A 49,773-nucleotide genomic window follows, 5' to 3' on the forward strand; every position below is an offset into this window, starting at 1 on the left:
CGCGCCTGCTGTTCATGAACAGAGCCTGGGTCTGGGTGGGGATCTGGTGCGGGATCTCCGCACGGATCACCTCGCCGCGCGCAATCGCCGGAAAGCGGTAGCCGTTGGCCCAGTTCTTCGCTTGTTGCTCGATATAGAAGTCGAACTCACCGGCCTTGAAGGCTTCGAAGGCCACATGGCTGTCGCGGTAGAACTCCACCTCGACCCGATCGAAGTTGTACTTGCCGCGATTGACCGGCAGTTTCTCGCCCCACCAATCTTTCACCCGTTCAAAGGTCAGGCTGCGCCCTGGGTTGACCTGGGTGATGCGGTAAGGACCGCTGCCCAGCGGCGGCTCGAAGGTGGTGGCCTTGAAGTCGCGATCCTTCCAGTAATGCTGCGGCAGTACCGGCAATTCGCCCAGGCGCAGGATCAGCAGCGGATTGCCCGAGCGTTTGAAGACGAAGCGGATGCGGTGGCGATTGAGGATGTCGACCCGTTTGACTTCCTGCAGGCTGGTGCGGTACTGCGGGTGCCCCTCCTTGAGCAGCAGCCGATAGGAAAACGCCACGTCGTAGGCCGTGATCGGTTTGCCGTCATGGAAGTGCGCTTGCGGGCGCAGATTGAACACTACCCAGCTGCGGTCTTCGCTGTATTCGACCGACTTGGCGATGAGGCCGTAACTGGAGGCTGGCTCATCGCCGGAGGGGTCGTAATGACCGGTGCCGGCCATCAGCGGTTCGTTCAGCCCGGTGACGCCGTATTGCAGGAAATTGGCGGTGGAAATCGGGCTGGTGCCCTTGAAGGTGTAGGCATTGAGGGTGTCGAAGGTGCCCATGCCCATGAAACGCAGCATGCCGCCTTTCGGCGCATCGGGATTGACCCAGTCGAAATGGCTGAAGCTGGCCGGGTATTTGAGCGCGCCAAATTGCGCATAGCCGTGGCTTTCGCTGACGGTCGCCCACGCGGGAAAGCCGATGACCAAACTGAGGACTAGCGAGAGGAGGGGACGTATCAAGTGAAATATCCGATCCAGAGCGGCTTTTGGGCTTCTTGTCCAGTACAGTAACAGCTTGTATCCGCAGGAAAAAGGCCAAGTCTATTGGCAGGACATGCTGGCATTATTACGCTCTTCATTACGCTCCTCCGATTAATCACCACGAGGCCTTGAACTTGGATACACGTAGCCATGGTCTGCAGTCATGGATCGAGCGTCTGAATCAGGCCGAATTACCGGCCCTGGCTGCGGTGGTGCAGGATCTGCAGCGCCTGGCGCAACAAGAGCACGCGTCTGTTCAGCAACTGGCGGACGTCCTGCTGCGCGATGCCTCGTTGACCTCCAAGGTGCTGCGAGTCGGCAATAGCGCCTATTACAACCCTTCGCAAGAAACCATCAAGACCATCTCGCGGGCCATCGTCCTGATCGGCTTCGACAATGTACGCCTGATCAGTCTCTCCGTGAGCCTTATCGATGGCTTGCTCACCCGGGCGCCGCGTGAGCAGTTGCAGGAACTGCTCGCGCGCTCGTTTCATGCGGCCGTACAGGCGCGCAATATTGCCGGCTACGTGCTGACAAGGTACGAGGAGGAGGTCTTCATCGCGGCCCTGCTCTATCACCTGGGCGAACTGGCTTTCTGGGGCTGTGGCGGTGAACAGGCGGACGAACTGGCCAGCGCCTTGTCCCAGCCAGGAGTCGATGTCGAGGAAGCGGTGCGAGCGGTGCTCGGCACCAGTTTCCGCCAGCTGACCCAGGGGTTGGTGAAAGGCTGGAATATCGGCGAGATCGCCAGCCTGGCGCATAACAGCGTCAACCATAACGACCCGGCGGTGCGCGCGGTCAGTCTGGGCGCCCGGATCAGTGAGGCAGCGCTCGGTGGTTGGGACTCGCCTGCGATGGAGGCCGTGGTCGGCGAGATGGCGACATTCATCGGGGGCAGCCCGCAGGAGGCCATGCAGCAGGTTCTTGCCAGTGCCGATGAAGCGGTCAAGGTGGCCGCGACCTTTGGCGCCAGTCAGCTCTGCCGCCTGATCCCCAATACCGATCCCGAGCAAATCCGTCTGCAGCAGGAGCAGCGCAAGGCGAGCCTGTTGCAGCCCAATCTGCAGCTGCTGCAGCAGGCCCTGCAGGATCTGGGATTGCTGGCGTCTCGCCGAGGCGATCTCGACTTGATTCTCGATACCCTGCTCAAGGGGCTGCATCAGGGCGCGGGGCTGGAACGGGTGATGTTGGTAGTGCTGGCCGGAGGACAAAGTTGTTTTCGGGCCAAACGGGTGGTGGGCGAAGAAACCGAAGGCTGGTTGCGCGATTTCCTGCTGCCGGTCGAGTCACGCGAGCAACCGCACATCTTCAGCTACGTGTTGCGCAATAAGGAAGCCGTGTGGATGGGGGTACCTGCCAGCTACAGCCTCAACGAACTGGTGACCCAGCCGATACGTCAGCGGCTCGGCCAGGGCATGTTCTTTATTGCCCCGCTATTGGCCGGCAACCGCGAGATCGGTGTGATCTATGCCGACAACCGGGTGTCCGGGCGCGCCTTGAAGCATGAGCAGTTCGTTGCCTTCCAGCGCTTTACCCAACTCACCCGACGTTGCCTGGAGGCGTTGAGTCAGCGCGCTTGAGTGCTGCTCGATCAGGGCAGACGCAGGGTCAGGGTTTGCCCTGGCTTGATGACGTTGCCCGTGCGTGGATTCCAGCGTTGCAGGTGCTGCATCTCGACCTTGAAGCGTTTGGCGATGGCGTACAGCGAATCGCCTTTGCGCACCTTGTAATAGGTCGTAGCGCCACGTCCGCTAGCGCTGGATGTCGCCGGCATCTGGCCGCCGTGTAGCGCCAGAGTCTGGCCGGCGCGCAGGTTGTGGCTTTTGAGGTTGTTCCAGCGCTGCAAGTCCTTGGTCGAGACCTGGTGGTTCTTGGCGATTTGCCAGAGGCTGTCGCCGTTTTTCACTCGATAACTGCGTGATTGCGCAACAGAACGGGCAGCAGGCTGGAACAGCGGCTCTTTCGGCGAGACGCCCGGTTGCGCGGGAATGCTGAGTACCTGGCCGATACGCAAATGGTTGCTGGACAGCTTGTTGATGTCTTTGAGGGTACTGACTGTCAGGTGATAGCGGTTGGCGATGCTGTTGAGGCTGTCGCCGGAACGAACGCTGTACTGCTGCCAGTCCACCAGATCCTGCGGTTTCATCAATGCCAGGTTGGCAGCCAGCAGTTCCGCATTGGCGGTCGGCACCAGCAGATGTTGCGGGCCGTCCAGGGTGATGCGTCGTTTAAAGGCCGGGTTGAGCTGGTACAACTCGTCCTCGTCCAGGTCAGCCATGGCGGCGACCCTGGACAGGTCCATGCGCTGCTTGAGTGCGACTTTCTCGAAATAGGGTTCGTTGGCAATCGGTTCGAGGTCGACGCCGTAGGCCTGCGGGGACATCACCACCTGCGACAGGGCCAGCAGCTTGGGCACGTAATTCTGCGTCTCCTTGGGCAGCGTCAGGTTCCAGTAGTCGGTCGGTAGGCCGAGTTGCTGGTTGCGTTCGATGGCCCGGCTGACACGGCCTTCGCCGGCATTGTAGGCGGCCAGGGCGAGCAGCCAGTCGCCGTTGAACATCTCATGCAGGCGTGACAGGTAGTCCATCGCCGCATTGGTCGAGGCCGTGACGTCGCGGCGCCCGTCGTACCAGCTGGTCTGGCGCAGGTTGAAATGCCGGCCGGTGGAGGGGATGAATTGCCACAGACCGACCGCATTGGCGTGGGAATAGGCGAAGGGGTTGTAGGCGCTTTCGATCATCGGCAGCAACGCCAGCTCCATCGGCATGTTGCGCTCTTCCAGGCGCTCGACGATGTAATGGATATAGGGGCCGCTGCGTTCGCCGGATTTTTCGATAAAAGAAGGGTTGCTGACGAACCACAGGCGCTGCTGCTCGATGCGCGGGTTGATGCCGATCTGATCCTGCATCTGGTAGCCATCACGGACACGCTGCCAGATATCCTCGGGCTCTGCCGTGGCGATGCTGTCGGTCAGCCAGACCGGTTCGCGTTCCAGGCCCACCGTCAGATCGGTGTCGTTACCGCTGTCCTCGGTGTTATTGCCCGTGCTCTGGCAGCCGGCCAGGGTTGCACAAAACACCACCACCAGCGCCTGTGCGCCTTGTGCCAATGCCTTTAGATTCAATGTCTTGCGTGGTGATAAAGGCATTGTTTGGCTGGGGCTTCCCGGGGTAAAGGTCGGGCGATTCTAGGAATCGAAGCCGGAGTGGTCAAGTTTTAACCACTCTTTTGCAGGGTTGTCGAGGTTTTTAGAAATTATCCTTCCATGCGCGCAGGCGCGCGAAGACTTCGCTGGGCGAGCGTTTTTGCGCGCCGTCATGCTCGTCAATTTTTGCTATGACCGCCTCTTCGGTGCTGCGCAAGAAGGGGTTGGTCGCGCACTCCAGGGCCAGGCTGGACGGTAGGCTGATGCGGCCTTCGGCGCGCCAGGCACTGACCTCTTGCAGGCGCTGGGTGATCTGCAGGTTGTCCGGTTCGACCGCCTGGGCAAAGCGCAGGTTGCTCAAGGTGTATTCATGGGTGCAGTACACCCGGGTTTGCCCTGGCAGGGCCGCCAGGCGGCTGAGCGAGTCGTGCATCTGCGCGGGGCTGCCTTCGAACAGGCGCCCGCAGCCGGCGGCGAACAGGGTGTCGCCACAAAACAGCCAGTGCTGCTCTGCCTGGTAATAGGCGATATGGCCCAGGGTGTGACCCGGTACTTCGATCACCCGAAGGCGCTGGCCGAGCACCTCGACCTCATCGCTTTCGCGCAAGGCCAGATCGCGCGCGGGGATCTTTTCCTGCGCCGGGCCGAGTACCCGTGCCCCGGTGGCCGCCTTCAACGGCCGGATGCCGCCGACATGGTCGGGGTGATGGTGGGTGATCAGAATGTCGCTCAATTGCCAGTCCGGGTGGCTGCCCAGCCAGGCCAGCACCGGCGCCGCATCACCGGGGTCGACCACCGCGCAACGGCGCTGTGCGAGGTCTTGCAGCAACCAGATATAGTTGTCCGAGAAGGCGGGCAGGGCGTCGATCTTTATCATCATGCGGGTCGCTAAGCAGGCCATAAAGGTGCATCTTAGGACTCATTGGCGGTGCTGGCTACGCAGGTAATCCTTTATGTCCGATCATCCTTTCGCTCAGGCCGATGCCGATTGGCTCAAACTTATCGGCACGGCGCGCCACTGGTTCAACGGGCCCTACGGGCAGTTGCTGCTGGAGGACGAACAGCGCTTGCTCGAGGAAGAGTTGGCGCGCTTCTTCGGCGGTTACATGGTGCACTACGGCCCTTCCGCGCAAGCCTCGCCGAATGCCGCGCAGATCCAGCGCAACGTGCGGGTCGGCGCGCCCTTCAGCGGGGTGGAGATCGTCTGCGAGGAGCAGGCCTGGCCGCTGACCGAATATGCCGCCGATGTCGTGTTGCTCCAGCATGGCCTGGACTTCAGTCTGTCGCCCCATGGTCTGTTGCGCGAAGCGGCCCACAGCGTGCGCCCGGGCGGCCATCTGCTGGTGGTCGGGATCAACCCGAGGAGCGCCTGGGGCGTGCGCCATCTGTTCGCCCGCGATGCCTTGCGTCAGGCCCGCTGCATTGCGCCCAACCGGGTCAGTGACTGGCTGCACCTGTTGGGCTTCGCGCTGGAGAAACGCCGCTTCGGGTGCTATCGTCCGCCGCTTGCTTCCACTGCCTGGCAGGCTCGTCTGGCTCCGCTGGAAACCTGGGGCGACGCCTGGCAATCGCCAGGCGGCGGCTTCTATCTATTGGTCGCGCGCAAGCTGGTGATCGGCTTGCGCCCGTTGCGGCAGACGCAGCGAGCGCCCATGGGCAAGCTGGTGCCCATGCCGGTAGCCAAGGTCAGTCGCCGCGAGCCGAAGCCCTAAGCGCTTGCAGGCCGTTGAAAAAACGTAGGCGAGGCAGGCAAGACAAGGCAAAACGGCCGAAAAAGCGCAGTTTACGTGCTGTAAATGAGCATTTTGAGGCCGTTTTTAACGCAGTATTGCCAACGCAGGTAGTTTTTCAACGGCCTGCTAGAGCCTGCCGAGCGGAATTTATTGAGAGATTGGCTCTGCATGAATGAACAAGTCGAGATTTACACCGATGGTGCCTGCAAGGGCAATCCTGGGGTCGGTGGCTGGGGCGCCTTGATGATTTTCAAGGGCGTGGAGAAGGAACTCTGGGGCGGCGAGGCCGAGACCACCAACAACCGCATGGAACTGACCGCGGCGATTCGCGCCCTGGCCGAGCTGAAGCGTGCCTGCGACGTGCGTCTGGTGACCGACTCGCAGTACGTCATGCAAGGTATCCAGGACTGGATGCCGAACTGGAAGAAACGCGGCTGGAAAACCGCCGCCAAACAGCCGGTGAAAAATGCCGATCTGTGGCGCGAACTGGACGAGCAGGTCAATCGGCACAAAGTGACCTGGCAGTGGGTGCGCGGTCATACCGGTCACCCCGGCAACGAGCGTGCCGACCAATTGGCCAATCGTGGCGTCGAAGAAGTGAGAGGGCTGCAACGTGCGTAGCGTAGTGCTGGATACTGAAACCACCGGCATGCCGGTCACCGATGGTCACCGGATCATCGAGATCGGCTGTGTCGAACTGATCGGCCGGCGTCTGACCGGGCGGCATTTCCACGTCTATCTGCAGCCGGATCGCGAGATCGACGAGGGCGCCATTGCGGTGCACGGCATCACCAACGATTTCGTCCAGGACAAGCCGCGCTTCAAGGAAGTGGCCGACGAGTTCTTCGAGTTCATCAAGGGCGCGCAGCTGATCATCCACAACGCGGCGTTCGACGTTGGCTTCATCAACAACGAATTCGCCCTGATCAAGCAGCAGGATCGCGCCGACATCAGCGAGCATTGCTCGATCCTCGATACCCTGCTGATGGCCCGCGAGCGTCATCCGGGGCAGCGCAACAACCTCGATGCCCTGTGCAAGCGTTATGGCGTCGACAACTCCGGCCGCGACCTGCACGGTGCCTTGCTCGATGCCGAGATCCTCGCCGACGTCTACCTGACCATGACCGGTGGGCAGACCAATCTGTCCCTCGCTGGCGACGGTTCGGAAGGCGACAGCAATGGCCGTCAGCAGCCCAGCGCGATTCGTCGTTTGTCCGCCGATCGCCAGCCCACCCCGGTGGTTCGCGCCACCCAGGCCGAACTGGAGGCGCATGCCGCGCGGCTGGCGGCGATCGAGAAAGCGGCCGGCGGCCCGGCGCTGTGGGCGACCCTGGAGCCCTAGCCGGCAACCGATTCGGCAGCCCAGCCGATGCCCGGCGGCGCAGCGTGCGTCTGCAGGCGCCGCCGATCATCGAGCCGCCGCATTGGCGCTTGTCGAGCGTTGTCTGGCACGTTGCCGGTCGTTTGTCGCTGGTGGCCACAGCTGTGCACGGGGCATGCGGATGTGTCCAGCGGCGGGCGGGGTGAGTCTAGAAAGTTCTAGGTCACCTTTTCCGAGCCGCAGAGAGTCGCCATGCACCCGCTACGAGAAAGCCTGCACGATGAGCTGCATGCCCGGCCGTCGATCTACTTCGACGGCCCGGCCCATGTCTACCATTTCGCCTTGCTGGACGACGGTGTTTGCATCGACCCGATCATCGCCCAGCTCGAAGGACTGGCCGATCGGCACAGCCATGGCGCCTCGCGCCATGGCCTGCTGCGGATCGACGGCTGCCCGTTCAAGTGGGAGCGTCACAGCGAATTCCTCTCCCTGACCTGGGTGGTGCCGCGCACGCACCAGACGCCGCTCTGGGCCGAACTGCCTGAGCCGCTGCGCGGCCTGCTGCAGACCCATCAGGCGTCGATCATCAATGCCCTGGTGGTACTGGTCGAAGACGCGCAGGCGGCGCTGGACGATCCCGCCGCCTACGGATTCAAGGATCCCGCCGGCTCCCATGTGGGCGGTGGCGATGCCACGGTGTGGAGCGATTTTCGCCTGTCGGAGCAGGGCTTCAACCGCATCCTGCTGACCAACCGGGGCCTGAATGCCTACCGCCTCGGCCGCATGATCCGCCGCCTGCTGGAGATCGAAACCTACCGCATGCTCGCCTCCCTGGCCCTGCCCACCGCGCAGAACATCGGTGTCACCCTGCAGGAACTGGATCGCAGCCTGATCCGCCTGGCCGAGCGCAATGCCGGGGCGGGCAATAGCGAGGCCAAGGAACTGCTCGACGCCCTCACCGAACTGTCCGCCCGCCTGATGCGCTGCGGCGCCGCCTGCCGGCCGCGCTTCAGTGCCGCCGAGGCCTATGCGCAAATCGTCTTCGAGCGCATCGGCGAACTGCGCGAGAGCCATGTCGGCGGCAGCCAGCGACTCGGCGTGTTCATCGAGCGGCGCTTCAAACCGACGGTGCGCTACTGCGCCGCCACCGAACGCCGCCTCGACCGCCTGGCCAGCGGCATCGCCAACCTCGGCGACCTGCTGCAGGCACGGGCCCAGGTGGAGGTGGAGGAGCAGAACAGCGAGATCCTCGAGAGCCTCAACGCGCGCACCAGCACCCAGCTGAAAATCCAGAAGGCGGTCGAGGGCTTCTCCCTGATCGCCATCAGCTACTACCTGGTCGGCCTGCTCAAACTCACCCTGGAAGGCCTGGCGGCGCTGGGCACACCGTTTTCCAGCAAGGTGCTGTTCGCCGTGCTGGCGCCGCTGTTTCTGCTGACCCTGTTGCTGCTGGCCCGGCGCCTGAAAATCGCGGCGCGGCATTAGGCGCTCGTCCGACAATACCGATCTGCCGGGTTTCGCGTGCTGGGCGTTGCGCCGCCAGGATTTATGCCGTGCCGGTGAGTATGGTGCACGGCCTGCGGCGAGTGACACCCTGCGGGCGGTTAGTCCCGCGCGCCAGCGGCGGCGCGCGCCTGTAACCAGGCGAACAAGCGTTCGGTGTCGGCACGGCGGCACAGTTCGCTGCCGGCGGTCATGATCGCCGCGCTGCCGGCGGCGACGCCGTAGCGTGCCGCCTCGCTCAGGCTCGCGCCCTGGGCCAACTTGAGGGTGACGGCGCCGACCAGGCTGTCGCCGGCGCCCACGGTGCTGAGTTTTTTCACCGTTGGCGCGGTGATCCGCTCGCTCAGCTCGCGGCTCGTCAGCAGCGCGCCCTGGGGGCCGAGCGAGACCAGCACGGCGGTGCATTGGCCCGCATCGACCAGGCCGCGGGCCACCCTGAGCAACTGATCCGGCTCGCCGATGTCCTCCCCGGCCAGAGTACGGAGTTCGTTGAGGTTGGGCTTGATCAGGAACAGCCCGCCGATGTCCAGCGCCTGGCGCAACACCTCGCCCGAACTGTCGAGAATGCAGCGTGCGCCGCGCTGCTCAGCGGTCTGCAGCAGGCGCGGGATGAAGTCTGCGGCGAGCCCGGCGGGCAGGCTGCCGCTGATCACCAGGTAGTCCAGCTCGGGCAGATCGGCCAGCGCCGCCAACAGCTGCGCCTGTTCGGTCTCGCTCAGGCGCGCACCGGGCAGCACGAAGCGGTACTGCTGGGCGCTGGCCTGCTCCACCACGTTGAGGCATTCGCGGGTCCAGGCGTCGATCGGCAGGGCCTGGCAGGGGACGCCTTCGGCGGCCAGCAGTTCGGCCAGGTGCAGGCCGGTGGGGCCGCCAGCCGGAAACAGCGCCAGCGCACTGCCGCCGAGCTGGTGAATCGCCCGGGCGACGTTGATGCCGCCGCCGCCGGGCGCATAGCGCGGTTCGCTGCAGCGTAGCTTGGCGTCCGGGCACAGGCGCGCAATGCTGGTGGCGCTGTCGAGCGCCGGGCTGAGGGTCAGGGTAACGATACTGGCCATGCACGACTCCCCGGGCGGCTGGATGCCCGCACTGGCCGCGCCCATTGGCTGGCCTCAAGGATAAAGATAGTGCCTGGGAGGAGGGGCACGAAACCGGGCAATCGGCGACTCGACAAGACCCGGGGTCCGGCAATGATTCAAAAATGCGACAAAGCATTATCGAGGTCGCCGGCCCGGTTTCCTAAAAGGTCGTTGCATGGTGTTAACTGAGTGCCGTTGCCCAATCGCTAAGTGGATGCCGGATTGCCCCATGTATAAAGACCTCAAGTTTCCCGTACTGATCGTGCACCGCGACATCAAGGCCGACACCGTGGCCGGCGATCGGGTGCGTGCCATCGCCGCCGAACTGGAGCAGGACGGTTTCAGCATCCTCTCCACCGCCACCTCCGCCGAGGGGCGCATCGTCGCCTCGACCCATCACGGCCTGGCCTGCATCCTGGTGACTGCCGAGGGGGCGGGGGAGAACAAACACCTGTTGCAGGACATGGTCGAGCTGATCCGCATCGCCCGGCGGCGGGCGCCGCAGCTGCCGATCTTCGCCCTCGGCGAACAGGTGACCATCGAGAACGCGCCGGCCGAAGCCATGGCCGACCTCAACCAGTTGCGCGGCATTCTCTACCTGTTCGAGGACACGGTGCCGTTCCTCGCCCGCCAGGTCGCCCGCGCCGCGCGCAACTACCTGGACTGCCTGCTGCCGCCGTTCTTCAAGGCGCTGGTGCAACACACCGCGCAATCCAACTACTCCTGGCACACCCCCGGCCATGGCGGCGGGGTGGCCTATCGCAAGAGCCCGGTCGGCCAGGCCTTCCACCAGTTCTTCGGCGAGAACACCCTGCGTTCCGACCTCTCGGTATCGGTGCCGGAACTCGGTTCGCTGCTCGATCACACCGGCCCCCTGGCCGAGGCCGAGGCCCGCGCGGCGCGCAACTTCGGCGCCGACCACACCTATTTCGTGATCAACGGCACCTCGACCGCCAACAAGATCGTCTGGCACGGCATGGTCGGCCGCGACGATCTGGTGCTGGTCGACCGCAACTGCCACAAATCGATCCTCCACGCGATCATCATGACCGGCGCGATTCCGCTGTACCTGTGCCCGGAGCGTAACGAGCTGGGCATCATCGGGCCGATTCCGCTGTCCGAGTTCAGCCGCGAGTCGATCCAGGCGAAGATCGACGCCAGCCCCCTTGCTTGTAACCGTGAGCCGCGCGGCCGCGTGCCCAGCAGCAGCGGGGCCATGGTCAAGCTGGTGGTGGTGACCAACTCGACCTACGACGGCCTGTGCTACAACGCCGAACTGATCAAGCAGACCCTGGGCGACAGCGTCGAGGTGCTGCATTTCGACGAGGCCTGGTATGCCTACGCGGCCTTCCACGAGTTCTATGCCGGGCGCTATGGCATGGGCACTACCCGCACTGCCAATGCGCCGCTGGTGTTCAGTACCCACTCCACGCACAAGCTGCTGGCGGCGTTCAGCCAGGCCTCGATGATCCATGTGCAGGATGGCGGTGCGCGCCAGCTGGACCGCGACCGCTTCAACGAAGCCTTCATGATGCATATCTCGACCTCGCCGCAGTACGGCATCATCGCCTCGCTGGATGTGGCCTCGGCGATGATGGAAGGCCCGGCCGGGCGTTCGCTGATCCAGGAAACCTTCGACGAGGCGCTGAGCTTCCGCCGGGCCCTGGCCAATCTGCGGCAGAACCTCAGCGTCGACGACTGGTGGTTCAGCATCTGGCAACCGCCCCAGGCCGAGGGCGTCGACGAGGTGGCGACCGAGAGCTGGCTGCTGCAGCCGCAAGCCGACTGGCACGGCTTCGGCGAGGTGGCCGAAGACTACGTGCTGCTCGACCCGATCAAGGTCACCCTGGTGACCCCCGGCCTGACTGCGGGCGGCAAGCTCGATCAGTGCGGGATTCCGGCGGCGGTGGTCAGCAAGTTCCTCTGGGAGCGTGGCCTGGTGGTCGAGAAGACCGGCCTGTATTCCTTTCTGGTGTTGTTCTCCATGGGCATCACCAAGGGCAAGTGGAGCACCCTGCTCACCGAACTGCTGGAGTTCAAGCGCAGCTATGACGTCAACCTGCCGCTGACGGTCGCCTTGCCCTCGATCGCCCAGGCCGGCGGCGCGCATTATCACGGCATGGGCCTGCGCGACCTGTGCGATGCGCTGCACCGTTGCTACGGGGAGAACGCCACGGCCAAGGCGATGAAGCGCATGTACACGGTGTTGCCGGAAGTCGCCCTGAGGCCGGCCGATGCCTACAACCAGCTGGTGCGCGGCGAAGTCGAGGCCGTGCCCATCGACCGGCTCGACGGGCGCATCGCCGCGGTCATGCTGGTGCCCTATCCGCCGGGTATCCCGCTGATCATGCCGGGCGAGCGCTTTACCCCGGCGACCCGCTCGATCATCGACTACCTGGAGTTCGCCCGCACCTTCGATCGCAGCTTCCCTGGCTTCGACGCCGACGTGCATGGTCTGCAGCGCAACGAAGGGCCGGACGGCAGCGCCTACACGGTGGACTGCATCAAGCTGTAAGCCATGACTGGCGCGCTCGGGCGCGCCAGTCTTCAGCTGGCAGTGGCGGACTATCTCCAGCAGATCAAGTGGTTAGCGCCCGCAGTCAAAACGCTGCTCAAGTTCAGTGACGTGTCCTGCGTCACAGAGGCCGGCATCGACATTTAGGCCGTGCTTGTTATAGTTGCGCGGCTGTAATCACAAGAATGTCTCTGTGCGCGTGCGCGCCGTTTGCTGCTGAGGATGACTGCCGTGTCCGATTACCAAGCCTTTAGTGTCGAGTTGGCAGATAAGATCGCCCACGTGCTGATCGACCGCCCGGAAAAGATCAACGCGATGAACGCCGATTTCTGGACGGAGATCATCGAGATCTTCCGCTGGATCGACGCCATGGACGAGGTGCGGGTGGTGGTGCTGTCGGGCGCCGGCAAGCATTTTTCCTCCGGTATCGACCTAATGATGCTGGCCCAGCTGGGCAGCCAGATGGGCCCGGATGTCGGCCGCAATGCGGAAAAGCTGCGGCGCAAGATCCTCGAACTGCAGGCCTCGTTCAATGCCGTCGACCAGTGTCGCAAGCCGGTGCTGGCGGCGATCCAGGGCTACTGTCTGGGCGGCGCCATCGACCTGATCGCGGCCTGCGACATGCGCTATGCGACGCTCGACGCGCAGTTCTCGATCAAGGAAATCGACATCGGCATGGCCGCTGATGTCGGCACCTTGCAGCGTCTGCCGCGGATCATCGGCGACGGCATGATGCGCGAGCTGGCCTTCACCGGGCGCACCATCGGCGGTGAAGAGGCGCGCAGTATCGGCCTGGTCAATCGCACCTTCGCCGATGCCAGCGCGCTGCTCGATGGGGTGATGGGCATTGCCCGTGAGATCGCCGCGAAATCCCCGGTTGCGGTGCGCGGTACCAAGGAAATGATTCGCTACATGCGCGACCACCGGGTCGACGATGGCCTCGAGTACATCGCCACCTGGAACGCGGCGATGCTGCAATCGGTCGACTTGCGCGTGGCCATGGCCGCGCACATGAGCAAGCAAAAGCCGGAGTTCGCCGACTGATGGGGCCACTGTCTTCTCTACCGGCGCGGGAGGCGCACTAGCGCATGGTTTCTGGAGCCACGTCACTCAGTTTGGTGCGTAACGAACTGTTCGCCACCATGGCGGAGGCCGAATCGAGCCTCGAGCATTTCATTGCCGAGCGGCATAACGGCAGCCTGCTGCAACAGGCGGTGGAAAGTCTTCATCAGGTCCGCGGCACGCTCAATCTGGTCGAGCTGACCGGTGCCGAGTTGCTCGCTCAGGAAGTGCTCGAACAAGCCACCGATATTCCCGCCGGTGCCGGCGAGGAACGCGATGTGCAGCTCTCGGCGCTGAGCAACGCGCTGCATGTACTGCGCCGCTACCTGGAAAACGTCGAGGCGCACCGCCAGGAAATGCCCGAGTTGCTGCTGCCGGCGATCAATGACCTGCGCCAGGCCGGCGGCCAGCCAGTGCTGCCGGAAAGTTTCTTCTTCAGCGTGCGCCTCGACCATGCGCGCCCGCGCAGCGCGCCGGCCGCCCTGGATGCGGCGGCCAAGGAAATCGAAGGCCGGCGCTTGCGCCAGATGTATCAGGTGGGCCTGCTCGGCTTCATCCGCGAACAGAATCCGCAGGCCAGCCTGAAACTGATGGGCCGGGCCATGAGTCGGCTGGACAGCCTGTACGCCAACGAACCGCGTGGCCGTCTGTGCTGGATAGGCGCTGCGGCTGTGGAGGCGCAGCTCGATGGTCAGCTGTTGCCACGCAAGTCGCGCAAGCAGTTGTTCGCGCGGATCGATCGCGAACTCAAGCAGGCGCTCAGTAACAGTCTGTACGAGACGCCGCGCAGCCTGCTCAAGGAACTGCTCTATCTGGTGGCCCTGGCTGGCAGTCGCGGGTCTGTGGCAATGCCGGTACGCGAACTGTTTGGCCTGACCTCACTGCCATTCACCGATCACCTGCTGGAAGAGCAATACCAGCGCCTGTCCGGGCCCGGGCAGGCGGTCATGCGTTCGCTGAGCTCGGCCATTCGTGAGGAACTGGCCAGCGCCAAGGACATGCTCGACCTGATCGAGCGGGGCACCGTGCAGGCTGAAAGTCTCGGCAATCTGCATGCGCTACTCGGCAAGCTGAGCAAGACCCTGGACATGGTCGGCCTCAGTTCGGCGGGCAATATGCTCGGTGGGCAACTGCAGACGGTCGCCGGCTGGAGTGAGGCGTGCGCCCCGCAACAGCAGGAGCTGCTGAAACTGGCCGATGCCGTGCTCTATGTAGAGGGCATGGTCGCCACTCTGGAGCACGGCGAGCGGCGTGACAACAGTGCGGGGCCGTTGGCGCCGGGCAAGGAAAGCGAATCCTTCGCCTACTACCAGCTCAACGAGGCGCGCATCGTCGTGATCGATGAGGCGCGCGGCGGCCTGGCGCTGGCCAAACGCGCAATTACGGCCTACCTGGAGGCCGGTGGCGACCGCATGCATCTGTCCAATGTACCTTTCAGTTTGCAGGCGGTGCGCGGCGGCCTGTGGTTTCTTGGCCAGGAACGGGCGGCCTCGCTGGTTGGCGCCTGTGCCGAATACATCCAGACGCAGATGTTCGAAGCGCCACAGATGCCTTGCGAACAAATGCTGGAAACCCTGGCCGACGCGCTCAGCAGTCTAGAATATTATCTGGAAGCGGGCGCGGTACTGCGCCCGGAAACCCAACCCGGGGTGCTCGACCTGGCCGCAGACAGTGTGCGTGCCCTGGGCTTGCCGGTAGCCGCATAAATGACCCAGCGTTGGCAGCCCGCCTTACTCGAGAGCCAGCAGTCCGGTGGCTGGGCCCTGGTGCATTGCCGCCAGCAATTTCTGGCGGACGGCAACGGCCTGTTGTTTCCGCGCCAATGGCTGAAAAAGCAGGAACTGCCGATTCTGGCCGAGCATGGCATCGGCCATTTCGACGGCGATGCCATCTACCTGCTGGAGGTGCAGCAACCGCTCGAGATGCCCGGTTGCAGCTGGCAAAGCCTGCGTCAGTTCATGCTGCAAGGCGATGCCGATACCTTCAAGATGCTCGGCTACGCGACACAGATCGGCACCTGGGCGCGCCAGCACCGATTTTGCGGCAGTTGTGGTGAGCCCATGCGGCATGTCGCTGGCGAGCGTGCCATGCACTGTCCGCGTTGCGAGCTGCACCACTATCCGCGCCTGTCGCCGAGCATGATCGTGTTGATCACCCGCGGCGATGAAATCCTCCTGGCCCGCTCGCCGCGTTTCGTCCCCGGGGTCTACAGCACTCTGGCCGGTTTCGTCGAGGCGGGCGAGTCGGTCGAGCAGTGCGTGGCGCGCGAGGTGCGCGAAGAGGTGGGGGTCGAGGTCAAGAACCTGCAGTACCTGGGGAGTCAGGGCTGGCCGTTCCCGCATTCGCTGATGCTCGGCTTCCATGCCGAATATGCGGCTGGTGAGATCGTCATGCAGGTCGACGAGATCGAGGATGCGCAGTGGTTCAGTGTGCACCGGTTACCACCCTTGCCGGCGCCGCGCTCGATCGCCCGCTACCTGATCGACCTCTATGTGGCGCAGCGGCTAGGGCTGCCACCGCCGTCGCTGTCGGTCTAGCCGGCCGTTGAAAAACTACCTGCGTTGGCCCTCTTGATAAAAGAGAGGGGCGTTAAAAACAGGCTCGGGTGCGAGCCCAGTCCCTTCCTCGCCTGTTTTGCGGGGGCGCCCAGTCCTTGTCTTGCCTGCCTCGCCTACGTTTTCAACGGCCTGCTAGCCGGATAAAACCTACGCCAGCCCGAACCAGTGCTGCCAGGCCAGTCGTGCGGCGAGGGCCAGGACCATCAGGATGAACACCGGGCGGATGAACTTCGAGCCGCCGCGGATTGCCGAGCGCGCGCCGAGAAACGCCCCGGCCATCAGGGCGATGCCCATGCTGATGCCGAGCACCCAGGCGACTTGCCCGGCGACGATGAACACCACCAGGGCGCAGGCGTTGCTGACGAAATTCATGCTCCGGGCAACGCCGCTGGCGCGCACCAGATCGAGCGGGTAGAGCAGCAGGCTGCTGACCGTCCAGAATGCCCCGGTGCCGGGGCCGGCGACGCCATCGTAGAAGCCCAGGCCGAGGCTTTGCGGCCACTGCCGGCCCTGGGCAATGGGCGCGTCGGCGTTGAGCGGTGCCGCCGGGGTGCGGCCGAACAGCAGGTAGAGGCCGCAGGCGAATACCACCACCGGCAACAGTTGATTGAGCCAGGCCGCCGGCAGCCAGTGCACCAGCGTGGCGCCGAGCAGGGCGCCGACCGCGGTGCCGATCAGCGCATTGCGCCAGGGCCGGGGGGCGAACAGCTTGCGCCGGTAGAAGGTGTAGCTGGCTGTGGCCGAGCCAAAGGTGGCGCACAGCTTGTTGGTGCCCAGCACCAGGTGCGGCGGCAGGCCGGCCATCAGCAGGGCCGGAATGGTCAGCAGGCCACCGCCGCCGGCAATGGCATCGATGAAGCCGGCGACAAAGGCCACCAGGGCGAGAATGGTCAGGGTTGCCGGGTCAACGGCAAGCTCGAAAGGCAAGGGCATGAAAATGACGACCTGTGTCCGATTGTGCAATGAACCTGCTGTGCGCAGGCGAAGTTGCTGCGCATAATGCCGGCATTTTCACGGGCAAGGAATCGACTCGATGCAATACGACGGCCTGGCATGGGCGACGGCACTGCTGGCATTGCTGGCGGTGTTGGTCGCCGCGCGAATTCTGCTCGATCGCCACTGGTTTCTCGGTTGGTTGCGCGGTACCTGTGGCCTGGCCTTTGTCGCCCTGGGCGGTTTCATCGGCCTGCTGGCCTACGACCTCTATAGCTATGCCCCGCTGCCGGAGGACAAGCCGCTGGTAACCCTGAGCTTCGAGGCTGACGGCCCACGTTATCGGGTCAACCTGCTGGAGGGCGGCAGCGAGCGCAGCGTGCTGCTGGAGGGGGACTTGTGGCAGCTGGATGCGCGCTTTTTACAATGGAAGGGGCTCGCTGCCCTGATCGGCCTGCAGCCTGGCTATCGCCTGGAAAAACTCTCGGGGCGCTTCCTCGCCATCGAACAGCAGGAACAGGCTCAGCAGGCCCGGGTCGAACTGGCTCGCAGCCCCTATGGCATCGACCTGTGGCGCTGGCTGCGCCTGGGCCAGCACGACCTGTTCATGTTCGATGCCCAGGCGCGTCGGGTTACCTACCTGCCGATTGCCGATCAGGCAGTTTACAGCGTCAGCCTGACGCCGACCGGCCTGCTGGCGCAGCCGATGAACCAGGCGGCCAAGCAGGCGCTGCAGGATTGGCAGTGAGTTGCATCAAGAGCGCAAATAAGGGACCGGCGGGTCCCTTCTTGCTAACGGCGCAATGATCAGGACAAGAAGCCGCCATCGACGTTCAGCGCCACCCCGGTGGTGTAGCTGGAGGCGTCGCTGGCCAGGTACAGCACCGCGCCGGCCATCTCGCTCGGATCGGCGACGCGCTTGAGCGGGATGCGCTGCAGGGCCAGGTTGAGGATGGCGTCGTTCTTCACCAGCGCCGAGGCGAACTTGGTGTCGGTCAGGCCCGGCAGCAGGGCGTTGCAGCGGATGCCGAATTGCGCGCACTCCTTGGCGAAGACCTTGGTCATGCTGATCACCGCGGCCTTGGTCACCGAGTAGATGCCCTGCATCTCGCCGGGGCTGACGCCATTGATCGAGGCCACGTTGACGATGCTGCCGCCGCCGTTTTCCTTCATCAGCTTGCCGCCTTCGATGGACATGAAGTAGTAGCCGCGGATGTTGACGTCGACGGTCTTCTGGAAGGCCGACAGGTCGGTCTCCAGCACATTGCAGAACTGCGGGTTGGTGGCGGCGTTGTTGACCAGGATGTCCAGGCGACCGAATCGCTCGCGGATCTGCGCGAACACATTGCTGATCTGCTCCATTTCGCCGATATGGCAGGCAATCGCGGTGGCCTGGCCGCCGTCGGCGATGATCGCATCGGCGACCGCCTGGCAGCCGTCGATCTTGCGGCTTGAGACGATCACATGGGCGCCCTGCTGGGCCAGCAGTTTGGCGATGGCCTCGCCGATGCCGCGGCTGGCGCCGGAAACGAAGGCGATCTTGCCGTCGAGGTCGAACAGTTGGGTCTTGGACATGGACATTTCCTTTCTGGTTGAAGGCCTGTTCGGCCGATTACAACTGCGACTTGGCGATGACCTGCAGGCTCATCTGCTCCAGCAGCTTGTTCATTTGCACGAACTGGGCGAAGCGTTTGTCCTGGGTCTGACCGTGGTAGTAGCGGTAGTAGATCTGCTGGACGATGCCGGCCAGGCGGAACAGGCCGTAGCAGTAGTAGAAGTCGATGCTCGCGATCTCGATGCCGGCGCGTTCGGCGTAGTAGTCGGCGAACTCCTGGCGGCTGAGCATGCCCGGCGCGTTGCTCGGCTGGCGGCGCATCATTTGCACCGGCGCCGGGTCGTCGGCCTCGATCCAGTAGGCGAGGGTGTTGCCCAGGTCCATCAGCGGGTCGCCGATGGTGGTCAGCTCCCAGTCGAGCACGCCGATGATCTGCATCGGGTTGTGTGGGTCGAGGATCACGTTGTCGAACCGGTAGTCGTTGTGCACGATGGCCGGCTTGGGGTGGTCGGCCGGCATCTTGTCTCTCAGCCAGGCCTTGACCGGCTCCCACAGCGGCGCGTCAGGGGTCAGGGCCTTCTCGTAGCGTGCGCTCCAGCCGCCGATCTGGCGCTCCACATAGCCTTGCGGTTTGCCCAGGTCGCCGAGGCCGCAGGCTTGGTAGTCGACGTTGTGCAACTCGACCAGCTTGTCGATGAAGCTCTTGCACAGCTGGCGGGTCTTGTCGGCATTGAGGTTCAGCTCGGCCGGCATGTCGGAGCGCAGGATGATGCCGTTGATCCGCTCCATCACATAGAACTCGGCGCCGATCAGCGCTTCGTCGGTGCAGTGCACATGGGCTTTCGGGCAGTAGGGGAAGGCCTCGTAGAGCTGGTTGAGGATGCGGAACTCGCGGCCCATGTCGTGAGCGGATTTGGCCTTCTGGCCAAATGGCGGGCGGCGCAGGACGAATTGCTGGGTCGGGTATTCGAGCAGGTAGGTGAGGTTCGAGGCACCGCCGGGGAACTGGCTGATCCGTGGCTCGCCGGTCAGGCCTGGAATATGCGCCTTGAGGTACGGATCGATGATCGCGGCGTCGAGCTCTTCACCCTCGCGGATGCGAGTGGACTGGTCAGTAAGCGCCATGCTTATCCCTTCTACTTATAATTGGTGCCATAGATTATTGGCTAATCTAATGCTGCACCCTGGTCGTAACAAGCAATACGCGCCGTTATAGGCGGTCGTGTTGCCGCCCAATCAAGCAACCTGATTTGATCTGTAGACAAGCCTGCAGACGAAAAAAAACCGGAGCACGGGACTCCGGTTTTCTCGGTGAGGCTGCTGCGCTGAAGCTTAGACCGGGAACAGTTCGCCCAGCTTCATGGCCAGCATCATGTCGCCTTCGGCGCGCAGCTTGCCGCCCATGAAGGCCTGCATGCCATCGGTCTCGCCGCTGGTAATGCCCTTGAGGGTTTCGCTGTCCATGATCAGGGTCACGTTGGCGTTGTCGGCATCGCCTTGTTGGACGTCGCAGGTACCGTCCTTGATGACCAGGTAGTGGTTCTCACCGTCTTCGATGTTGAACTGGAACACCAGGTCCAGGCCCGCAGCGGCAGAGGCGTTGAACTTGGACTGCATGGTATTGATGATGTCTGCAACGCTCATGATGTCTTCCTTTGTTTTCAGAGTTTTCTTGCGCCCTTGCGGGTGCAGTAGGCCGGAGCTCAGCGGTAGGTGATGAGCTCCGGCTCCTTCATCAGCTGTAGATGCACATGGCTGTTGAAGGAAGCCAGGGTCACTTGGCTGCCGCGAAATTTCAGGCAACTCAGTGAGGTATTGACGATTTGCCAGTTCAGCTCGAAGGCCTTGGCGGCCGGCACGCCGGTAATCAACTGCAGCAGTGCGGTGATAGTACCGCCGGAGGTGAAGAGCGCGATGTTCTGTTTGCTGTCGGCTTGTTGCAGCAGGCGCTTCAGGCCGTCCCCAACCTGTTCGACGAATGCTTGCCAGCTCTGCAGGCCGGGCTGGTCGTGTTCGCCGGAAATCCAGCGGCCGATCAACAACGCGAACAGGCGTTGGAATTCGGCGCGGTTTTGTGGTCCATTGCGCAACACGTGCAGGGCTTCGGGTTCTTCGTCGAGCAGGCCGGGGAGCAGGGCGCGGATCACTGCGTCGGCATCGAACTCGTTGAAGGCGGCATCCACTTGCAGGTCAGGGATTGTCTGACCGCTGCTGCCCAGCTGGTGCATCGCGGCATGGGCGGTGTGCTGTTGACGGCGTAAGGCGCCACTCAGAGTGCGATCGATGCGAATGCCAAGATCAGTCAGGTGCGTACCCAACACTTCGGCCTGGCGGATACCGATGGGCGAGAGCACATCGTAGTCATCGGCACCGAAGGAGGCTTGGCCATGTCTGATCAGGTAAATGCTGCCCACGTTCGCCACTGTCCCGGATCGGTGAAAGTTTGGCGAGGGTATGAGGATCGCGCAGGCCTGTCAACGAAAAAACATACGCTTGTTTGAATTGATCTGCTGTCATTCATGACGACGCGCCAGGCAACTGGTCGCCAGTCGATGGCGTCGGTATGCTGGTTGCCACGAGCGCTAAGCGACACTGGACGCTGGCATGAATAATGAGGGGGAATACGTGGAGTTTTTCGCGGAATATGCGGCCTTTCTGGCTAAAACGGTAACGCTGGTTGTGGCTGTTCTGGTGATTCTGCTGGCAGCGGTCGTGGCCCGCAGCAAGGGCCGGCGCGTTGTCGGGCATTTGCAGGTGGACAAGCTCAATGACTTCTACAAGCAGTTGCGCCAACGTCTCGAGCATGCCGTGCTGGACAAGGACCAACTCAAGGTGGTGCACAAGGAAGAAGCCAAGGCGGCCAAGCTGGCGAAGAAAGCCGGGGAGCACAAACCGCGGGTATTCGTCCTGGACTTCGATGGCGATCTCAAGGCCTCGGCCACTGACAGCCTGCGCCATGAAATCACCGCCTTGCTGAGCCTGGCCACTCCTCAGGATGAGGTGGTGCTGCGCCTGGAAAGTGGCGGTGGCATGGTGCACAGCTATGGCCTGGCGTCCTCGCAGCTGGTGCGTATTCGCCAGGCGGGCATCCCGCTGACCATCTGTATCGATAAGGTCGCGGCCAGCGGCGGCTACATGATGGCCTGCATCGGCGAGAAGATCATTTCTGCCCCCTTTGCCATACTCGGCTCCATCGGCGTGGTTGCCCAGTTGCCCAACGTGCACCGCCTGCTTAAAAAGCACGACATCGACTTCGAAGTGCTTACCGCCGGCGAGTACAAACGCACCCTGACCGTCTTTGGCGAAAATACCGAGAAGGGTCGGGAGAAGTTCCAGGAAGATCTGGAAACCATCCACGAGCTGTTCAAGAATTTCGTCGCCCGCTATCGGCCGCAACTGGACATCGACGATATCGCCACCGGCGAGGTCTGGCTGGGCCTGGCCGCGTTGGAAAAACAACTGGTCGACGAACTCAAGACCAGCGACGAATACCTGGCCGAGCGGGCCAGGGAGGCCGAACTGTTTCACCTGCACTACGCCGAGAAGAAGAGTTTGCAGGAGCGTGTCGGTTTGGCGGCCAGCGTTGCCTTGGATCGTTTCACCTTGAATTGGCTAAGCCGCCTCAACCAGCAGCGTTTCTGGTAATCGACTTTTACCCTGGGGGATGAAGATGACTACATTCACAGCACTACAGGTTCGCGAACATGCGGCGGATGAGTTCGAGCAAACGATTGTTCAGCGCAGCATCAGCGAACTGCCGGCCGGCGAACTGTTGATCCGGGTTCGCTATTCGTCGTTGAACTACAAGGATGCCCTGTCCGCCAGTGGCAACCGTGGTGTGACCAGGCATTTTCCGCATACCCCGGGCATCGACGCGGCGGGTGTGGTCGAGCAGTCGAGCGTCGCTGAATTCAGCGTGGGCGATGAGGTGATAGTGACCGGTTATGACCTGGGCATGAACACCGCGGGCGGCTTCGCCCAGTACATCCGGATTCCGGCGGCCTGGGCGCTGAAACGGCCGCAAGGCTTGTCCCTGCGTGAGGCCATGGTGCTGGGCACCGCGGGTCTGACCGCTGCGCTCTGCGTCGACAAGCTGGAGCAAGCCGGCGTGCTCCCGGATGCCGGGCCTGTTTTGGTGACGGGCGCGACCGGGGGTGTGGGCAGTGTTGCCGTGGTTTTGCTCAACAAGCTTGGCTACAGCGTGGCCGCGTCTACCGGCAAGGCCGAGCAGGGCGAGTTTCTCAAGGGGCTGGGCGCTCGGCAGATAGTCTCGCGCGCTGAACTGCAGGAAGGTGCGGAGCGTCCGTTGCTCAAGGAGCAGTGGGCGGGTGCGGTGGATACCGTCGGCGGCGATATCCTGTTCAACGTGGTCAAGGCGCTACGCTACGGCGGCAGCGCGGCGTGTTGCGGGCTGACGGCCGGGGTGGCGTTCAAGGGCAGCGTGCTGCCGTTCATCCTGCGCGGGGTCAACCTGCTGGGGGTCGATTCGGTCGAACTGCCGCTGGTGGTCAAGGCCTCCATGTGGGACAAGCTCTCCGTGCAATGGAAGCTCGACGATCTCGAGCGCCTGGTGACTGAAGTCAGCCTGCAGCAGTTGCCCGCGGCCATTGCCCGGATACTCGCCGGCAAGCTTGTCGGTCGGGTATTGGTACGGGTGGACTGAGCCACTCCCACGAATAGCTTTTGCCCCATGAAAAAAACCCTGCAGTGCAGGGTTTTTTGCTCAAGGCATCGCTCAGGCGCGGCGGCGAAACAGCGGTTGCGGCTGGTCGCTGGAGGCCTGATAAACCTCCGAGAACTCCTCGAAGGCCTTCAGTGCGTCCAGCGGGTCCTTGTCTTCGCGCAGGGCGAAGGCATCGAAGCCGACGCGCTGGTAGGAGAACAGTTGATCACGCAGCACATCGCCGATGGCGCGCACTTCACCCTTGTAGCCATAGCGGGTGCGCAGCAGGTAGGCGGTGGAGCAGTGGCGGCCGTCGGTGAAGGAGGGGAAGTTCAGGGCGATCACCTGGAAGTTGTCCAGTTGATCGGCGATTTCCTCGATCTCTTCGCCGGCTTCCAGCCAGACGCCCAGGCCGCCGTCGCGGGCCTTGAGTGCGTGCGGATGTTCGATCCACAGCGCCAGGGGCACGATCAGGTCATCGCAGTTGCTCAGGCCGTCGAGGGTGGTGTCCTTGGGCAGCAGATGCCAGGTCTCGTCGACCACCTGGCCATTCTTAATGATTCGCTGCATATACGCGCTCCTTGAACGGGGCGACACCGATACGGCGGAAGGTGTCGAGGAAACTTTCTTCATCGGTGCGCTGCTCGACGTAGACCTTGATGATCTTATCGATGACATCCGGCATGTCTTCCTGGGCAAAGGACGGACCGAGAATCTGCGCCAGGCTGGCGTCACGGCCTGAGCTGCCGCCGATGGATACCTGGTAGAACTCCTGGCCCTTCTTGTCCACGCCGAGGATGCCGATGTGGCCGACGTGGTGGTGGCCGCAGGCGTTCATGCAGCCGGAGATGTTCAGCTCGATGTCGCCGATGTCGAACAGGTAATCCAGGTCGTCGAAACGGCGCTGGATGGCTTCGGCTACCGGGATTGATTTGGCGTTGGCCAGCGAGCAGAAATCGCCACCCGGGCAGCAGATAATGTCGGTTAGAAGGCCCACGTTCGGGGTGGCAAAGCCGTGTTCACGCAGCTCGCCCCAAAGCGTGAACAGCTGGCTCTGTTCCACGTCGGCTAGGATGATGTTCTGGTTATGGCTGTTACGTGATTCGCCAAAGCTGTAGCGGTCAGCCAGATCAGCGATTGCATCAAGCTGCTTGTCGGTCACATCGCCAGGCGATACGCCTGTGGGTTTGAGCGACAACGTAACGGCGATATAGCCGGCTTTTTTGTGGGCAAAGGTATTGCGCTCACGCCAGCGGGCAAAGCCTGGATGCGCAGCATCCAGTGCAGCCAAGGCGGCATCTTGATCGACTAAGGTTTTGTAAGCAGGGTCAACAAAATGCGCTGAAACGCGGGCCACTTCGGCTTCGGTAAGCGTGGTGGGGCCATCTTTGATCTGCGCCCACTCGGCATTCACGCGCTCGGCAAACACTTCTGGGGTCAGTGCTTTAACCAGGATTTTGATGCGTGCTTTAAATTTGTTATCTCGACGGCCGTAGCGGTTGTACACGCGCAAAATGGCATCGAGGTAGCTGAGCAGGTGCTGCCAGGGCAGAAACTCATTGATAAAGCTGCCAACCACCGGGGTGCGCCCCAAACCACCGCCCACGGCGACGCGAAAGCCTAGCTCGCCAGCGTCATTGCGCACGGCTTCCAAACCGATATCGTGCACTTCGATAGCGACCCGGTCGGTCACGGCGCCGTTGATCGCAATCTTGAACTTGCGTGGCAGGTGAGTGAATTCGGGGTGGAAGGTCGACCACTGGCGGATGATTTCACACCATGGGCGCGGGTCGATGATCTCGTCCTTGGCCACGCCAGCGAACTGGTCGGTGGTGGTGTTGCGCACACAGTTGCCGCTGGTCTGGATCGAGTGCATCTGCACAGTGGCCAGCTCGGCGAGAATATCGGGCACGTCTTCCAGATCTGGCCAGTTGAACTGCACGTTCGTCCGAGTGCTGATATGGGCATAGCCCTTGTCGTAGTCACGGGCGATCTTGGCAATCATCCGCACCTGTTTGGAGGACATCAGGCCGTAGGGCACGGCAATCCGCAACATGGGCGCAAAGCGCTGAATGTATAGGCCATTTTGCAGGCGCAGCGGGCGAAATTCTTCGCCACTGAGCTCGCCAGCCAGATAACGGCGGGTCTGATCACGGAACTGCTGAACGCGGTCCTCGATGATTTGTTGATCGTACTGGTCGTATACGTACATGAAGGGTCCTGTTTTCAGGCTGCTTACAGCAATTCTGCGCGCACGGCCGCGCACCCCTAACGGAGCTGAAGGAAGATACCAGCTCAGGGTTATGCGCAAAAGTGAAGTTTAAGCATATGGTAAGAACCTTTGGTACTAAGCCTGGGCGAGAGCATAACTTCAAAGGTCGTGGAGATAGCGAAGGCTGTCGTCAGGTGTTCGCAGCGTCGCTAGCGGGTGCTGGAGGCAGTCGCGGCAGGCGAGAGTTTTTCATAACCTCTCAGCACTTGAGCTGACACGCCTCCTGAGCTTAACTGCACAAGCGAACCATTCATAAACACAAAAAAAAGGTAGCCCATGAGCGATCACAGCGAACTCGGAAGCCGGGACAGCATTGCGGACGCCAGAGCGGTCTTCATTCTGATATTGATAGCGGTGGCGACGGCGGTTTTCTGGGTTAGCCAGCAATAACCAGGACTGCTTGAAATCGACTCCGGCCCGTCGCCGCCGGTTTTATCCGTGTGCGGGTAGTCGAGGGCAAACAACCACCGTTTGGGGCGCATGCGGCTCACCTGTGTGGGCGGAAGGCCTGCCGATGCTTAGTCGCGGCTCGTGGTGAAACCTCGACAGGCCCTGGTTCAGACACCTGCGAAATGCAGCACCAGTTTGACCACGGCATAGATCACCAGCACGAACAGCAGGGTGAACAGCAGCCCGAGGATGATGAAATGGCTGGGTTTACCGCGGCGGAAGTCACGGCTGCGCTTCTTGCCGCTCTGTACGCCGATGGCCGCCGCCAGCACGCTCTGCAGCATTTCCCACAGAGTCAGCGGCTTGTCGTCTGGATCATCCTGCTTGCTCATATGCGTCCCCTGGATTGTGACTTGTCGGGCCTGTCGATCATCCTTCGATAGTTGCTCACAGTTGAATCCGGGTCCAGCCGCGTCGTTGCCACATCACGGCGAAAATCGCCGAGGCGAGGCCGCGCTGGAGAATCTGCAAGCTCCAGATGGCCAGCAAACCATAGCCCAATATGGGGCCGAGCAGATAAGCCAAGGGTAGAAAGAACAGCCACTGATTGCCCAGGCTGACCAGCATCACCGTGCGGCTGGCGCCGGCGCCCAGCAGCGCCTGGGTGAGCACCAGGGCGGTGGCATCCAGCACCATGCCCATGCCGGTCAGGCGCAACGGCCAGCTGCCCAGTTCGATCAACGCCGGATCGCTGACGAACAGCCGCAAGATCAGTTCCGGGTACAGCCAGAAAGGCGCGCCCAGCAGCATCAAGCCGACTGCCGCGACCTTGACCACGTCCCAGCCCCAGCGATGGGCGGCGACGAAGTCCTTCTCACCCAGGCTGTGGCTGACCAGAGTGGTGGCCGCCATGCCCAGGCCGATGGCCGGAAGGATCAGCAGCAGCGCCAGGTTGATCAACACATGGGCAACCGCCAGCTCGGCGGTGCCAACCTGGCCGATGATCCAGAACAGTGCGGTGATGCCGGTGGCAAAGAAGAATTGCTGGGCCGAATTGGGCAGCGACAGACGCAGCATGCTGCGCAGGTCAATGGTGCCGGGGCGGCGGGTCAGGAAACCCTGGTGGCGAGCGCTGTGCCAGGTCTGCACGGCATAGATCAGTGAACCCAGGTACAGCGCCAGGGTAGTGCCCAGCCCTGAACCGGGCGCGCCCATCTGTGGCAAGCCGAACAGGCCGTGAATCAGCGAATAGCTGATCAGTACATTGGCCAGGTGCATGATCACCAGGGTACGCATATAGACGCCGGAGCGGTGGTTGCCATTCCAGTAGCCGCGGAAGGAGAAGTTCAGGCCGACGGCGAAGATCGCCAGCACCCGCCACTCGAAGTAGGCGGTGCCGATGCCCAGTACCTCGGCATCGCCTGACAACAGTCTTATGATCGGCTGGGCGTTCAGCCAGCAGAACAGCGTCAGTGGCAGGGCGAGGCACAGCGCGATCAGCATGCCGACATTCAGCGGCGCCGCCAGCTCATCCAGGCGTCCTGCGCCGCGGCGCCGTGCGACCTGGGCTTGCACGCCGGCACCAAGGCCCATGACCAGGGCGATGGCCATGAAGTTGGCATAGCTGCCGATGCCGACTCCGGCCAGGGCCTTCTCGCCGAGGTGGCCGACCATGGCCGCATCCACCAGGTTGAGCAGGCTCTGGCTGAGCATGCCGCCGATAATCGGTAGGCCGAGGGTGAGGATATGCCGTAGGCGTTGACGCTCGATCATGCAGGGTTCGCTGTGGGCCGGTTAACCCGGCATGCAGAATGCTCAGCGCCGGAGGTGGTGCGCATCTTAACCCGCGGGCAGCTGTCGAGGCATGTCTCAGGACATCGACAATCACCTGCCTCGGCAGCGTGCCTCGGTCTCAAACACCGTCTGTGCGCTCGCCCGGGAGGCGGCGGCCGCGTATTTCGACCGCCCGTGCGCGCAACTGGCCGCAGCCACCGTCGATATCCTGGCCGGCGGAGTTGCGCACCTTGGTCAGCACGCCGCGGCTGTGCAGGTAGCGCACCATCTGCACGATGCGCTCGCCATCCGGGCGCTGGAACTCATCGTCTTGCAGGCTGTTGTAGGGGATCAGGTTCATGATCGCGTACTTGCCCTTGAGCAGACGCAGGATGCCGTCCATTTCGGCCTGGCTGTCGTTGATGCCCTTGAGCAGCGTCCACTGGTACTGGATCGGATAATCGATCTGGCGGGCGTAGGTTTCGCCCAGCTCGACCAGTTCCTCGGGGTCGATACGCGGCGCGCGCGGCAACAATTGCTGGCGCAGTTCGCCATCGCTGGTGTGCAGCGACAGGGCCAGCGCCGGCTTGATCCGTTGTTGCGGCAGACGCTCGAACACCCGCGGATCGCCTACGCTGGAGAACACCAGGTTGCGCTGGCCAATGCCGCCCTCGGTGCCGAGCAGGTCGATGGCGTCCAGCACGTTGTCGAGGTTGTGCGCCGGTTCGCCCATGCCCATGAACACCACCTTCTTCACCGGGCGAATGCGCCGGGCCAGGGTCACCTGGGCGACGATCTCGGCCGTGCTCAACTGGCGCAGCAGACCGCTCTTGCCGGTCATGCAGAATACGCAGCCCACCGCGCAGCCGACCTGGCTGGAGACGCACAGGCCATCGCGCGGCAGTAGCACGCTTTCGACCATCTGCTTGTCGGCCAGCTCCACCAGCAAGCGTGCCGAGCCGTCCGCCGCCGGGTGCTCGGCGTTGAGGCGGGCGAGGGCGTTGAGCTCCGCCGTCAACTGCGGCAGGGCATTACGCACCGCCAGCGGCAGGAAGTTCTCGGTCTTCTGGTGGCGCGTACCGCTATCGAGGGGCTTGCCTTGCAGCCAGGCACGCATGATCCGCCCGATATGCTGGGGTTTGCCGCCGAGGGCGGCGAGCTGCTGTTGAAAATCGTGGATATGCATGGGGCGCGGATGCTACCACGCTGCGCCGGGGCCGCGAAACGCAGTGACCTGGGCGGGCGCTGAGCCCGCCGAGTGAGGGGTTACAGGCTTTCCACGCGGATAGCCAGCGCCGTAGTCAGGCGAATCACTACCTGGCGGTTGAGGTGCTCGGGCTTGATTTGTACATCCGGGCGAACCTTCACGGTCTTGCGACTGCCATCCGCAAACTCCAGGGTGGCGGTGTGCTGTGTCGTGTCGATGGCCTTGACCACGGCGGTAATTTCCAGGGTTTCAGCCAGCAGCATGCCCGGCTTGGCTCCGGCTGGCGTGGTGGCGAGCACGCCGGCCGCGCCATCCTGGGTCTCATCACTCTGCTCGCGCAGGAAGACCAGCTGTTCCAGAGCCACGGTGGCATTGACCTTGTCGCCGACTTTCAGCTGCGGGAAATTGACCATTTCCGGGCTGGCCTGAAAGGTGCGCCGATGGCCCTGCTCATCCTCAAGGGTAAAGTTGCGCGCGGCATAGTCGATAGCGCTGACCACGGCGTGAATCTGCACCACCTCGGTGGTCACTCCGCCGGGTACGCCTTCCACGGTAATTTGGGTCGTACTGACATCTCGGCTCAGCTGATCGTCCTGCATTTGGCTGCTGCAGGCAGTCAGCAAGGTGGCACTGAGCACTAGCAGGCTCAGCTGTTTAACTGGATGCATAGACTTGCTCCTTGTGCTTGCTACGGTCGGGCGTTGCGGGTTTGCTAGGCGGACTTCTGATTGCGCATCGGCTAATACCTGGTCGAAGCGTGTTTCATCCGGGTTGTCCCAGCAGCCGCAGCTTCACCGCAGGTTTCGTGGCATGCTGTGCGGCAGTTGACCAGATGAGGTTAGCTGGCATTGCCTCAGCGTGCCTGCCAGCGTCTGTGCTATGGTCGCGCCCGGAAAAAACAGCGCAGGATCCCTCGATGAAATACATACACCAGCGCGAACACCTCAACGAAGACGACGTGGTCGTGATCGAGTGCTCGCAGACCTGCAACATCCGCCTGATGAGCGACGCGAATTTCCGCAGCTTCAAGAATGGCGGTCGGCACACTTACCACGGCGGCGCTTTCGATACCTTTCCGGCGAAAATCACCGTGCCCAGCAGCGGCTTCTGGAATATCACCATCGATACCGTGACCCGCAAGGCGATCAGCGTGACGCGCAAACCGACGCTCAAGCACTCGATCAAGATCATCCGCAAGTCGACTTCGCGGCTGAGTTGAGCGGCGGATATCGCTGCACTTGGATGCGGCGCTAGCAATGGTGGGTGAATAAGCGTCATTCACTCCTGCGCAATTTAAAGCCCCGGTAGGGTGGCAAGCCGCGAAGCGTTTCCCGCCGATAGTCTCGCCGCCATTTCCCACATTCGCTGCCGGCCAGCGCTGTCGTGCATCTATGGGCTTGGCCCGTGTTGTCTCAGGTCGATTCAAGCCACTGCCGCACCACCTGCAAGGCCTGGGTCTGGCGCTGCTGCCAGTCGCCCCGGATGCACTGCAGTGGCTGCCGATGCAGGCGCAGCCAGCGTTCACAACGCAGATGGAACTGTTGCCGCTGAGCCAGCTCTGGCTGGCAGCGCTGGCCATCATCCACCCACGGCACCTGGTTTGGGCTGAGCAGCAGGTGTAGATGGTATTCGCGCTCAAGCAGCGCCTGTTCCAGCCAGGCGGGGCAGTCGGCAAACAGTTCCTGGCTCCAGAGCATGTTGCTGAGCAGGTGGGTGTCGAGTATCAGCAACTCCGGTCGGGTGGCACGGGCCTGGTCTTCCCATTGCAGTTGGCCGCGGGCGATGTGCTCGATATCCGCATAGCAGGTATCACGCTGGGTCTGTTCGATGAAGTGGCGAACGTACTCACCGACCACGACACCGCCAAACTCGGTGTGGAGTTTGCCGGCCAGCCAGCTTTTGCCGCTGGACTCCGGCCCGGTCAGGACCAGCACCTTCATGCCAGGGCCAGGGCGCGGTCACGGCGCCAGGTCAGCCAGCCATTGAGCGCCAGCACGGTGAACAGTGCATACAGCCCGGCAGTCAGGTACAGGCCGTGTTGCAGGAACAGCGCCACGAACAGCACGTCGAGGATGACCCACAGCGGCCAGCACTCCACGCGCTTCTGCGCCATCCAGACTTGCGCAACCAGGCTGAAGGCGCTGAGCGTTGCGTCCTGCCAGGGCGCGGCTGCGTCGGTGAATGCCAGCATCAGGTAGCCCAGCAGCAATGCGCCTATAGCCCCGGCAGCCAGGCTGAACAGCAGGCCATGCTGGTTCAGCCGGTTGACGCGTACGCCCGCCTGGCCGTCGCCGCCACGCGTCCACTGCCACCAGCCATAGAGTTGCAGGCCGGCATAAACGCCCTGCAGCAGCATGTTCGAATACAGCGCCGCGTCGTAAAAAATCCAGCCATACATAACCACCATGACCAAGCCGACGGGCCAGCACCACAGGTTTTGCTTTACCGTCAGCCAGACAGCCACAACGCCAATAATCGATGCAATTAATTCCAGGGTCGACATAAGACTCCCGCACGAGGTGTATCGAAATACGCGAGGCGCGATTGTAGCGATTACCGCGCGCCATGGCTTGGCCTGAGCGCAGCAGGGCGTGGTCCTTGCGCGCCGTATAGCTTTCCACCTGGTCCTTGTCGATCTTGCCGGCGGCGAAGTAGTGCGCCTGCGGGCGGTCGAAGTCCCAGCCGCTGACCGAGGCGGCGGGGACTATGGCGTGGTGGTCGGTGAGCAACACGCCGCTGCAACCGGCCTGGCCTTGCTTGGCAGGTCGAGCAGGGTGCCTTTCTCGGTGTGAGCCGGGCAGGCGAAGTGGATGCCTGTGTCGGCTTCCTTGATCAGCTCGTCGTTGGAGAGCTGTTCGTCCGGCTCGTAGCCCCACCAGGTCTTGCGCACCTGCTGGTGCAGTCATTCGGCGCAGGCTTCGGCCAGGGCCTTGAGCATGATCGGTTTGTAGTCGTTGTCGGCCTCCTGATAGGCCTTGGCCGCGTCCCCAGCGCCGATACCTGGGTTCGCTGGCGCAAGCAGCAGTTGCTGACTACGCTGAGGAAACGATTTTCGGGAGCCAGCCGATCGATCGTATTTTTTCGAGTGCCTGCGAGGGTTGTTTGTTCGCACGTCCCGGCAGAAGGGACATGCAGACTTCAGGCACGGCTGAGAGTTTGTGGAAAAACTCTCGCCTACTGCGAACACCAGGAGACGCTTTCGCTACGGCGCTCGATATGTTCACAACCTCTGAGCTCGTGCCCTCCGTGGCCAGTCCGTAGCAAGAACGTTGCCTGACCGGAAGAAGTGACCCGTTACCTCTGAAAACTCCGCTTGCTGGGAGCTTTATATGGTGATGTCGGCTTTGCCCCGCGATCAATACCGGGCGCTGGGGCTCTCCACTCTGGCCTTCACCCTGTGCTTCGCGGTCTGGACGATCTTTTCCATCCTCGGCCTGCAGCTCAAGGAAGACTTCGGCCTGAGCGATACCCAGCTCGGCCTGCTGATGGCCACGCCGGTGCTGACCGGCTCGATCTCGCGGCTGTTCCTCGGCGTCTGGACCGACCGCTACGGCGGGCGCTGGGTATTCGGTCTGCTGATGCTGGTGTCCGCCCTGTGCGTCTGGCTGCTGAGCCTGGCCAGCAGCTACCCGATGCTGCTGCTCGCCGCCCTGGGCATCGGCCTGGCCGGGGGCGCCTTTATCGTCGGTGCCGCCTACACCTCGGCCTGGTTCGAGCAGGAACGCCAGGGCACGGTGCTGGGCATCTTCGGCGCCGGCAACGTCGGCGCCGCCATCACCAACCTGGCCGCGCCCTTTCTGTTGCTGGCCCTCGGCTGGCAAGGTGCGGCGCGGGTCTATGCCGTCGTGCTGGCGAGCATGGGCGTGGTCTTCCTGCTGCTGGCCCAGACCGACCCGCAGAGCCGCGCGCGCAAGGTCCCGCCGCCGTTGATGGAGCAACTGGCGCCGCTGGGCGAGCTGCGGGTCTGGCGTTTCTCGCTGTATTACTTCTTCGTCTTCGGCGCCTTCGTCGCCCTGGCGCTGTGGCTGCCGCACTACCTGATCGAGGTCTACGGCCTGAGCATCGCCGCCGCCGGCATGGTCGCGGCGGCGTACAGCATTCCCGCCTCGCTGTTCCGCATCCTCGGCGGCTGGCTGTCCGACCGCTATGGCGCGCGGCGGGTGATGTACTGGACGCTGGGCGCCTCGGTGGTCTGCACCTTCCTGCTCAGCTACCCGCCGACCCGCTACACGGTCAGCGGCGTGCGCGACGAGATCAGCTTCTCCCTGGAGCTCGGGCTGGTCGGCTTCGTGCTGCTGACCATGGTGCTGGGCTTCTTCATGTCGCTGGGCAAGGCGGCGGTGTTCAAGCACATTCCGGCCTACTACCCCGGGCATGTCGGTGCGGTGGGCGGCGTGGTCGGCATGGTCGGCGGCCTGGGCGGTTTCTTCCTGCCGCTGACCTTCGGCATGCTCAACGACGTGGTCGGTGTCTGGCAGAGTGCTTTCATGCTGCTGTTCCTGGTCTCCGCCGGCGCCCTGGCCTGGATGCACTACTCGATCCGCATGGCCGAGCGGGTGGAATGGGCGGCTCAGCAGGCAACCAGCGACCTGCCGGAACTCGCCACTCCGAGCGGCTTCGTGCTGCACGACTGGCGGCCGGAGGAGGCCGGCTTCTGGGCCACCGAGGGCAAGCGCATCGCCACGCGCAACCTGTGGATCTCGATCCCCAACCTGCTGCTCGGCTTCGCCATCTGGATGGTCTGGTCGGTGGTGGTGGCCAAGCTGCCGCTGGTGGGCTTCGACTACACGCCCAACCAGTTGTTCTGGCTGGCCGCGTTGCCCGGCCTGTCCGGGGCGACCTTGCGCATCTTCTACAGTTTCATGGTGCCGATCTTCGGTGGCCGGCGCTGGACCGCGCTGTCCACCGGCTCGCTGCTGCTGCCGGCGCTGTGGATCGGCTTCGCCGTGCAGGACCCGCAAACACCTTACCTGGTCATGCTGATCCTCGCCCTGCTGTGCGGCCTGGGCGGCGGCAACTTCTCCTCGAGCATGGCGAACATTTCCTTCTTCTTCCCCAAGAGCGCCAAGGGCAGCGCCATGGGCCTCAACGCCGGGCTGGGCAACCTGGGCGTCAGCGCCATGCAGTTCCTGGTGCCGCTGGCGATTACCGCCGGCGTCTTCGGCGCCCTGGGCGGCGAGCCCCGGCAGACCGCCACGGGACAGCAGCTGTGGCTGCAGAACGCCGGCTTCATCTGGGTGCCCCTCATCATCGTCGCCACCCTGGCGGCCTGGTTCGGCATGAACGACATCGCCAGCGCCAAGTCGTCGATCAGGGAGCAACTGATCATCTTCAGGCGCAAGCACACCTGGCTGATGAGCGTGCTCTACACCGGCACCTTCGGCAGCTTCATCGGCTTCTCGGCGGCCTTCCCGCTGCTGGCCGGCAACCTGTTCCCTGAGGTGGACGTGCTCAGGTTCGCCTTCCTCGGCCCGCTGGTGGGGGCGCTGAGCCGGGCCTTCTCCGGCAGCCTGGCCGACCGCTTCGGCGGCGCCAGGGTCAGCCTCTGGGTCTTCGTGGCGATGGTGCTGTGCGTATTCGGCGTGCTGCTGTTCCTCGATATCCGCAATTTTTGGGGCTTCTTCGCCATGTTCCTGCTGCTGTTCTTCTTCTCCGGGGTCGGCAATGCCAGCACCACGCAGATGATCCCGGCGATCTTCCGCCAGCAGACCCCGCTGCTGAACCCGGGCCTGGCGCCCGCCGAACAGCAGCTGCAGAGCGACAAGGAGTCCGCCGCCGCGGTCGGCTTCATCTCGGCGGTGGCCGCCTACGGCGCCTTCTTCATTCCCAAGGCCTATGGCAGCGCCATCGCCCTGAGCGGCAGCGTCGCGCCGGCGCTGTACGGCTTCACCCTGTTCTACGGGGTCTGCATCGCCCTGACCTGGTTCTACTACACCCGCCGCAACGCGGAGGTGCCTTGCTGACGTGACCGCCAACGCCGGGGTCGCCTGATGCCCCGTTCACAAGGAGAAAAACAATGAGTCACTTTATCGACCGCCTCAGATACCTGGTCAAGCGCCCGCCGGATTTCGCCGGCGGCCATGGCGAGACGCGCGACGAGAGCCGCGACTGGGAAGACGGCTACCGCCAGCGCTGGCAGTACGACAAGATCGCCCGCTCCACCCACGGGGTGAACTGCACCGGCTCCTGCAGCTGGAAGATCTACGTCAAGAATGGTCTGGTGACCTGGGAAACCCAGCAGACCGACTATCCGCGGACCCGGCCCGACCTGCCCAACCACGAACCGCGCGGCTGTCCGCGCGGCGCCAGTTACTCCTGGTACCTGTACAGCGCCAACCGCCTCAAGTACCCGCTGATTCGCAAGCCGCTGATGCAGATCTGGCGCGCCGCGCTGCAGCAGCACCAGGATCCGGTGGAGGCCTGGGCCAGCATCGTCGAGGACCCGGCCAAGACCAGGCAGTACAAGCACGACCGCGGCCTGGGCGGCTTCGTGCGCGCCGACTGGGACGAGATGCAGACGCTGATCGCCGCGGCCAACGTCTACACCGCCAAGCAGTACGGCCCGGACCGCATCGCCGGCTTCTCGCCGATTCCGGCCATGTCGATGGTTTCCTACGCTTCCGGCACCCGCTACCTGTCGTTGATCGGCGGCGTGTGCCTGTCCTTCTACGACTGGTACTGCGACCTGCCGCCCTCCAGCCCGCAGACCTGGGGCGAGCAGACCGACGTGCCGGAATCGGCCGACTGGTACAACTCCAACTACATCATCGCCTGGGGCTCCAACGTGCCGCAGACGCGCAGCCCGGACGCGCACTTCTTTACCGAGGTGCGCTACAAGGGCACCAAGACGGTGGCCATCACCCCGGACTACGCGGAGGTTTCCAAGCTCTGCGACGAGTGGCTCAGCCCCAAGCAGGGCACCGACTCGGCTCTGGCCATCGCCATGGGCCATGTGATCTTCAAGGAATTCCACCTGGAGCAACCCAGCGCCTACTTCACCGACTACGTGCGGCGTTACACCGATATGCCGATCCTGGTGGAACTGGAAAGCCGTGCCGACGGCAGCCTGGTGCCCGGCAAGCAGCTGCGCGCCAGCGATTTCGCCGCCAACCTGGGCCAGGACAACAACCCGGCCTGGAAGACCGTGGCCTGGGACGAAACCGGCGAGCGGTTGGTGGTGCCGCGCGGCTCCATCGGTTTCCGCTGGGGCGAGGAGGGCCGCTGGAACCTGGAACCGCTGGACGGCGAGGGCCGGGAGGTGTCCCTGGCGCTGTCGCTGCTCGGTCGCCACGACGAGGTGGCGCGGGTCGGTTTTCCCTATTTCGGCGGCATCGAGCATCTCCATTTCCCGCACCTGAAGGTACGCGACGTGCTCTACCACCACCTGCCGGCCAAGCGCCTGCAACTGGCCGACGGCCGCCAGGTGCTGGCGGTGACGGTGTTCGACCTGCTGGCCGCCAACCATGGCATCGACCGCGGCCTGCAGGCCACGGTCGGCGGCAGCGGCGAGGACGACGGCGCCAGCGGCTACGAGCAGCTCAAACCCTATACCCCGGCCTGGCAGGAGACCATCACCGGGGTGCCCGCCGCCCAGCTGATTCGCCTGGCCCGGGAGTTCGCCAGCAACGCGGACAAGACCCGCGGGCGCTCGATGATCATCGTCGGCGCCGGGGTCAACCACTGGTACCACATGGACATGACCTACCGCGGCCTGATCAACCTGCTGATCATGTGCGGCTGCGTCGGCCAGAGCGGCGGCGGCTGGTCGCACTATGTCGGCCAGGAGAAGCTGCGCCCGCAGACCGGCTGGACGCCGCTGGCCTTCGCCCTCGACTGGCACCGCCCGCCCCGCCACATGAACGGCACCTCGTTCTTCTACAACCACTCCAGCCAGTGGCGTTTCGAGAAGCTCAAGGTCAGCGAGATCCTCTCGCCGCTGGCGCCACCGGAGAAGTACCGCGGCAGCCTGATCGACTTCAACGTGCGCGCCGAACGCATGGGCTGGCTGCCTTCGGCGCCGCAGTTCGACCGCAACCCGCTGCGCCTGGCTGCCGAGGCCAAGGCCGCTGGCAAGAGCAGCGCCGATTATGTGGTCGAGCAACTGAAGAGCGGGGCCCTGCGCTTCGCCGCCGAGGACCCGGACAATCCGCGCAACTTCCCGCGCAACCTGTTCGTCTGGCGCTCCAACCTGCTGGGCAGCTCCGGCAAGGGCCACGAATACATGCTGCGCTACCTGCTCGGCACCCGCCACGACCTGCTCGGCAACGACCTGGGCAAGACCGGCGAGGCCAAGCCTGAGGAGGTGGTCTGGCGCGACGAGCCAGCCGAAGGCAAGCTCGACCTGCTGGTGACCCTGGACTTCCGCATGTCCACCACCTGCCTGTATTCCGACATCGTGCTGCCGACCGCCACCTGGTACGAGAAGGACGACCTCAACACCTCGGACATGCACCCCTTCATCCACCCGCTGACCGCCGCCACCGACCCGGCCTGGGAGGCGCGCAGCGACTGGGACATCTACGACGGCATCGCCAAGGCCTTCGCCCGGGTCTGTGTCGGCCACCTGGGCGAGGAGACCGACCTGGTCAGCCTGCCGCTGCAACACGACAGCCCCGCCGAGCTGGCCCAGCCCGAGGTGCGCGACTGGAAGCGCGGCGAGTGCGAGCCGATTCCCGGCAAGACCATGCCGGCGCTGATCGAGGTCAAGCGCAACTACCCGCAAACCTACGAGCGCTTCAGCTCGGTGGGGCCGCTGCTGGAGACCATCGGCAACGGCGGCAAGGGCATCGCCTGGAACACCGAGGCAGAGGTCGAGCTGCTCGGCAAGCTCAACTACCGCAAGCTGGAGGGCTCGGCCAAGGGTCGGCCGCGCATCGCCTCGGCGCTGGATGCGGCCGAGATGATCCTCACCCTGGCGCCGGAAACCAACGGCCAGGTGGCGGTCAAGGCCTGGGCGGCACTGTCGAAGATCACCGGCCGCGACCACACTCATCTGGCGCTGCCCAAGGAGGACGAGAAGATCCGCTTCCGCGACCTGGTCGCCCAGCCGCGCAAGATCATCTCCAGCCCGACCTGGTCGGGTCTGGAAGACGAGCACGTGTCCTACAACGCCTGCTACACCAACGTCCACGAGCTGATTCCCTGGCGTACCCTCAGCGGCCGCCAGCAGCTGTACCAGGATCACCCCTGGATGCGCGACTTCGGCGAGAGCCTGATGGTCTACCGCCCGCCGATCGACACCAAAGCGCCGGCCAGCGTTGCCGATCACAAGGCCATCGGCAACGGCAACCCGGAAATCCTCCTCAACTGGATCACCCCGCACCAGAAATGGGGCATCCACTCCACCTACAGCGACAACCTGCTGATGCAGACCCTGTCGCGCGGCGGGCCCATCGTCTGGCTGTCGGAAACCGACGCCCAGAGCATCGGCGTCGAGGACAACGACTGGATCGAGCTGTACAACGCCAACGGCGCGGTCGCCGCGCGGGCGGTGGTCAGCCAGCGGGTCAAGGTCGGCATGGTGATGATGTACCACGCCCAGGAGCGCATCCTCAACACCCCCGGCAGCGAGGTCTCCGGCACCCGCGGCGGCATCCACAACTCGGTGACGCGGGTCTGCCCCAAGCCCACCCACATGATCGGCGGCTACGCGCAGCTGTCCTACGGCTTCAACTATTACGGCACCGTCGGTTCCAACCGCGACGAGTTCGTCATCGTGCGCAAGATGAAGCACATTGACTGGCTGGATGGTGAAGGCAACGACTACTCGCAGGAGGCCGTGAAATGAAGATCCGCTCGCAAGTCGGCATGGTCATGAACCTGGACAAATGCATCGGTTGCCACACCTGTTCGGTGACCTGCAAGAACGTCTGGACCAGCCGCGAAGGTATCGAATACGCCTGGTACAACAACGTCGAAACCAAGCCCGGGATCGGCTACCCCAAGGAGTGGGCCAACCAGAAGAAATGGCGCGGCGGCTGGGTGCGCAATGCCGACGGCTCGATCAACCCGCGCATCGGCGGCAAGTGGCGGGTGCTGGCGAACATCTTCGCCAACCCCGACCTGCCGGAGATCGACGACTACTACGAACCCTTTACCTTCGACTATCAGAATCTGCACACCGCCAAGGGCGGCGAGCACCAGCCGGTGGCGCGGCCGCGTTCGGTGATCTCCGGGCAGCGGATGAAGAAGATCGAATGGGGGCCGAACTGGGAGGAAATCCTCGGCACCGAGTTCGCCAAGCGGCGCAAGGACGTCAACTTCGAGCAGATCGAAGCGGACATCTACGGTCAGTTCGAAAACACCTTCATGATGTACCTGCCGCGCCTGTGCGAGCACTGCCTGAACCCGAGCTGCGTGGCGTCCTGCCCGAGCGGGGCGATCTACAAGCGCGAAGAAGATGGCATCGTCCTGATCGACCAGGACAAGTGCCGCGGCTGGCGCATGTGCATCTCCGGCTGTCCGTACAAGAAGATCTACTTCAACTGGAAGAGCGGCAAGTCGGAGAAGTGCATCTTCTGCTACCCGCGCATCGAGTCGGGCCAGCCGACGGTCTGTTCCGAGACCTGCGTGGGGCGCATCCGCTACCTCGGTGTGCTGCTCTACGATGCCGACCGTATCGCCGAGGTGGCCGCCGCGGCGGACGAGCGCGACCTCTACCATCGCCAGTGCGAGATCTTCCTCGACCCCAACGATCCGGCGGTCATCGCCCAGGCGCGCAAGGACGGCGTGCCCGACAACGTGATAAGCGCGGCCCAGGCCTCGCCGGTGTACAAGCTGGCCATGGACTGGAAGCTGGCGCTGCCGCTGCACCCGGAGTTCCGCACCCTGCCGATGGTCTGGTACGTGCCGCCGCTGTCGCCGATCCAGTCCGCCGCCGAGGCCGGGCACATCGAGTTCGACGGCGTGCTGCCGAAGATCGAATCGCTGCGCATCCCGGTGCGCTACCTGGCCAACATGCTCACCGCCGGCGAAGAGGAGCCGGTGATCCTCGCCCTCAAGCGCCTGATGGCGATGCGCGTGTACATGCGCGGCAAGCACGTGGACGGCAGCCTCGACACCCGGGTGCTGGATCAGGTCGGCCTCAGCCAGAACCAGGTCGAGGAGATGTACCGCTACCTGGCCATCGCCAATTACGAGGACCGCTTCGTGATCCCCACCGGCCACCGTGAAATGGCCCGCGATGCCTACCCCGAGCGCAACGGCTGCGGCTTCAGCTTCGGCAACGGCTGCCAGGGCGGCAACAACCAGACCAGCCTGTTCGGCGGCCGCAAGCAGACCACCACCCTGGTCAAACCGGTGGAAAGCTTCGACCCGCTGGAGGACATGCGCCATGACTAGTCCGGCCACCGAGCAAACCATGGGCTTGCGCAGCCTGCGGGCGCTGGCACGCCTGCTCGACTATCCGAGCGCCGAGCTGCAGGCGGCCGCCGCCGAACTGGCTGCCATCCTGCAGGCCGAAACGCGCCTGGATGCCCGGCTGCGGGCGCGCTTCGGCGTCTGGTGCCGGAGCCTGGCCGCGACCGAGCTGCTCGATCTGCAGGCCGGCTATGTCGAGCTGTTCGACCGTGGGCGTTCCACCTCGCTGTTGCTGTTCGAGCATGTGCACGGCGAATCCCGCGCCCGTGGCCAGGCGATGGTCGATCTGCTCGCCGAGTACCAGGCCGCCGGCTTCCAGCTCGACGCCCGCGAGCTGCCGGACTACCTGCCGCTGTTCCTCGAGTACCTGTCGACCCGCGGCGACGACGAAGTCGGCCGTTGGCTGGGCGAGATCAGCCATATCCTCGCCCTGCTCACCGCGCGCCTGGAGGCCCGTGACGCCAACTATGCCCTGGTGCCCCAGGCGCTGCTGGCGCTGATCGGCGCCACCGGGCAGATCGACCAGCACCGCCCGACGGTTGCCGAGGAGCAACCGGATCACACCCCGCAGGCGCTGGATGCGATCTGGGAAGAGGAGGTGGTGCGTTTCTCTGCCGAATCCGACCAGGACTGCGCGCTGCAATCCGCCGAGGGCCGGCGCCTGGCCGAACGTAAATACGAGCCGGTGCCCCAGGTCATCACCCTAATGCCGTCCACCCCGTCGTCGCTGACGGACAGCCAATGAACGGAGACCCGCCATGTTCTTCGAATACCTGCAGCACCTGATCTACGGCTATTACCCCTACCTGGCCGGCACCGTGTTCCTGGTCGGCAGCCTGTTGCGCTTCGACCACGGCCAATATACCTGGAAGGCCCACTCCAGCCAGATCCTGGCGAAGAAGAACATGCGGCTGGCCAGCAACCTGTTCCATGTCGGCATCCTGGTGATCTTCTTCGGCCACCTGTTCGGCATGCTGACGCCGCACTGGGTCTACGCCCCCTTCATCTCCGCCGGCAACAAGCAGCTGCTGGCGATCATCATCGGCGGCCTCGCCGGGGCCATGTGCATCATCGGCGGCGCCATGTTGCTGTATCGGCGCCTGACCAACCCCAGGGTCAAGGCCTCCTCCGCGACCATGGACAACCTGATTCTCGCCCTGATCCTGTTCCAGGCCTGCCTGGGCATGATCACCATCATCTTTTCCCTCGGCCACCTGGAAGGCGACGTGATGCTCACCCTGGCCTCCTGGGCGCAGGCCATCGTGTTCTTCAGCGGCGGCGCGGCCAACTATCTCGAGGAGGTCTCGTGGATCTACAAGGTCCATATCTTCGTCGGCCTGACCATCATCCTGCTGTTTCCCTTCAGCCGCCTGGTGCACATCTGGAGCATCCCGCTGGGCTATCTGGGGCGCAATTACCAGATCGTGCGCAAGCGCGGCTAAGGGCGACAGATCTAGCAAACCGTTCAGGAGGTCGTGCCATGCAATTGATCGCAGTCGAGAATCTGCAGGACGCACCAGCCCCGGTGATCCGAGTGGGCACGGTGGAGTTCGGCGAAGCCGCCATCGCCCGGGAAACGCCGTTCCATCCGGCGGGCTCCCTGGCCGAAGCCCAGCTGCAGGCCGCCCGCGCCCTGGTGGTGCGCGAGCTGCTCAGCCAGCGCGCCGCCATGCTCGGCCTGCCGGCGCTGGTGGACGCCGAGGGCCAGGAGAACGACCAGGCCATGGCCGTGCTGCTGGAGCGCGAACTGCGGGTGCCGGAGCCGGACGACGCGGCCTGCCGGCGCTTCTTCGAGACGCACCGGCAGCGTTTTTCCGAGCCGACCGGGCTGCGGGTCAGGCATATCCTGTTGGCCGCGACCCCTGAAGACGCCAGGGCCCGCGATGCCCAGTACCGCCTCGGGCAGAAACTGCTGCGCCAGTTGATCGATGGCCCCGGGCGGTTCACCGAGCTGGCCCAGCGTCATTCGGCCTGCCCGTCGCGGGAGCAGGGCGGCGAGCTGGGCTGGCTGAGCCCCGGCCAGACCGTGGCCGAGCTGGACCGGGCGCTGCAGCACCTACCCGTCGGGCTGCACGAACGACCGCTGGCCTCGCGCTATGGCTGGCACCTCATCTGCATCGATCAGCGCAGGGAGGGCCGCCTGCTGCCCTATGCCCAGGTCGCCGAGCGGGTGCGGCACAGTCTGCGCGAGCAGTCCACGCGCCGCGCCCTGCGGCATTACCTGCTGGCGCTGGAGGCGGAGATCGGCGTCGAAGGGCTGCGTCTGGACGCCGACGCGGACGGCAGTTTGATGCGTTGAGTATCAGATGATGGTGCGCACAGCCTAGGCGGCCCCGCGCACCCTACGTGCCTCGCTCTCCGTAGGGTGCGCCGTGCGCACCGGATATTCGTCGCTTAGTAGTCGTACCCCAGGTTGGGCGCCAGCCAGCGTTCGCTCACGGCCAGATCCTGGCCCTTGCGCGCCGAATAGCTCTCTACCTGGTCCTTGTCGATCTTGCCTACGGCGAAATACTGCGCCTGGGGATGGGCGAAGTACCAACCGCTGACCGCTGCCGTGGGAAGCATGGCGTAGTGTTCGGTCAGGGTCACCTGGCTTGCGCCATCGGCATCGAGCAGCTGGAACAGGGTGCCTTTCTCGGTGTGGTCCGGGCAGGCGGGGTAGCCGGGGGCAGGGCGGATGCCCTTGTACTGCTCCCTGATCAGATCCTCGTTGCTCAACTGTTCGTCCGGCTCGTAGCCCCACCAGGTCTTGCGCACCTGCTGGTGCAGCCATTCGGCGCAGGCTTCGGCCAGACGGTCGGCCAGGGCCTTGACCATGATCGAGTTGTAGTCGTCGCCGGCGTCCTGGTAGGCCTTGGCCACTTCCTCGGCGCCGATGCCGGCGGTGGTGATAAAGCCGCCGACATAATCGGTGATGCCGCTGTCCTTGGGGGCGACGAAGTCGGCCAGGGAGAAATTCGGCTTGCCGTCGGGTTTGATGGTCTGCTGGCGTAGGTGGTGCAGTACGGCCAATGGTTCTCCGTTATCGCCGTAGACTTCCAGGTCGTCTTCGTTGATCTGATTGGCGGGCCAGAAACCGAATACGGCGCGGGCGCGGATCAACTTCTCGTCGATCAGCTTGGTCAGCATCGCCTGGGCATCGCTGAACAATGAGGTGGCAGCCTCGCCAACCACTTCGTCAGTGAGGATGCGCGGGTACTTGCCGGCCAGGTCCCAGGCGATGAAAAACGGTGTCCAATCGATGTATTCGGCCAGCGTGCGCAGGTCGATGTCCTCCAGCACCTTGCGCCCGGTGAAGCTGGGCTTTACCGGCGAGTATTGGTTCCAGTCGAACTTGGGCTTTACCGCGATGGCCTGTTGGTAGCTGAGGCGTTCGGTACGGGCGCTGCGGTTGGCGGTACGCTCGCGGATCATCGCGTACTCTTCACGGGTCTTCTCGACGAAGACCGGCTTGAGCTCTTTCGACAGCAGGGTGGTCGCCACGCCGACTGCGCGCGAGGCGTCGGTGACGTAAACCACCGCATCGTTCTTGTAGTGCGGGTCGATCTTCACCGCCGTATGCGCCTTGGAGGTGGTGGCGCCGCCGATCATCAGCGGCAAAGTGAAGCCCTGGCGCTGCATTTCCCGGGCGACATGGACCATCTCGTCGAGCGACGGGGTGATCAGACCGGACAGGCCGATGATGTCGCATTTCTCGGCGATCGCCGTCTGCAGGATCTTCTCCGCCGGCACCATCACGCCCAGGTCGACGATGTCGTAGCCGTTGCAACCGAGGACCACGCCGACGATGTTCTTGCCGATGTCGTGCACGTCGCCCTTGACCGTGGCCATCAGGATCTTGCCCTTGGCTTCCGGCTTGTCGCCTTTTTCCGCCTCGATGAAGGGGATCAGGTGGGCCACCGCCTGTTTCATCACCCGGGCGGACTTGACCACCTGGGGCAGGAACATCTTGCCCGAGCCGAACAGGTCGCCGACCACGTTCATGCCGGCCATCAGCGGGCCTTCGATCACTTCGATGGGGCGCGCGCACTGCTGGCGGAACTCTTCGGTGTCTTCGACAATATGCGTGGTCACGCCCTTCACCAGCGCGTGCTTGAGCCGCTCGACCACATCCCAGCCGCGCCACTCCTCGGTCTCCGCTTCCTTGACGCTGCCATCGCCCTTGTACTGGTCGGCGATCGCCAGCAGAGCCTCGGTACCGTTCGGCGTGCGGTTGAGCACCACGTCTTCGACCGCGTCGCGCAGCTGCCTGGGGATCTCGTCGTAGATTTCCAGCTGGCCGGCGTTGACGATGCCCATGGTCAGGCCGTTCTGGATCGCGTAATAGAGGAACACCGAGTGGATCGCCTCACGCACCGGGTTGTTGCCGCGGAACGAGAACGAGACGTTGGACACGCCGCCCGAGGTCAGGGCATGGGGCAGGTGGTCGCGGATGTAGGCGCAGGCTTCGATGAAGTCCACCGCGTAGTTGTTGTGTTCCTCGATGCCGGTGGCGATGGCGAAGATGTTCGGGTCGAAGATGATGTCTTCCGGCGGGAAGCCGACTTCATCGACCAGGATGTCGTAGCTGCGCTTGCAGATCTCGCGCTTGCGCGCGGCGGTGTCGGCCTGGCCGTCTTCATCGAAGGCCATCACCACCACGGCCGCGCCGTAGCGCTTGCACAGTTTGGCGTGATGCTTGAACTGCTCGACGCCTTCCTTCATCGAGATCGAGTTGACGATGCCCTTGCCCTGGATGCATTTCAGGCCGGCTTCGATCACCTCCCACTTGGAGGAGTCGATCATGATCGGCACCCGGGAGATGTCCGGCTCGCCGGCGATCAGGTTGAGGAAGGTGACCATCGCCTTCTGCGAGTCGAGCATGCCCTCGTCCATGTTGATGTCGATCACCTGGGCGCCGGCTTCGACCTGCTGCAGGGCGACTTCGAGGGCCTCGGTGTAGTTGTCCTCGCGGATCAGCCGGGCGAACCTGGCGCTACCGGTGATGTTGGTGCGCTCGCCGACGTTGATGAACAGCGAGTTGCGATCGATGGTGAAGGGCTCCAGGCCCGACAGGCGGCAGGCTTTGGGGATATCCGGAATGGCCCGCGGCGGGTACTTGGCCACGGCTTGGGCAATCGCCTGGATATGCGCCGGGGTGGTGCCGCAGCAGCCGCCGACGATATTGAGGAAGCCGCTCTGGGCGAACTCCTCGATCACCGCCGCGGTTTCCGCCGGGGTTTCGTCGTATTCGCCGAAGGCGTTCGGCAGGCCGGCGTTGGGGTGAGCGGAGACATGGGTTGCGGCCTTGTTGGCCAGCTCTTCCAGGTAGGGACGCAAGTCTTTGGCGCCCAGGGCGCAGTTCAGGCCCACGGAAATCGGTTTGGCGTGGCGCACCGAGTTCCAGAACGCCTCGGTGGTCTGCCCGGACAGGGTGCGGCCGGAGGCGTCGGTGATGGTGCCGGAGATCATGATCGGCAACTCGACGCCATCGTCCTCGAACACCTGCTGCACGGCGAAGATCGCCGCCTTGGCGTTGAGGGTGTCGAAGATGGTCTCGATCAGGATCAGGTCGGCGCCGCCTTCGATCAGGCCGCGGGTCGCTTCGCTGTAATTCTCCACCAACTCGTCGAAGGTGACGTTGCGGTAGCCGGGGTTGTTGACGTCCGGCGACAGCGAGCAGGTGCGACTGGTCGGGCCGAGCACGCCGGCGACGAAGCGCGGGCGATCCGGGGTTTCCAGGGTCTTGGCGTCGGCCACCCGGCGCGCCAGGCGTGCGCCTTCGACGTTCAGCTCATAGACCAGCGCCTGCATGCCGTAGTCGGCCTGGGATACCTGGGTGGCGTTGAAGGTGTTGGTTTCGAGGATGTCGGCGCCGGCATCCAGGTAGGCCTTCTCGATGGCACCGATCACGTCCGGGCGGCTGAGGATCAGCAGATCGTTGTTGCCCTTGACGTCCTGCGGCCAGTCGGCGAAGCGCGCGCCGCGGTAGTCTTCTTCTTCCAGCTTGTAGCTCTGGATCATGGTGCCCATGCCGCCGTCGAGGATCAGGATGCGTTCCTTCAGGGCTTGCTGAAGGGCGTGGAGGCGGGCGCTGCGATCGGACAGGGACATGGGCGGAACTACCTGAGCAAAGCTGACACAATGGGGATGCGCAATCATAACAAAGCTGCGCGCTTTTGCAGTGCTCCGGTCTTTTGCATGAATTGTATTCATGTTGCCTGGCGCCCTGCACGCCACGCGACAGTTACACTCACTGCTACGGTCACCTGTGGAATTGGCTCATGCCTTATCGCGCAATGTTCGGCGCTTGCTCGTTGTTTATCAGTGCGCTGCTGGCGGCAGAACCGATTTCCTACAGTCGCGATATTCAACCGCTCTTCAGCCAGTATTGCGTGGCCTGCCATGCCTGCTACGACGCGCCTTGCCAGCTCAATCTGGGCAGCGCCGAGGGCGTCGAGCGAGGGGCGCACAAGCTGCCGGTATACGACGGCAAGCGCCTCGAGGCGCAGGACAGCACACGCCTGTTTCTCGATGCGCATGGCAGCGCGGCCTGGCGGCGCAAGGATTTCTTTTCGGTGCTGGAACAGCAGGGCAGCCAGGCGGCGCTGCTGGCCCGCATGCTCGAACTGGGTCACGGCAAACCGCTGGAGGCCAATGCCAAGCTGCCGGCCGGGCTGGATATCGGCATCAAACGCGACAATCAGTGTCCACGGCCCGATCAGTTCACTGACTTCGCCAGGGAGAACCCACAGGCTGGCATGCCCTTCGCGGTCACCGGCCTGAGCGAGGTGGATTATCAGACCCTGCAGCGCTGGCTGGAGCAGGGCGCGCCCGTCGACCGGCAGGCGCTGCAGGCGAGCAAGGCCGAGGCGGCGCAAGTCGAGGCCTGGGAACGCTTGCTCAATGCCCCGGGGGCGCGTGAGAGCCTGGTCTCGCGCTGGCTGTACGAGCACCTGTTCCTCGCCCACCTGCACTTCGAGGGTGGCGAGCCCGGGCATTTCTTTCAGCTGCTGCGTTCGCGCACGCCCAGTGGCCAGCCGGTCGATCCTATTGCTACGCGCCGCCCCAACGAGGATCCGGGGACCGCATTCTATTACCGTCTGACGCCGATCCAGGGCGTGATCGTGCACAAGACTCACATCACCTATCCGCTCAGTGCGAACAAGCTGGCGCGCGTCAAGCAGTTGTTCTTTACCGACGACTGGCAAGTTGAGGCGCTGCCCGGCTATGGCGCCCAGCGTCGCGCCAATCCGTTCGAGACCTTCGCGGCGATTCCGCCGCAGGCGCGCTACCAGTTCATGCTGGATAATGCCGAATACTTCGTGCGCACCTTTATCCGCGGCCCGGTGTGTCGCGGCCAGATTGCCACCGACGTGATCCGGGACAACTTCTGGGTGCTGTTCCAGGACCCTCGCCACGATCTGTACCTGGTCGATGCTAGCTACCGTGCCGCGGCGACGCCGCTGCTGGCCATGCCCGGCCAGTTCGACGATATCGGCGACCTGTTGGGTCTGTGGCGCAGTTACCGCAACAAGCGCAATGCCTACGAGGCGCAGCGCATGGACGCTTATGCCCAGGCACCGGCGCCGAGTTGGTCGCACCTATGGGCCGGCAACGACAATGCCTTGCTGTCGATCTTCCGCCAGCACGACAGTGCTTCGGTGCGCCAGGGCCTGATCGGCGAGATCCCGCAGACCCTGTGGTGGATGGACTATCCGCTGCTCGAGCGCACCTACTACCAGCTGGTGGTGAACTTCGACGTCTACGGCAACGTCTCCCATCAGGCGCAGACCCGGCTGTATTTCGACCTGATCCGCAACGGCGCCGAGCAGAACTTCCTGCGCCTGATGCCGCCCGCCTCGCGCCAGACGATCCTCGACGACTGGTACCAGCGCAGCGGCAAGTTGAAGCTGTGGCTGGACTACCCGGGCATCGACCGGCAGAGTCCGACCGCCCTGGCTTTACCGGACGGCGAGCCCAAGCGGCGCTTCGCCGAGGCGCTGCTGAGCCGCTACGACAGGCTCAACGCGCGCCCCGATCCGATTAACCGCTGCAACGGCGCCCACTGCCACAGAGCGGGTTTGTCGGTCGAACTGCAGCGCGCCGAGCAGGCCCTCAGTCGCCTGGCGAGCAAGCCGGCGAGTCGGCTCAGGGTGATCGGGCGGTTGCCTGAGGCGACCCTGCTGCGCGTCGAACTGGCCGGCGGCAGGCGCGAGGTCTACAGCCTGCTGCGCAATCGCGCGCACAGCAATGTGGCCTTCCTCCTCGGCGAGCACCTGCGCTACCAGCCGGCGCTGGATACCCTGAGCGTTTATCCGGGGGTGCTGAGCAGTTACCCGAACTTCATGTTCAGCCTCTCGGCCGCAGAGGTGCCTGCCTTCGTTGCTGCGCTGGAGCAGGCACGGGATGCCGGGACGTTCGAGCGGCTTGTCGAACGCTGGGGCATTCGCCGCAGCCATCCCGAGTTCTGGCGCTATTTTCACGACCTGTCGGCCTATATCCGCGAAACCGAACCCATCGAGGCCGGCGTGCTGGATATGCACCGCTATGAGAACCTGTAAGGGTCAGCGTCTGGCAGTATCCGATTGCCGACTCGTCTGCCTGGTAGTGGCGGCTATGGCGTAGCCGATGTCGTGCATGTACTGGCAAAACTATTCCGAGGTAAACACTCAAGCTTTATCGAAGCCCGGCGGTTGGCGTACACTGCGTGCATGTTTGCGAGGAGTTGCCATGAGCACCATTACCATTACCGACGCTGCCCACGATTATCTGGCTGATTTGCTGAGCAAGCAGAACACCACGGGCATCGGCATCCGTGTCTTCATCACCCAGCCGGGCAGCCAATACGCCGAAACCTGTATCGCCTACTGCAAGCCGGGCGAGGAGAAACCGGACGATATCGCGATTGCCCTGGCCAGCTTCACCGCCTGGATCGATGCGGTCAGCGAACCTTTTCTGGAAGATGCCGTGGTCGATTACGCGACCGACCGCATGGGCGGCCAGCTGACGATCAAGGCGCCGAATGCCAAGGTGCCGATGGTCAACGAAGACAGCTCGATCAATGAGCGTATCAATTACTACCTGCAAACCGAGATCAATCCGGGGCTGGCCAGCCATGGCGGTGAAGTGAGCCTGATCGAGGTAGTCGACGACGGCATCGCGGTATTGAAGTTTGGCGGTGGCTGCCAGGGTTGTGGTCAGGCCGATGTGACCCTCAAGGAAGGCATCGAGAGGACTCTGCTTGAGCGCATCCCGGAACTCAAAGGCGTGCGCGACGTGACTGACCACAGCAACAAGGAAAATGCCTACTATTGAGGCGCGTGTTCAATAGATTCTGTACGAGGTGGCCCATTGGCCACCTTTTTTGTTGTGCGCCAGGCATGGCGCGTTGCGCGGAAGCGCAACCAGCTTGGCTGTGGTGGCCAGGCTGGTGACTTGGAGGTGAAAGTCCTCTACACACCCGGCAAGGGGAAGTGTTAGCCAGAGGCAAGGGTGTCGCGGGCGACTGCGAATCTGAAGGAAGCCCGAGGCAAAATGCTGGCCTGACGAACAGGAAGCGGATCAGGCGGCGTAGCGGGGTGAGGTGGCAACGTTCACTAAAGCCCAATACTTGCACGGAGCGCTACGACGTAAATCCGACAGGCATAAGCAGGAAGGTCGCGCGAATTACCCTGGGAGATCTGTTCTGCCTGCCATGTGCTACCGGCAT

Annotated in this window: 41 protein-coding genes and 1 pseudogene (1 of these 42 running past the window's edge); 22 read left to right on the top strand and 20 right to left on the bottom strand. The window is 63.7% G+C overall.

Annotated elements, in window-relative coordinates:
• A protein-coding gene (locus BM315_RS10525; protein WP_090500706.1) for an extracellular solute-binding protein crosses the window boundary here: on the bottom strand, positions 1-994 show its 5' portion. 836 nt of this gene lie to the left of the window's left edge; the window shows 994 of its 1,830 coding nt (coding positions 1-994); its start codon is at positions 992-994; its stop codon lies off the left edge, out of view.
• Between the two features lie 158 nt (positions 995-1,152).
• Between BM315_RS10525 and BM315_RS10530 the strand changes: the two genes are divergently transcribed.
• Complete coding sequence (locus tag BM315_RS10530; protein WP_090500641.1) at positions 1,153-2,598, top strand: HDOD domain-containing protein; 1,446 nt, start codon at positions 1,153-1,155, stop codon at positions 2,596-2,598.
• An 11-nt stretch (positions 2,599-2,609) separates the two neighbouring features.
• On the opposite strand, the gene BM315_RS10535 is transcribed toward BM315_RS10530, so the two are convergent.
• The gene (locus BM315_RS10535; protein ID WP_090500642.1) at positions 2,610-4,166 is read right to left on the bottom strand and encodes a lytic transglycosylase domain-containing protein; all 1,557 of its coding nucleotides are present in this window, start codon (positions 4,164-4,166) and stop codon (positions 2,610-2,612) included.
• Positions 4,167-4,266: 100 nt separating this feature from the next.
• Positions 4,267-5,040, bottom strand: a complete 774-nt coding sequence (gene gloB, locus BM315_RS10540) for a hydroxyacylglutathione hydrolase (RefSeq protein ID WP_090500709.1) — start codon at positions 5,038-5,040, stop codon at positions 4,267-4,269.
• Positions 5,041-5,116: 76 nt separating this feature from the next.
• Here gloB and BM315_RS10545 point away from each other — a divergent pair, with 76 nt between their 5' ends.
• From BM315_RS10545 to BM315_RS10560, 4 genes are all read left to right on the top strand, one after another.
• Positions 5,117-5,875 (top strand): class I SAM-dependent methyltransferase, encoded by a 759-nt coding sequence (locus tag BM315_RS10545; RefSeq protein WP_090500644.1) that lies wholly within the window; start codon positions 5,117-5,119, stop codon positions 5,873-5,875.
• A 189-nt stretch (positions 5,876-6,064) separates the two neighbouring features.
• The gene (rnhA, locus tag BM315_RS10550; RefSeq protein ID WP_090500646.1) at positions 6,065-6,517 is read left to right on the top strand and encodes a ribonuclease HI; all 453 of its coding nucleotides are present in this window, start codon (positions 6,065-6,067) and stop codon (positions 6,515-6,517) included.
• The gene (gene dnaQ / locus BM315_RS10555; protein ID WP_090500648.1) at positions 6,510-7,238 is read left to right on the top strand and encodes a DNA polymerase III subunit epsilon; all 729 of its coding nucleotides are present in this window, start codon (positions 6,510-6,512) and stop codon (positions 7,236-7,238) included. The genes rnhA and dnaQ overlap by 8 nt, the downstream gene beginning before the upstream one ends.
• Before the next feature lie 231 nt (positions 7,239-7,469).
• Positions 7,470-8,702, top strand: a complete 1,233-nt coding sequence (locus BM315_RS10560; protein ID WP_090500649.1) for a DUF3422 domain-containing protein — start codon at positions 7,470-7,472, stop codon at positions 8,700-8,702.
• 119 nt (positions 8,703-8,821) lie between these two features.
• Here BM315_RS10560 and pfkB read toward each other — a convergent pair whose 3' ends face one another.
• Entirely contained in the window at positions 8,822-9,775 is a 954-nt protein-coding gene (gene pfkB / locus BM315_RS10565; RefSeq protein WP_090500711.1) for a 6-phosphofructokinase II, read from the bottom strand.
• Positions 9,776-10,025: 250 nt separating this feature from the next.
• On the opposite strand from pfkB, the gene BM315_RS10570 reads away from it, so the two are divergent.
• The 5 genes from BM315_RS10570 (at position 10,026) to nudC (ending at position 15,910) form a co-directional block, all read left to right on the top strand.
• Positions 10,026-12,311: an Orn/Lys/Arg family decarboxylase gene (locus BM315_RS10570; RefSeq protein WP_090500652.1), complete on the top strand. Its 2,286-nt coding sequence runs from the start codon at positions 10,026-10,028 to the stop codon at positions 12,309-12,311.
• Between the two features lie 3 nt (positions 12,312-12,314).
• Positions 12,315-12,458, top strand: coding sequence for a hypothetical protein (locus tag BM315_RS24655; RefSeq protein ID WP_170862196.1), 144 nt, complete (start codon positions 12,315-12,317; stop codon positions 12,456-12,458).
• Between the two features lie 84 nt (positions 12,459-12,542).
• Positions 12,543-13,355, top strand: coding sequence for a crotonase/enoyl-CoA hydratase family protein (locus BM315_RS10575; protein WP_090500654.1), 813 nt, complete (start codon positions 12,543-12,545; stop codon positions 13,353-13,355).
• Between the two features lie 44 nt (positions 13,356-13,399).
• Positions 13,400-15,079: a FimL-related protein gene (locus tag BM315_RS10580; protein WP_090500656.1), complete on the top strand. Its 1,680-nt coding sequence runs from the start codon at positions 13,400-13,402 to the stop codon at positions 15,077-15,079.
• Positions 15,080-15,910, top strand: coding sequence for an NAD(+) diphosphatase (gene nudC, locus BM315_RS10585; RefSeq protein ID WP_090500658.1), 831 nt, complete (start codon positions 15,080-15,082; stop codon positions 15,908-15,910).
• A gap of 168 nt (positions 15,911-16,078) precedes the next feature.
• On the opposite strand, the gene BM315_RS10590 is transcribed toward nudC, so the two are convergent.
• Positions 16,079-16,858 carry a TSUP family transporter gene (locus BM315_RS10590; RefSeq protein WP_170862199.1) on the bottom strand — a complete coding sequence of 260 codons (780 nt, stop codon included), beginning with the start codon at positions 16,856-16,858 and terminating at the stop codon, positions 16,079-16,081.
• Positions 16,859-16,964: 106 nt separating this feature from the next.
• Between BM315_RS10590 and BM315_RS10595 the strand changes: the two genes are divergently transcribed.
• Positions 16,965-17,612, top strand: coding sequence for a hypothetical protein (locus BM315_RS10595; protein WP_090500660.1), 648 nt, complete (start codon positions 16,965-16,967; stop codon positions 17,610-17,612).
• 59 nt (positions 17,613-17,671) lie between these two features.
• Here the strand turns inward: BM315_RS10595 and BM315_RS10600 are convergent, their stop codons facing one another.
• From BM315_RS10600 to BM315_RS10615, 4 genes are all read right to left on the bottom strand, one after another.
• Positions 17,672-18,439 (bottom strand): SDR family oxidoreductase, encoded by a 768-nt coding sequence (locus BM315_RS10600; protein ID WP_090500662.1) that lies wholly within the window; start codon positions 18,437-18,439, stop codon positions 17,672-17,674.
• Between the two features lie 37 nt (positions 18,440-18,476).
• The gene (locus tag BM315_RS10605; RefSeq protein ID WP_090500664.1) at positions 18,477-19,544 is read right to left on the bottom strand and encodes a phosphotransferase family protein; all 1,068 of its coding nucleotides are present in this window, start codon (positions 19,542-19,544) and stop codon (positions 18,477-18,479) included.
• A 207-nt stretch (positions 19,545-19,751) separates the two neighbouring features.
• The gene (locus BM315_RS10610; protein ID WP_090500715.1) at positions 19,752-20,066 is read right to left on the bottom strand and encodes an SCP2 sterol-binding domain-containing protein; all 315 of its coding nucleotides are present in this window, start codon (positions 20,064-20,066) and stop codon (positions 19,752-19,754) included.
• Between the two features lie 56 nt (positions 20,067-20,122).
• On the bottom strand, positions 20,123-20,833 hold the full coding sequence (locus tag BM315_RS10615; protein ID WP_090500717.1) for a histidine phosphatase family protein: 711 nt from the start codon (positions 20,831-20,833) through the stop codon (positions 20,123-20,125).
• Between the two features lie 211 nt (positions 20,834-21,044).
• On the opposite strand from BM315_RS10615, the gene sohB reads away from it, so the two are divergent.
• Both sohB and BM315_RS10625 read left to right on the top strand, forming a co-directional pair.
• The gene (sohB, locus tag BM315_RS10620; protein WP_090500666.1) at positions 21,045-22,064 is read left to right on the top strand and encodes a protease SohB; all 1,020 of its coding nucleotides are present in this window, start codon (positions 21,045-21,047) and stop codon (positions 22,062-22,064) included.
• Positions 22,065-22,089: 25 nt separating this feature from the next.
• Positions 22,090-23,082, top strand: coding sequence for a YhdH/YhfP family quinone oxidoreductase (locus BM315_RS10625; RefSeq protein ID WP_090500719.1), 993 nt, complete (start codon positions 22,090-22,092; stop codon positions 23,080-23,082).
• A 72-nt stretch (positions 23,083-23,154) separates the two neighbouring features.
• On the opposite strand, the gene BM315_RS10630 is transcribed toward BM315_RS10625, so the two are convergent.
• The 7 genes from BM315_RS10630 to BM315_RS10655 all read right to left on the bottom strand — a co-directional run bounded on the left by BM315_RS10630 (position 23,155) and on the right by BM315_RS10655 (position 29,392).
• A complete protein-coding gene (locus tag BM315_RS10630; RefSeq protein WP_090500668.1) occupies positions 23,155-23,652 on the bottom strand; it encodes a DUF934 domain-containing protein in 498 nt (165 codons plus the stop codon).
• The gene (locus BM315_RS10635; RefSeq protein ID WP_090500670.1) at positions 23,636-25,294 is read right to left on the bottom strand and encodes a nitrite/sulfite reductase; all 1,659 of its coding nucleotides are present in this window, start codon (positions 25,292-25,294) and stop codon (positions 23,636-23,638) included. The genes BM315_RS10630 and BM315_RS10635 overlap by 17 nt, the downstream gene beginning before the upstream one ends.
• 344 nt (positions 25,295-25,638) lie before the next feature.
• Positions 25,639-25,836 (bottom strand): hypothetical protein, encoded by a 198-nt coding sequence (locus BM315_RS24660; protein ID WP_170862197.1) that lies wholly within the window; start codon positions 25,834-25,836, stop codon positions 25,639-25,641.
• A 75-nt stretch (positions 25,837-25,911) separates the two neighbouring features.
• Positions 25,912-26,136, bottom strand: a complete 225-nt coding sequence (locus tag BM315_RS10640; RefSeq protein ID WP_090500672.1) for a DUF2970 domain-containing protein — start codon at positions 26,134-26,136, stop codon at positions 25,912-25,914.
• A gap of 55 nt (positions 26,137-26,191) precedes the next feature.
• Positions 26,192-27,517: an MATE family efflux transporter gene (locus tag BM315_RS10645; RefSeq protein ID WP_090500674.1), complete on the bottom strand. Its 1,326-nt coding sequence runs from the start codon at positions 27,515-27,517 to the stop codon at positions 26,192-26,194.
• Positions 27,518-27,656: 139 nt separating this feature from the next.
• The gene (locus BM315_RS10650) at positions 27,657-28,703 is read right to left on the bottom strand and encodes an RNA methyltransferase (RefSeq protein ID WP_090500676.1); all 1,047 of its coding nucleotides are present in this window, start codon (positions 28,701-28,703) and stop codon (positions 27,657-27,659) included.
• A gap of 80 nt (positions 28,704-28,783) precedes the next feature.
• Positions 28,784-29,392, bottom strand: coding sequence for a hypothetical protein (locus BM315_RS10655; protein ID WP_090500678.1), 609 nt, complete (start codon positions 29,390-29,392; stop codon positions 28,784-28,786).
• Positions 29,393-29,640: 248 nt separating this feature from the next.
• On the opposite strand from BM315_RS10655, the gene BM315_RS10660 reads away from it, so the two are divergent.
• A complete protein-coding gene (locus tag BM315_RS10660; protein WP_090500680.1) occupies positions 29,641-29,943 on the top strand; it encodes a DUF1883 domain-containing protein in 303 nt (100 codons plus the stop codon).
• A 193-nt stretch (positions 29,944-30,136) separates the two neighbouring features.
• On the opposite strand, the gene BM315_RS10665 is transcribed toward BM315_RS10660, so the two are convergent.
• The 3 genes and pseudogenes from BM315_RS10665 to BM315_RS10675 form a co-directional block, all read right to left on the bottom strand.
• A complete protein-coding gene (locus BM315_RS10665) occupies positions 30,137-30,664 on the bottom strand; it encodes an AAA family ATPase (RefSeq protein ID WP_090500681.1) in 528 nt (175 codons plus the stop codon).
• On the bottom strand, positions 30,661-31,227 hold the full coding sequence (gene pnuC / locus BM315_RS10670; protein WP_090500683.1) for a nicotinamide riboside transporter PnuC: 567 nt from the start codon (positions 31,225-31,227) through the stop codon (positions 30,661-30,663). Before pnuC ends, BM315_RS10665 begins: the two co-directional genes overlap by 4 nt.
• Before the next feature lie 82 nt (positions 31,228-31,309).
• Positions 31,310-31,725 (bottom strand): annotated as a pseudogene (locus BM315_RS10675) (vitamin B12 dependent-methionine synthase activation domain-containing protein); the annotation flags it as partial.
• A 334-nt stretch (positions 31,726-32,059) separates the two neighbouring features.
• On the opposite strand from BM315_RS10675, the gene BM315_RS10680 reads away from it, so the two are divergent.
• From BM315_RS10680 to BM315_RS10705, 6 genes are read left to right on the top strand one after another with little or no spacing between them, the layout of a single operon-like run.
• Positions 32,060-34,687, top strand: a complete 2,628-nt coding sequence (locus BM315_RS10680) for a nitrate/nitrite transporter (protein WP_212632948.1) — start codon at positions 32,060-32,062, stop codon at positions 34,685-34,687.
• Positions 34,688-34,740: 53 nt separating this feature from the next.
• Positions 34,741-38,511 carry a nitrate reductase subunit alpha gene (locus BM315_RS10685; RefSeq protein WP_090500687.1) on the top strand — a complete coding sequence of 1,257 codons (3,771 nt, stop codon included), beginning with the start codon at positions 34,741-34,743 and terminating at the stop codon, positions 38,509-38,511.
• Complete coding sequence (gene narH / locus BM315_RS10690) at positions 38,508-40,064, top strand: nitrate reductase subunit beta (protein WP_090500689.1); 1,557 nt, start codon at positions 38,508-38,510, stop codon at positions 40,062-40,064. The genes BM315_RS10685 and narH overlap by 4 nt, the downstream gene beginning before the upstream one ends.
• Entirely contained in the window at positions 40,057-40,827 is a 771-nt protein-coding gene (narJ, locus tag BM315_RS10695) for a nitrate reductase molybdenum cofactor assembly chaperone (RefSeq protein WP_090500692.1), read from the top strand. The genes narH and narJ overlap by 8 nt, the downstream gene beginning before the upstream one ends.
• Positions 40,828-40,840: 13 nt before the next feature.
• A complete protein-coding gene (gene narI / locus BM315_RS10700) occupies positions 40,841-41,524 on the top strand; it encodes a respiratory nitrate reductase subunit gamma (protein ID WP_090500693.1) in 684 nt (227 codons plus the stop codon).
• Between the two features lie 38 nt (positions 41,525-41,562).
• Positions 41,563-42,381: a peptidylprolyl isomerase gene (locus tag BM315_RS10705; protein ID WP_090500695.1), complete on the top strand. Its 819-nt coding sequence runs from the start codon at positions 41,563-41,565 to the stop codon at positions 42,379-42,381.
• A 95-nt stretch (positions 42,382-42,476) separates the two neighbouring features.
• Here BM315_RS10705 and metH read toward each other — a convergent pair whose 3' ends face one another.
• The gene (gene metH, locus BM315_RS10710; RefSeq protein WP_170862198.1) at positions 42,477-46,175 is read right to left on the bottom strand and encodes a methionine synthase; all 3,699 of its coding nucleotides are present in this window, start codon (positions 46,173-46,175) and stop codon (positions 42,477-42,479) included.
• A 170-nt stretch (positions 46,176-46,345) separates the two neighbouring features.
• On the opposite strand from metH, the gene BM315_RS10715 reads away from it, so the two are divergent.
• Both BM315_RS10715 and nfuA read left to right on the top strand, forming a co-directional pair.
• Complete coding sequence (locus tag BM315_RS10715) at positions 46,346-48,625, top strand: fatty acid cis/trans isomerase (RefSeq protein ID WP_090500698.1); 2,280 nt, start codon at positions 46,346-46,348, stop codon at positions 48,623-48,625.
• A 169-nt stretch (positions 48,626-48,794) separates the two neighbouring features.
• Positions 48,795-49,379, top strand: a complete 585-nt coding sequence (nfuA, locus tag BM315_RS10720; protein ID WP_090500700.1) for a Fe-S biogenesis protein NfuA — start codon at positions 48,795-48,797, stop codon at positions 49,377-49,379.
• Positions 49,380-49,773 lie beyond the last annotated feature (394 nt).

Origin of the sequence: Pseudomonas borbori, assembly GCF_900115555.1 — a bacterium.
Lineage (GTDB): Bacteria > Pseudomonadota > Gammaproteobacteria > Pseudomonadales > Pseudomonadaceae > Aquipseudomonas > Aquipseudomonas borbori.

Excerpts from the sequence above, each read along its gene's own strand:
- BM315_RS10535 (WP_090500642.1), bottom strand. The coding sequence starts at position 4,166 with ATGCCTTTATCACCACGCAAGACATTGAATCTAAAGGCATTGGCACAA.
- gloB (WP_090500709.1), bottom strand. The coding sequence starts at position 5,040 with ATGATAAAGATCGACGCCCTGCCCGCCTTCTCGGACAACTATATCTGG.
- BM315_RS10545 (WP_090500644.1), top strand. The coding sequence starts at position 5,117 with ATGTCCGATCATCCTTTCGCTCAGGCCGATGCCGATTGGCTCAAACTT.
- rnhA (WP_090500646.1), top strand. The coding sequence starts at position 6,065 with ATGAATGAACAAGTCGAGATTTACACCGATGGTGCCTGCAAGGGCAAT.
- BM315_RS10560 (WP_090500649.1), top strand. The coding sequence starts at position 7,470 with ATGCACCCGCTACGAGAAAGCCTGCACGATGAGCTGCATGCCCGGCCG.
- pfkB (WP_090500711.1), bottom strand. The coding sequence starts at position 9,775 with ATGGCCAGTATCGTTACCCTGACCCTCAGCCCGGCGCTCGACAGCGCC.
- BM315_RS10570 (WP_090500652.1), top strand. The coding sequence starts at position 10,026 with ATGTATAAAGACCTCAAGTTTCCCGTACTGATCGTGCACCGCGACATC.
- BM315_RS24655 (WP_170862196.1), top strand. The coding sequence starts at position 12,315 with ATGACTGGCGCGCTCGGGCGCGCCAGTCTTCAGCTGGCAGTGGCGGAC.
- BM315_RS10580 (WP_090500656.1), top strand. The coding sequence starts at position 13,400 with ATGGTTTCTGGAGCCACGTCACTCAGTTTGGTGCGTAACGAACTGTTC.
- nudC (WP_090500658.1), top strand. The coding sequence starts at position 15,080 with ATGACCCAGCGTTGGCAGCCCGCCTTACTCGAGAGCCAGCAGTCCGGT.
- BM315_RS10595 (WP_090500660.1), top strand. The coding sequence starts at position 16,965 with ATGCAATACGACGGCCTGGCATGGGCGACGGCACTGCTGGCATTGCTG.
- BM315_RS10600 (WP_090500662.1), bottom strand. The coding sequence starts at position 18,439 with ATGTCCAAGACCCAACTGTTCGACCTCGACGGCAAGATCGCCTTCGTT.
- BM315_RS10605 (WP_090500664.1), bottom strand. The coding sequence starts at position 19,544 with ATGGCGCTTACTGACCAGTCCACTCGCATCCGCGAGGGTGAAGAGCTC.
- BM315_RS10625 (WP_090500719.1), top strand. The coding sequence starts at position 22,090 with ATGACTACATTCACAGCACTACAGGTTCGCGAACATGCGGCGGATGAG.
- BM315_RS10630 (WP_090500668.1), bottom strand. The coding sequence starts at position 23,652 with ATGCAGCGAATCATTAAGAATGGCCAGGTGGTCGACGAGACCTGGCAT.
- BM315_RS10635 (WP_090500670.1), bottom strand. The coding sequence starts at position 25,294 with ATGTACGTATACGACCAGTACGATCAACAAATCATCGAGGACCGCGTT.
- BM315_RS24660 (WP_170862197.1), bottom strand. The coding sequence starts at position 25,836 with ATGCGCCCCAAACGGTGGTTGTTTGCCCTCGACTACCCGCACACGGAT.
- BM315_RS10640 (WP_090500672.1), bottom strand. The coding sequence starts at position 26,136 with ATGAGCAAGCAGGATGATCCAGACGACAAGCCGCTGACTCTGTGGGAA.
- BM315_RS10645 (WP_090500674.1), bottom strand. The coding sequence starts at position 27,517 with ATGATCGAGCGTCAACGCCTACGGCATATCCTCACCCTCGGCCTACCG.
- BM315_RS10650 (WP_090500676.1), bottom strand. The coding sequence starts at position 28,703 with ATGCATATCCACGATTTTCAACAGCAGCTCGCCGCCCTCGGCGGCAAA.
- BM315_RS10655 (WP_090500678.1), bottom strand. The coding sequence starts at position 29,392 with ATGCATCCAGTTAAACAGCTGAGCCTGCTAGTGCTCAGTGCCACCTTG.
- BM315_RS10660 (WP_090500680.1), top strand. The coding sequence starts at position 29,641 with ATGAAATACATACACCAGCGCGAACACCTCAACGAAGACGACGTGGTC.
- BM315_RS10665 (WP_090500681.1), bottom strand. The coding sequence starts at position 30,664 with ATGAAGGTGCTGGTCCTGACCGGGCCGGAGTCCAGCGGCAAAAGCTGG.
- pnuC (WP_090500683.1), bottom strand. The coding sequence starts at position 31,227 with ATGTCGACCCTGGAATTAATTGCATCGATTATTGGCGTTGTGGCTGTC.
- BM315_RS10680 (WP_212632948.1), top strand. The coding sequence starts at position 32,060 with ATGTCGGCTTTGCCCCGCGATCAATACCGGGCGCTGGGGCTCTCCACT.
- BM315_RS10685 (WP_090500687.1), top strand. The coding sequence starts at position 34,741 with ATGAGTCACTTTATCGACCGCCTCAGATACCTGGTCAAGCGCCCGCCG.
- narH (WP_090500689.1), top strand. The coding sequence starts at position 38,508 with ATGAAGATCCGCTCGCAAGTCGGCATGGTCATGAACCTGGACAAATGC.
- narJ (WP_090500692.1), top strand. The coding sequence starts at position 40,057 with ATGACTAGTCCGGCCACCGAGCAAACCATGGGCTTGCGCAGCCTGCGG.
- narI (WP_090500693.1), top strand. The coding sequence starts at position 40,841 with ATGTTCTTCGAATACCTGCAGCACCTGATCTACGGCTATTACCCCTAC.
- BM315_RS10705 (WP_090500695.1), top strand. The coding sequence starts at position 41,563 with ATGCAATTGATCGCAGTCGAGAATCTGCAGGACGCACCAGCCCCGGTG.
- metH (WP_170862198.1), bottom strand. The coding sequence starts at position 46,175 with ATGTCCCTGTCCGATCGCAGCGCCCGCCTCCACGCCCTTCAGCAAGCC.
- BM315_RS10715 (WP_090500698.1), top strand. The coding sequence starts at position 46,346 with ATGCCTTATCGCGCAATGTTCGGCGCTTGCTCGTTGTTTATCAGTGCG.
- nfuA (WP_090500700.1), top strand. The coding sequence starts at position 48,795 with ATGAGCACCATTACCATTACCGACGCTGCCCACGATTATCTGGCTGAT.